Source organism: Leyella stercorea DSM 18206 (genome assembly GCF_000235885.1).
Taxonomy (GTDB): domain Bacteria; phylum Bacteroidota; class Bacteroidia; order Bacteroidales; family Bacteroidaceae; genus Prevotella; species Prevotella stercorea.
Map to the genome: position 1 here is coordinate 1 of NZ_JH379423.1, position 50,436 is coordinate 50,436.

A 50,436-nucleotide genomic window follows, 5' to 3' on the forward strand; every position below is an offset into this window, starting at 1 on the left:
TAGGGTGTCAACCTTATTTAAAAAAAGACAGTAGCACTAAAAAAAGACCTTGCCAACACTGATTGACAAGGTCTTTTATGATGTTTAATGATTTAAATCATACTCAAGAAGTATTCGTGTACGCGTGTATCATCGTTCAGTTCGGGGTGAAACGATGTAACAAGCTGCTTACCTTGGCGTGCAGCAACGATGTGTCCATCTACCTCTGCCAAAATTTCAGTATCCCCCTTAACCTTGCGGATATATGGTGCACGGATGAATGTCATAGGTATGTCCTCGCCTACTCCCTTCATTGGTGCTACGGTATAGAAGCTACCGAGCTGACGACCATAGGCGTTGCGGAGAACTTCCGTGTCCATAGTAGCGAGTCGGGTTGCAGGCTCGCCTTCAATCTGCTTTGAGAGTAGGATGAGTCCGGCACATGTTCCAAAGACGGGAAGTCCGTCGCTGATGGCGTTACGGATAGGTTCGAGCAAGTGTAGGTCGCTAAGCAACTTTGCTTGCACGGTGCTTTCACCTCCCGGGATTATCAGTCCATCCTTCGGCTGCTCCCAATCTGCCAGTTGTCTTATTTGGAAAGTTTCAACTCCAAGGCGCTGAAGCATTTGTTCGTGCTCCGCGAATGCGCCTTGAAGTGCCAATACTGCAATTCTCATTACTTGCCACGCTCAGCCATGAGCACTTCAATCTCGTGCTCGTTGATACCTACCATAGCTTCACCGAGGTCTTCAGAAAGCTCAGCAAGCTTCTTGGCATCGTTATAGTTAGTTACGGCCTGCACGATAGCAGCAGCACGCTTCTCAGGGTTACCGCTCTTGAAGATGCCAGAACCCACGAATACGCCCTCTGCTCCGAGCTGCATCATAAGAGCGGCATCAGCAGGAGTTGCAACGCCACCAGCAGCAAAGTTTACAACTGGCAATTTGCCGTTTTCGTGTACATACTTAACCAACTCATAAGGAACCTGCAACTGCTTAGCAGCCTCGAAGAGTTCGTCCTCAGCCATTGACTTGAGACGACGCATCTCGCTCTGCATCATACGCATATGGCGTACTGCCTGAACAACATCACCTGTGCCAGGCTCACCCTTTGTACGAATCATTGTGGCACCTTCTGCAATGCGACGAAGAGCTTCGCCAAGATTTTTTGCTCCGCACACAAAAGGAACGGTAAACTTTGTCTTGTCGATGTGGTAAACATCATCTGCTGGAGAGAGAACCTCACTCTCATCAATATAGTCGATAGCAATAGCCTGAAGTATCTGAGCCTCTGCGAAATGACCAATGCGACATTTTGCCATTACAGGAATAGAAACGGCTTCCTGAATGCCCTTAATCATTTTGGGGTCGCTCATACGTGAAACGCCACCTGCTGCACGAATATCAGCTGGAATACGCTCAAGCGCCATTACAGCACATGCACCTGCAGCCTCTGCGATGCGAGCCTGCTCTGGAGTAGTAACGTCCATAATAACACCGCCCTTAAGCATCTGAGCCAAGTTGCGGTTCAATGTTTGTCTGTTTTCTGTCATAATGTTATTAAGTAAAATGTATTTAGATTATTTTAAATCTTATTCTGAAAGAGTGCTTCATTTCGTCCCAATTTGTGCCGAGCATCACAAATTTACCTATCTGTGAAGTTGAACGCACGTGTTTGCCAATGCACGGACAAGCGTCATAGTCGCCAATTCGCACAATACGCAAATTCTCTGAGGCATCCTCTGGCAAACGATCAAGACTTATATCGTCGGGAATATGATTACGATCTACCACTTCATACTTTACGGGGAGGTCTTCCTCAATGAGTTCATTCATGCGCACTTCAATCTCTTTCTCTTCCTTGCGCGAAGGTTTGTGGTCGAGGATGAAACTGATTTTGCTTTTCTTGCGTTCAATGTGCGCATTGCGCGAGCGCTCGCATCCGAACATTCTCACCATTGTTTGGTTGAGTAGATGTTCTGCCGTGTGGGCAGGTGGGTACTCTTCCTTGTTGTGTGCGTTGAAAATCTCTTCTGTCTCCATACTCAATTGCATTTTAAGTATTACACATTTATACGCATCCACGTCCACGTTGACGGATGTAGTAGAGCCGAAGTGTACTGCCACGTTTGTACCAGAGAGCAAATCTGTAGCCACAACATCCTTGCGCGGAATATGAAGGAAAGTGAAAGCGTGGTCGGGTATATTTACCGTTAGCGATGCCTTCGCTCCGTCGAAGTTAGCAACAACAAATAACAATTCGTTGTTGGCTTTTCGCAAGAAAGCGTATTGACGTTCGGCAATATGTTCGTTGACGTACATCAAATCGAAGAAGTCGCCCTCACTTACAGTTTTCTCTGCATTAGCTATGTTGAGCACTTCAGAGTAAAGACGTGAGAGTTCACACTCTTCATCGGTTGACTCTTTAGAAACAAAAGCACGATACAGAGACGGAACAGTCCAATAATCGAATATAGTTGTTCTGCCGTCGCAACCGCTGAATCCTTCTTCGTCCATACCACGCTCGCCATACTCCTGACCTGCATATACCATGAACGGATTCTTGCGCATAAGCACATTTGCAACAAGAGCTGGGTAAGCACGGAATGCATCGCCAGCAAAGTAGTTGCTTGCAATGCGCTGCTCGTCGTGGTTCTCAAGGAAGTAAAGCATATGTTCGCTGATATCGTCCACCCACTGCCATGCTGTGGTGATTTTAGAAGTTGGACAACCATCGCAGATTATGCTACGCATCGTGTCGTACATGCCCACCTTATCATATAGATAGTCGAAGCCTGCAGCCACGTAGTGACGATAATCCATGGGGTTATATACTTCTGCGATAAACAATATGCCAGAGTTGATGGCTTTCACCTTAGCGATAGCCCAACTCCAAAACGCGGTTGGCACCATCTCTGCCATATCGCATCGAAATCCGTCTACTCCTCTTGCTGCCCAAAACAATAGAATGTCAAGCATCTTCTGCCATGTGTTTGGCACCGGCGAGAAATGCTCTGAACGTCCTCCTGCGTCACAATAGTCAACACCGTAATTGAGTTTTACGGTTTCATACCAATCGTTCTTGCCAGGATATGCATCGAAGTGATCATTACCTGTTGCTTTTGCAGGGTATTCGGTGTAAGGTTCGGATTCTCCTGCGTAGAGGTCTATGCTTGGGGAGAACTGCTGTCCTACATTATAATAGAAGTTGTTATCAGAGCTAAATCCCATCGACTGGTTGTCTGTTGCTCCAAGGTCAACGATTCCTTCTGGTTTTACAACCGAGTGATATTGACGAGCAACATGGTTAGGCACGAAGTCGATGATTACTTTCATGTTTGCCTTGTGAGTACGCTCTACGAGTGCGTCGAATTCCGCACTACGCTCATTCACATCTTCTGCAAGGTCGGGATCTACATCATAATAGTCGGTTATAGCGTATGGCGAACCCGCTCTACCCTTCACTACAGCAGGGTGTTGTCGAGGGATACCGAACGAAGAATAGTCTGTCATAGAAGCATGGCGAATGATTCCCGTGTACCATACATGGGTGATACCTTTCGCACGAATCTGCTGGAGTACTTCGTCGGAGAAGAAGTTCATCTTTCCACAACCGTTCTCGGCAATCGTACCATTCTGCTTGCACACATTGGTACGATTGCCGAACAATCGTGTAAAAATCTGGTATATTATGATTTTCTGCTGAGCCATGTCAATTAGATGATACCGTGGGCAGCCACAGTCTTATCGATACGACCAATCATTCCCTGAAGAGCCTTACCTGGACCACACTCTGTGAAGTCGTTTGCTCCTGCCTTAATCATATTCTGTACGCTTGCAGTCCAACGTACACTGCTTGTGAGTTGGGCAATGAGGTTTGTCTGAATCTCAGCAGGGTCGGTGTGTGGCTGTGCGTCCACATTCTGGTATACGGGACACTTCGGCTCAGAGAATGTTGTTGCCTTGATTGCCTTTTCAAGCTCTTCCTTTGCTGGTTGCATCAGCGGAGAGTGGAATGCTCCACCAACCTTCAGCGGCAGAGCGCGCTTAGCACCTGCAGCCTTCAGTTTCTCGCAGGCAGCGTTGATTGCATCAACATTACCGCTGATAACGAGCTGACCAGGGCAGTTGTAGTTGGCTGCAACAACGATGTTACCATCGGTGCTAACCTCTGCACAGATCTCCTCTATTTTCTCGTCTGGCAAACCGATAACAGCAGCCATTGTACCAGGGGCTGCCTCACAAGCCTTCTGCATTGCAATGGCACGTGCAGAAACCAACTTCACGCCATCCTCAAAGCTCAATGCGCCTGCTGCAACAAGTGCAGAAAGTTCACCAAGCGAATGACCAGCTACCATTGTCGGTGCGAATTCGTCACCAAGACAAAGAGCTGAAATAACGCTATGAAGGAATACTGCAGGTTGTGTAACCTTTGTTTGAGTAAGCTCTTCGTCTGTACCCTCAAACATAATATCAGTGATGCGGAAGCCCAGGATTTCATTAGCTTTCTCAAAAAGTTCCTTTGCTTTCTCGTTATTATCGTACAGGTCTTTGCCCATACCTACAAACTGTGATCCTTGTCCAGGAAATACAAATGCTTTCATTCAAATTCTTTTATTTAATATTAATATACTCTTAATAACACACAAAAACCTTCATTCCAAGCAAACTTGATAGTTAAGGTTTGCGCATATTTTATGCAAAGATACAAAAAATGTAACAATCGCTATCGATATTTGATTAATTGTTGCTAAAAAATACTAACTTTGCAGTTGTAAGGCTTTGATGACACCCCATCATCAAGTCAACACCACTTACAAATTAGCATTAAACACTCTACATTTAAATATATGAATATATATAAATTGCGGCACGCTATACTGACACTTCTAATATTTACATTGTCAATTGCACATCTGTCCGCTCAGATTAAATGGAATTCTGCGTATCAAGCATATATTGATCAATATAAAGACCTTGCCATTGAGCAAATGCTGAAATATAACATTCCAGCAAGTATTACTCTGTCGCAAGGTTTATTGGAAAGTGGAGCTGGAAAGAGCTGGCTCACCAAATCGTCAAACAATCATTTCGGAATCAAATGTCATGGTTGGACAGGTCGTCGTGTGTTTCACGATGATGATGCACGCGGAGAATGCTTTAGAGCTTACGATAATCCCCGACAGAGTTTTGAAGACCATAGCCGTTTTCTTGCTACACAATCACGCTACGCACGCCTGTTTTCTTATTCGCGAACCGATTACAAGAGTTGGGCACGTGGACTGAAGCAGTGTGGTTATGCAACAAATCCTCAGTATGCTTCAAAACTGATACAGATAATTGAGCTCTATCAGTTGGACAAGTTTGACAAAGCTACGAGGTTCGATCAGTTTATGGTTAAACATTCAACGGAGGATGGCTTAGCTCCCGATGGCACATTCCACGTTATAAAAGCATACAACCATAACTATTATATAATAGCACGTAAAGGCGATACGTTCAAATCGCTTTCAAAAGAACTATGTATTGGTAAACGAAGACTCGCAAAATACAACGAACGTTATTATAAAGACGAGTTAAATCCTGGCGACATTATTTATTTAAAGCGAAAAAGAAAGAAAGCCACAAAGGAATACAAAAATGTGCCACACGTCGTAAAGAACGGCGAAAGCATGTATTCCATAGCTCAAAAGTATGGCATTCGTTTGTCAAGTCTGTATAAGAAGAACGGACTTAGTCCCGACTTTGAGATAAGAGTTGGTGACAGACTTAGAGTTTATTAATGATAGTATCGGTCGTTACGCATACATACATACATCCATCAACCGATACCAACATCCGCAACGATTGATACGTATATGTGTAACAATCGTTGCGGATGTTTTTTACTCATTTTTCATATGTGTCGATTTCTTCTTCAAACAATTTGTCGAATATATCCATTAATGCATTCTTATCGTTTATAATCTCGCGTATCGCTTTAAGTTTATCTGTGTTTGGCGAGTTCGGTAACCACAGACGTATATATCCATGTGTGGAATACTTATGGTCGAGATGCTCAAAGAAGCGTTTCTTTTGTTCTTCTTTATTGTATTCTGGATAATGACTCAACCCATACTGTATCGTACGGCGGAATATGTGTATAGGCTCAAGATCTCTATCGGCTTCGGCTACAATCTTGCCATAAATGCTACGTGGTGCATGTGAGGCTGATGCACGATGGTCTTCCACAGCTTCCTTCATTATACGCAATTGTTCGGGTGAAAACCAACGCTGAAGACGGCGATCTGCCATAAGTATTTTGCCGCTTTGGATGTGGTGTACAGCACGCGGACCCTCAAGTCCAAGGTCGTGATAAGCGGCAATCGTATATGCCATATTGATGTCTGCACCACATTTTAAAGCAAGTTCAAGCGACTGTTTTATTACATGATTGACATGTGACAATCGGTGTGCTTTATCAAAAGAATTATAGCGGGGTAATATATTTTGCTCGACAAATTCCATCAGATCGAGACTTACGTTTCTTCCATTCATGTTTCGAAAACTTTTATTTTAATTGCAAAATTAATCTATTATAGTTAATTTTGCAAGAACATACACAACTAATATCAATAAATAAGATGAACGAATCGAATGTAATAACCAATTCTTTTAAAGCGTGGTTTCTTGCAGCACGCCCCAAAACACTCACGGGGGCTGCTGTACCCGTGATGATAGGCATTGCTGCCGCTATTGCTCAATATGGTGACACTGTACGAGTTGGTGCTGCTGTACTCTGTATGCTCTTTGCTCTCGTGATGCAGATTGATGCCAACTTCATAAATGATTATTTCGACTTTATGAAAGGTACAGACGACGAGAAGCGTCTCGGGCCTAAGCGTGCATGTGCGCAAGGCTGGATTACGGCTGCTGCAATGCGCCTCGGGCTTCTTTACACTACCCTTTTAGCTTGTGCTATCGGTCTTCCACTTATATATTATGGTGGTTGGGAGATGATACTCATAGGTGTAGCTTGCGTCGTATTTTGCTTCCTATACACCATCTCTTTTTCATATATCGGACTTGGTGACGTTCTTGTGCTCGTATTCTTCGGTCTATTACCGGTCTGCATGACGTATTGGCTTGTGTCTCCTCCAACGCCACTTATGTCAATACCTTGGCAGGTGATTACATTGTCCGCAGCTTGTGGTCTGGTTATAGATACACTACTTGTAGTGAACAACTACCGAGACATTGACAACGACAGACGTGCTGGCAAACGCACGCTCATTGTTCGTATTGGCGAGCATGGTGGCTTGACACTCTATGCTATTCTTGGATTTATAGGCACTGTTTTGGCATTAATTGGTATAGCCTTTCTTAACTGGCAGGATGGACAACACGCTCAGTTGCTTGTGTTGCTCTATTTGCCATTTCATATTGTGACATTCACGGAGATGTGCCGTATACGAAAAGGTGCAGAACTGAACAAAGTGCTTGGCATGACAGCTCGCAATATGTTGATATATGGCATTCTGGTCACCATTGGATTACTCGTATAAGCACACTCCATTATTCATGTGCATATACTTAATCAATGAGTAGGCAATAAATTCACGTAAATAGCATAAAAAAATTTATAAAAACTTGTAGGATATAACTAAAGTATATACTTTTGCAGCGAAAATTGCGATGGGATAAATACAAACGCCTATCATAACAATCAAATCAAGTAACAAATAATAAGACTTTAATAATATATGAAACAACAAAAAGCTCTGACACTCAAGACACTAACAAAGAGTAATGTATGGGAAGTTGAAGAAAATGACATCTTCAGAATGTGGGAAACAGCAGAAAAAGAGTCGGATTTCAAAGACAACCGCAATCATTATATGGACGTTATACGTAGTGCCTTTGAAATAGAAGAAATAAAAATAGACAAGCCGGAGGTAATAAAGAAATATGAAGCACGCGACTTTAAGGTCGGAAATATACACTTTGACGACAACGACAACAAAAAATGGGGCATTAAGAAGCGTGCAATCAACCGCATCACAGATCTTACATACGAGAATATACATCATATTTCTGCTGCAAAACTTATTGAAGTTCTTGATCGTAACTTCGGCGGTGGTTGGGATTCATTGTCGCAGAGCATACAGGATATAATAGAGTCTGGTTTCGATATTAGCACGACAACCTTACCTAAAGATCGTCTGCACAAACCTGGTGGTATGTACGATAAAAAAGTTAATGATGGCTATGAGGTTCTCGAAATAACCAAGGGGCTTTGGGTTGAAGCTATTTTTGCAAAGGCAAAACCAAAAGTAGAAAATCACCATAAGCATGATGACGATAACGACTCTATGAACAATGGATTTGGTGACAACTATGACGAAGATCTTGAAGATGAGAATCCAAGTGAAAACTCTTATGATGATGACGACGATGACGACTTCGATGAGGACAAATTAACAGAGGAGAGCTATCGTACTACATTTGAAACAGAAGAAGATCTCAACCTTGAAGCAGAGGACGTAGCGGATGATGACTATTAATAATCTGCTGCTTCAATAAGTATAAGAAACGATAAAAACATAGCTTATTTGCACTAATGCGTAAAATATTGCACATAACTTTTGGCATTGTGCAAATAAGTATGTACCTTTGCACAAACTTTTTATTATTGTGCAAATGATTGAAATACCAAGTTTTAACGAACTTATAGAAAAGAGTATTATCTCTAATTGGGATAAGGATGCTCTTACCGATTTTAAAGGCGCAACTTTACAGTATCATGATGTAGCTCGCAAGATTGAAAAGCTCCACATTATGTTTGAAAGTAGTGGTGTGCAGCGTGGTGACAAAATTGCGCTCTGCGGACGTAATAGTTCCAATTGGGCTGTAGCTTTCCTCGCAACACTTACCTACGGTGCTGTAGCTGTACCTATTCTTCATGAGTTCACAGCCGATCAGATTCACAACATTGTAAACCATAGTGAAGCAAAGTTGCTCTTCGTTGGTGACTATGTTGCTACAATCATCGACCAAACAAAGATGCCCGACCTTGAAGGCATTATCTACATCCCCGACTATTCGCTCGTAGTGTCTCGTACTGATAAGCTTACTTATGCTCGCGAACATCTTAACGCTATGTTCGGTGAGAAATATCCTAAGTTCTTCCGTAAGGAGCACGTACACTATTACAGAGAGCAAAGCCCAGAGGAGCTGGCGCTTATCAACTACACTTCTGGCACTACCGGTTTCTCTAAGGGTGTTATGATTCCGTACCGCGCAATGTGGAGCAACTACGACTTTGCTATGACTGCCGTAGCCAAGCACATTAAGAAGGGCGATAATGTAATCAGTATTCTCCCTATGGCGCACATGTATGGCATGGCGTTCGAATTCCTCTTCGAATTCCTCTTCGGCTGTCACGTGTTCTATCTTACACGCGTTCCTTCTCCGGCTATCATTGCTGCAGCATTCGCAGAAGTAAAACCGGCAATCATCATTGCTGTACCTTTGGTTATCGAGAAAATTATCCGCAAAAAGGTGCTGCCTAAGCTTCAGACCAATCGCATGCGTCTGTTGCTCAACATGCCGTTCGTAAACAAGAAGGTCTTCGAGAAGATTCGCGAGCAGGTTGTAAATGCATTCGGTGGCAAGTTCTATGAGATTATCGTTGGCGGTGCTGCTTTCAACCAGGAAGTAGAGCAGTTCTTGCAGCGTATTGAATTCCCGTATACTGTTGGTTACGGAGCTACCGAGTGTGCTCCTATTATATGTTATGCAGATTGTCACGACTTTGTTGCAGGTTCGTGCGGCAAGCCCGTTGTACACATGGAGGTTAAGATTGACAGCCCGGATCCGCAGAATGTACCTGGCGAGATTCTTGCTCGTGGTCTTAACGTAATGCTCGGATACTTCAAGAACGAAGAGGCTACAGCACAGACACTCGACGCAGAGGGTTGGTATCATACAGGCGACCTCGGACTTATGGATGCTGATGGCAATGTATTTATTAAGGGACGTTCAAAGAATATGCTCCTGGGCGCATCTGGTCAGAATATCTATCCGGAGGAGATTGAGGATAAGCTCAACTCGCTGAATATGGTTAACGAGTGCATTGTCGTTCAACGTGGCGAGAAACTTGTTGGCCTTGTTTATCCCGACTTCGACGAGGCTGCTACAATGCAGCTCAACGACTCCGACCTTGAGAACATCATGGAGGAGAACCGCCAGGAGCTCAATGCTTCACAGCCTCCTTATTGTCGACTTGCTGCAATTGAGATTGTAAAGGAAGAGTTTGAGAAGACCCCGAAGAAGAGTATTAAGCGCTATTTGTACAAGTAAACGCATACAACATTGAAGCATAGCAACATGCTTCTACATACAAAGAAAAAGGATAATTATGATACGCTGTTTAAATATTACAGCAATCATAATTATCCTTTTTGTTGTTCTATTATCGATTATTTCTTTTCAACTGGAACTGCATACCAATCACCGGTTTCTTTTACGAGCTTACGTCCGAAACTTATCGGATAACCTGGACGTGTTACAGACTGGAGCAACTTGCCGTCTTTCTCCTTCTTTACAGCCATGTCGTTGTACTTGACAATGATACGTGTAGCAAGATGCTTCCAGCTTGCAAGCATCTCGTCTGCCTTTGCGTTGCTGTAGTTGTTCAGGAGTTTCAAAGCTGCAGCCTTATCTGTCTGATACAAGTCGGCAGCCTGCTTCTCTATTGAAGCCTGATTTGCGAAATAGCTTGTTTCGAGCGAATCGCGAACAGCCTTAAGTTCCGGAAACAACTGCGAATAGCGCGGATAAACCATGTTGCTCACCATGTTGCAAAGCCAGAAAGCGTTGTCAGAACTGAATGTAACAGCATCAGCTCCCTTCGTGTTGTAGCATACAGGCTGAACAGTATTGCCGCAATATACCGGTGTATACGCTACCATGTTTGCATCGTCATTGCCGAACCATAATACGCCACCGATTTCGCGTGGCAACCATGAACGCAACTGCGATACAAATGTGAAAGCAGTCTGCTGCGTAGAGATAGGACGCTCATTGAAATACTGCTTGCCATCAACGGTGAAAGTCAAAGGAGTCGGGCGATAAGGCATCTCATAGATACCACCACCAATGCTTGTTGTGTCGAGTGCAAGAGCTGTACCTTCATAATGGTCGCGCATGCCGTTCTCTACATCAGCCACAGAAAGCTTACGGTTAGGGACAATCCACAAAGGCATGTCCTCTGCATCCTTATCCTTACCTAAAGCCCAAGGCAAATAGCGGTCGAAGTCGTCAGCATAGTGATTGAAGAAGCTCCAAACACGTGCGTCGCAGAAACGACGACCAGAGAAGTCTGGGAATGCGTATGTATTCTTCCACGAGAAGTCAGAATCCTTACCATTGAACCATCCCATCTTACGGGCGTAAGAGATTACGTTCTTTGAGTAAAGCACGTTCTTCTTGTCCTTCATATTGAACTTGCCGATACGGCTTTGGTTTGCATGTGCACAAATAGCATCATCAGGTATGCGCATTGCTACCCAAACAACGCCTTTTGAACCTGCACCAGTGCCCTGCATCTCCATAATCCAAGCTTCATTTGGGTCGCAGATAGAGAAAGTCTCACCTTCCGAGTTATAACCATACTTCTCTACAAGAGAAGTCATTACGCTGATTGCCTCACGTGCAGTCTTTGCGCGTTGCAAAGTTACGTAAATAAGCGATCCGTAATCAAGAATTCCGGTTGAATCGACCATCTCCTCACGACCGCCATACGTGGTCTCGCCGATTGAAAGCTGAAACTCGTTGATATTACCTATAACGTTATAAGTAACTGGCGCTTCCTCAATCTCTCCATGATACACGCCAGAATCCCAATCGTAAATCTGGCGCATTGAGCCCTTTGGGTGAGTGCCTGCCGGATAATGGCAAAGATGACCGAACATACCGTAATCGTCAGCATTATAAGACACCATGACCGAACCGTCAACACTCGCCTTCTTACCTACAATGAGATTAGAGCAAGCGAATGCTCCGCTTGAAGCAAGGAGCATTGCTGCTGAAAGAATTAATGATTTCATAGGCTAAGCTAATTTTATTCGCAAGCCTTGAAGCTCATATCAAGTCCCTTAACCGAGTGGGTAAGAGCGCCAACAGAGATGAAGTCGACACCACACTCTGCATAGTCGCGAATTGTGTCGAATGTGATACCACCACTCGACTCAGTCTCGAACTTACCACCTACAATATCTACAGCCTTCTTTGTATCTGCAACAGAGAAATTGTCGAGCATGATACGATTAATGCCACCGCAGTTCATTGCCTCAGCAAGCTCATCAAAGTTGCGCACCTCAATCTCAATCTTCAGGTCGAGACCCTTCTCCTTGAGATACTCATGGCAACGTGTGATAGCGTTTGTGATGCCACCACAGAAGTCAATATGATTATCCTTCAAGAGAATCATGTCGAACAAACCGATACGATGGTTCATGCCTCCACCAATCTTCACAGCCTGCTTTTCAAGCATACGCAAGCCAGGAGTTGTCTTGCGTGTGTCGAGCACGTGAGTTTTTGTGCCCTTCAGACGTTCAACATATTTGTTTGTCATTGTTGCAATACCACTCATACGCTGCATGATGTTCAGCATGAGACGCTCTGTTTGTAGCAGAGAACGAACCTTAGCAGTAACAACCATCGCAATGTCACCCTTCTTTACCGGTGTACCATCGTTGATGAGCACTTCCACCTGCATTGTCGGATCGAACTTTGCAAACACACGTTTTGCCAGTTCTACGCCAGCAAGAATACCATCCTCTTTGATAAGAAGATGCGACTTGCCCATTGCGTTCTCTGGAATACAACACAATGTAGTGTGGTCACCATCACCTATGTCTTCTGCAAATGCTAAATCGATAAGTCGATCTTCTAATTCGTTTACGCTTAACATAATCTTTAAAATTTTTAATTTGTTATTATATTAATATATTATTGTCTTTAAAAGCCTGCAAGCCAACAGCTGTTTTCTTGATAATGATTGTTCCGCCAAGCCAGATAGTAAACGCAATCTCTTTTTCGAGGTGGAACACTCTCTTCACAACGCCATCCTCTATCTCCACCACTCCATTTGCTATGGAATTGTCATCACTAACAATGTGATGGGCTGCATATAGATTACTCATTGCTTTAAGGATTATTGCTTTTGTTTAAGCATTAATGGTTTCTTTGATTGTAGAATGAGACTGCTATCATTAGTTGTTTTTAGCGAGTCTACTTTGTTGCCGTTCGATTGCTCTGCACGCTTTGTATGCATACGTATCAACTTGATGTTCGTAATAAGCAACATCTTCAACGTTGTCTTTGATGTCAAGTTTTGGTTCTGCGTATTATTGTGCAAGAAGAAACCCTTTATGTTCTTTATCTTTAAACGCCCCGTATTATTTATCTGCAAATGATAGTGGGTGCTTGACATAAGCGAATTGCTTACCACCTCTACCGAATCGTTGCTATATGTTACCGCAAGTAATGCAACACCGTCTCGCATTCCATCTTGATAGATAAACTTCGTGTCGAAATCGAGGAATATTCTATCGCCTTCATGGTAAGAAGTATCAGCTTTTATCTCGAATGTCTTACGATTAAAGGCTAAGTATGGTGATAGAATAACGATTGGTGACGACTGCCACACGTTTGTTGTGTCTGAGTTGTTTATAATCTCATCACCTATGCTCAGCTGTGAACCACCATATATAGCCGATTCGTTATTGAGTCGCTCCGCCACTTTATCGTATACATCTTCAAGCAACTTTGTGTGACGAGTATAGTACACTAAAGACGAATCAAAGTCAGCCTGACTAACCCTGTGTTTCTTCAGAATATATGTTTGATAAGCGCGCATAGCTATAGTGTCGCCAGTTGTATTAACGCTTTGAATACCCTCAGCAATGTGGTAATCGTATATGATATCAGCCATTTTGTTGGGCTGAAGATACTTGCGGGGTATTCCTGGTTTGCAGCTGATGATGCCCAATACGGACATTATAACAATGGCACAATATATAACTCTTTGCATTATGTATATATATATTATTTGTTAGAAAACAAAACTTCCAACTGTTTTCTATAGAATAGTAACAAAGTAACTACACCAACGCTGATACATGCATCAGCGAAGTTGAATACGGGGGAGAAGAATACATATTCAGAACCTCCGACATAAGGCATCCACTCTGGCCATGTGGTCTGAATGATTGGGAAGTAGAACATATCTACAACTTTACCATGAAGGAATGTAGAATATCCCTCACCAAACGGAACAAACTGCGAGACTGTAAATGGTGTTGAAGCATCGAATATCAAGCCATAAAACAGACAGTCGATTAAGTTGCCAGCAGCACCTGCAAGCACCATCGCAATTAATACGATGTATCCGATAGGTGCCTCATTTTTCTTGATTATCTTAGCAAGATAGTAACCAATAAAGCCTATAGCAAAGAGACGGAAGAGGCTGAGTACAAGTTTGTTTATGAATTTCATTCCATAAGCCATTCCGTTGTTTTCTATGAATTCGATATAGAACCAATCTGTCACTCGCTTAGCCTCGCCGAGTGTCATATTGGTCTTCACTTCAATTTTTATTATTTGGTCGATAAGCAGTATAGCTATAACAATAGCTATTGCTATCCATGCTTTAAATGTTTTGTTGTTCCGTATCATTGATTATTAAAAATATGGGAGTGTACCAAGTCCTTGCATACGTTATTATATATACAGTCTTGATACACTCACAATTAGTAGCGACTATTACTTTTTACGTGCATTCTTAGATGCGACACTAAGTGTAGCATGGGGTACAACGCGAAGACGTTCCTTTGGAATGAGTTCGCCTGTCATACGGTCAATACCATAAGTCTTATTCTCCACACGCACCAAAGCAGCTTCCAGTCCCATAATGAACTTTTGCTGACGATTAGCCATCTGTGCAATCTCTTCTTTTGATTGCGATGCACTACCCTCTTCGAGAGCTTTGTATGTAGGAGATGTATCTTCTATGCCATTGCCATCTGTATTACGCAGCTGCTCCATCATCGAATTAAAATCGCGACGAGCAAGGCGCAACTTTTCGTTAATTATCTCGCGGAACTCTTCAAGTTCCTCGTCCGAGTAACGTGTCTTTTCTGCCATGATTGATAGGGTTTAGTAAGATTGAATATTAGAGTTATTTAAGTAGAGGGCGTGTTGCGATGAACACGCCCTCTTGTGTTTGTTACGTATTAGTTCTTAACGATCTTCACATTGAGCTTGAAGTCGTCGATTTCAACCTCAACACCGTCGTTCTCTGCAACATTTATGTCGAGAGCAAGAACCTGCGACTTTATGTAATCAGCGTAACCTGCGATAGCGTTTTCTATGCGCTCGTTAGGCGAAACTGTTACATGAATACGGTCTGTAATCTCAAGACCCGACTCCTTACGGATGTTCTGAATGCGTGAGATGAGCTCACGAGCCATACCCTCGTTGCGGAGTTCGTCGGTAAGTTCAATCTCAAGAGCAACTGTCAGGTTACCCTCGTTGCTTACGAGCCAGCCCGGAATATCCTCAGAGATAATCTCTACGTCAGCCACCTCGACGGTAACGTCCTGACCCTCTACGTTCACAACGATGCTGCCGTTGTTCTCGAAGAGTGCAATTTGCTCCTGGTCGAAAGCAGAAACAGCTGCTGCGATGCCCTTCATGAGCTTGCCGAACTTCTTACCCATTGTGCGGAAGTTGCACTTCACCTTCTTCACGAGAACGCCGTTGCCCTCGACGAAGCGGAGTTCCTTCACGTTTACCTCGCTCAGGATCAAGTCCTTCACAGCCTCAATGTGGCGGCGCTGCTCCTCGCTTGCTGCCGGAACCATGATAGCCTGCAGCGGCTGACGCACAGCGATGTTCACCTTCTTGCGCAGAGCGTGAATCATTGAAGTGATGGTCTGTGCCATACCCATGCGGCTTTCAAGTTCGCTGTCGATAAGACTCTCGTCAGCTACCGGGAACTTAGCCAAGTGAACCGACTCTGTGCCCTCAAGCTCGTTTACGCCGAGGTCGCAGTAGAGCTGATCGGCAAAGAACGGAGCGAACGGAGCGAGCAACTTAGCCACGGTCTTAAGACAAGCATAGAGAGTCTGATAAGCAGCCAACTTGTCCTTAGACATGTCTGTACCCCAGAAACGTTTGCGGTTAAGACGAACGTACCAGTTGCTGAGGTCGTTGTTCACGAAGTCGATGATGAGACGACCGGCGCGTGTCGGGTCGTAGTCCTCCATCTCCTTTGTTACATTCTTCACGAGAGTGTTGAGCACAGAGAGCACCCAGCGGTCAATCTCCGGACGCTCTGCAACCGGAACAAGCTCTGCCTTAGCGTCGAACTCGTCAACGTTGGCATAGCCGCTGAAGAATGAGTAAGTATTATATAATGTACCGAAGAACTTGCGACGTACCTCGTCAACGCCCTTCGGGTCGTACTTGAGGTTGTCCCACGGCTCAGAGTTAGTCATCATGTAGAAGCGAACAGCGTCAGCACCGTACTCCTCTATCTGGTCGAACGGATTGACAGCGTTGCCCAAGTGTTTAGACATCTTGTTGCCCTTTGCGTCGAGCACAAGACCTGATGATATTACGTTCTTGAACGCAACCGAGTCGAACACCATTGTAGCGATAGCGTGCAATGTGAAGAACCAGCCACGTGTTTGGTCAACGCCCTCGTTGATGAAGTCAGCTGGGAAGAACTTTGGCGGTATAGCCACGCCTTCGTAGTTGCTGTTCACAAGAGCCTTGCGATCGTCCTCTGTGCCACGCGCCATCTCGCCCTCAAACGGATAGTGGAGCTGTGCATAAGGCATAGAACCAGAGTCGAACCAAACGTCGATGAGGTCGCTCTCGCGGTGCATCGGCTGACCCTCGTCGTTAACGAGTACGATATTGTCTACATACGGACGGTGGAGGTCTACGCGGTCGTAGTTCTCCTTAGAGTAGTCTCCCGGTACGAAGCCGTTGTCCTTAAGTGGGTTAGATGCCATAACGCCAGCAGCTACAGCTTTCTCGATTTCTACATAAAGCTCTGCGAGCGAACCGATACACTTCTCGCCGCGCTTGTCGTCGCGCCAGATAGGAAGCGGTGTACCCCAGAAGCGTGAACGCGAAAGGTTCCAGTCGTTGAGGTTCTCGAGCCAGTTGCCGAAGCGGCCCGAACCGGTTGATTCCGGCTGCCAGTTGATAGTCTTATTGAGTTCAACCATGCGCTCCTTGCAAGCTGTGTCCTTGATGAACCAGCTGTCGAGCGGATAATAGAGAATCGGCTTGTCTGTACGCCAGCAATGCGGATAGTTGTGCACGTGCTTCTCTGTGCGGAAAGCCTTGCCCTCCTGCTTCAGTTCCATGCAGAGCACCACGTTGAGGTCCTCAGCCTTGTCGGAAGCCGCCTTATCCCAAACGCCGTCGGCGTTGAACTTCGGGTCGTAAGCGTTCTTAACATAGTCGCCTGCGTGATGAGCATAGAGCACCTTGTCAACGCAAGCGTTCAAGAAGTTGTTGTCGAGATCCTCAATAGCGTAGAACTTACCCTGGAGGTCTACCATCGGGCGTGTCTCGCCCTTCTTATTAATAAGGTAGAGAGCCGGAATGTTAGCATCCTTAGCCACCTTGGCGTCGTCAGCACCGAATGTCGGAGCGATATGTACGATACCCGTACCGTCGTCTGTAGTAACATAGTCGCCGAGGATTACGCGGAAAGCCTCGCTCTCCATCTCAACAAACTTGTCGCGACCGTCTTCTGAAGCGAACACCTTGTCGGCATGAGCGGCAGCATAGTCGAGAACGAAAGCCGGAGCTTGGTCGTCAACCTTCTCGCACGGCTTAACCCACGGCATGAGCTGAGCGTAGTGCAAGCCCTCGAGCTCAGTGCCCTTCATGCGGTCGACGATGCGCCACGGGCAGAGTTTCTTCTCCTTGTCGAACGGCAGCAACTCGCCCTCTGTGCACTCCTGGTCAGCCTTGAGGTACGACTTGACGAGGTTCTCTGCCATAACAAGTGTTGCAGGCTCGCCGCTATAGAGGTTGTATGTCTCAACAGCCACGTAGTCGATCTTCGGACCAACGCAGAGAGCCACGTTTGAAGGCAATGTCCATGGAGTGGTTGTCCAAGCTACGAAGTAAGGCTTACCCCACTTTGTCCACTCTGCCTTCGGGTCCTTGATGAGGAACTGAGCGGTTACGGTCAAGTCCTTAACGTCGCGGTAGCAACCAGGCTGATTAAGCTCGTGAGAGCTAAGACCTGTGCCTGCACCCGGAGAGTACGGCTGGATAGTGTAACCCTTGAAGAGCAAGCCCTTGTTGTAGAGCTGCTTCAGAAGCCACCACAGAGTCTCTATGTATTTATTGTCGTATGTGATGTACGGATTGTCGAGGTCTACAAAGTATCCCATCTCTTCGGTGAGCTTGCGCCACTCGGCTGTGAACATCATGACGTTCTCGCGGCACTTGTGGTTGTACTCTTCTGTAGAGATATACTTCTCCGAATCCTTATTGTCAATATCCTTCTTTGTAATGCCAAGCTCCTTCTCTACGCCAAGCTCAACGGGAAGACCATGGGTATCCCAACCAGCCTTGCGCGGCACCTGAAAACCGTTCATTGTCTTATAGCGGTTGAAGGTATCCTTAATTGCACGAGCAAGCACATGGTGGATGCCCGGATGTCCGTTCGCCGAAGGAGGACCTTCGAAGAAGATAAATTGCGGACAGCCTTCGCGCTCATCGATAGACTTGTGGAAGACATCAAACTTCATCCACTTGTCTAAAATCTCTTTGTTTGTTTCAACGAGATTGAAACCTTTGTGTTCAACAAATTTGTTCGACATGTTTATATGTGTTTTTATATTTTCTATATTTAAGTTGCAAAGATACGCAAAATCGCGCATATTACGAGCAAAGTATATTGCATTTTAATTAAATGTTTGAAAAAAATGTTCCAACTGCAACTATTATCTTACAATATTATTGATGTTCATGGCTCTTAGCGTGATGTTTTAAGCAGGTCAACCTAAACTTTTCGGTAGCTCACACTAAACTTTTGAGTTCGTCAACTTGATGTTTTACAACCGTTCACCGTACGCAATCCAATCGGACGGCGTACGCAATCCAATCAGACACCGTACGCAATCCAATCAGGCGGCGAACGCTACGCGATGCCAGGTATTTAGCATTTGCATTGCAAAAAACATGGTTGTAATGCTACAATGCACAATATTTTCAGTAATTTTGCATAGAACAAACAAATCAGTATATATGTCATTAATATTACCGGACGGACTTCCTGCTATAGAGAGTCTGAAAGAAGAAAACATATTTATAGAAAACCGTGCTCAAACAGAGGACAGGAGCACACGCAAACTGAAGATAGCTCTTCTCAACATCATGCCGATAAAAGAGACTACAGAAACCGATTTTGCAAGGGTACTCTCCTACTCGCCGCTCAACATAGAGTTGACGCTAATGAAGTTGAGAACACACACGCCAAAACACGCTTCGCCTGAGCACATGGAGCGTTTCTACACCTATTTCGACGAACTAAAAGACGAGAAGTTCGACGGATTTATCGTGACTGGCGCGCCGATTGAGCACCTTGAGTTTGAGGACGTAAGCTACTGGAAGGAACTTTCGGAGATATTCGCTTGGGCTGATGCCAACGTAAAGAGCACGCTCTACATCTGCTGGGCGGCACAAGCCGGACTCTATTATCACTACGGAGTGCCTAAGCACCAGTTGCCGACAAAAAAGTTCGGCATCTTTCGTCAGAAAGTGATGACCCCTACACTGCCTCTGTTCCGCGGTTTCGACGACACGTTCAATATGCCGCACAGTCGCCATACCGAGGTGCGCGCGGAGGAGATACGCATACACTCGGAATTGGACATCGTAGCCGAGTCGGCGGAGAGTGGAACGAGCATCGTATATGCGCACAACGGCAGACAGATATTCATAACCGGACACATGGAGTATGAGCCGTACACGCTCGACAAGGAGTATCGTCGCGACAAGGACAAGCGCGATGATGTGGATGTGCCGCAGAACTATTATATTGACGACAATCCGGCGAACAAGCCTAACGTGACTTGGCGTGCGCACGCCAATCTGCTGTTCAACAACTGGATAAACTACTATTTGCTATGAGTAACGGATTAAGAAAGATAGAACTCTTGGCACCTGCCAAGAATCTCGAATGCGGCATCGCAGCCATCTACCATGGTGCTGATGCCGTATATATCGGTGCAGCCCAGTTCGGTGCTCGCCAGACTGCCGGTAACAGCACGGATGATATTGCCGAACTAACCCGATATGCGCATCAGTTCGGTGCGGCGGTGTACGTCACGGTGAATACTATCGTCTACGAGAAAGAACTTGCTGCCCTGGAGCATCTATTAAAACAGCTTGTAGAGATGGGCGTTGACGCTATACTGGTGCAGGATATGGCTGTACTCGAAATCTACAAGAAGCTGAAGGCTGAATACATGACACGCGGTTATCGCATGCCGGCTTTGCACGCTTCTACGCAGACCGACAACCGCTCAGCCGACAAGGTGAAGTGGCTGAAGGAGAACGGCTTCGAGCGTGTGGTATTGGCTCGTGAGTTGTCGTTAGAGGAGATTACGGATATACACAAGGCGCATCCTGATGTGGAGCTTGAGGCGTTCGTGCATGGTGCGTTGTGCGTGAGCTATTCGGGTGCGTGCTATGCTTCGCAGTATTTCTTCAACCGCAGTGCCAACAGAGGCGAGTGCGCGCAGTTCTGCCGTATGGCGTTCGACCTGAAGGATAGTGACGGCGAGACTCTCATCGAGGATAGCTATCTGCTTTCGCTTAAGGATATGTGCCAGCTCGACCGTCTGGGCGATCTGCTCGAAGCGGGTGTCTGCTCGCTGAAGATTGAAGGCAGACTGAAGGATGCCAACTACGTGAAGAATGTGGTGGCTACATATAGCGAGGCACTAAACGCTTACATCGCAAAGCATACAGGCAAGTATTGCCGTTCGTCGTATGGTCGGTGTACCTACACATTCACTCCTGCTTTGGAGAAGACATTCAACCGCGGATTTACGCACTACTTCTTCAACGGACGACAGAAGGATATCTCGTCGTTCAACACACCGAAGGCTATGGGCGAATACGTGGGGTATGTCAAGGAAATTCGCCGTGGGTCGTTCAATGTGGCAGGTACTGCAATGTTCGCCAACGGCGACGGTCTGTGCTTCTTCAACAGACAGAAAAAGTTGGAAGGTTTCCGCGTAAACCGCGTGGAAAACAACCGCCTCTTTCCTCTCACTATGCCTAAGAATCTGGAGCCGGGCATGGCGCTCTATCGCAATAACGACATCGAGTTTGAGCGTGCCATGCAGGGCAAGACAGCTACACGCAAGTTGCAGGTAAGATTCGTCGTGGATGTTGTAAACGGCAAACTTACATTTACAGCCACGGACGAATGCGGACGCAGCGCAAATGTAGTGCTCAAAGAAACTCCAGAAAAGGCTCAGAAGTCGCAGCATGACAATATTGTGAAACAGCTCGAGAAACTCGGCAATACTGTTTGGACTGCTAATGAAATCAGCATCAACAACTCGGCTGATGAATTCTTCATTCCGTCAAGCCGTCTCGCTGCGGTACGCAGAGAATTACTCGAAGCATTGGAGGACACTCCAGTCTCTAACCATACTGATAAGCAAGCGGTTGGTGAGACTGCGACTAATAGCATAAACGCAAACAATACAGTTTATGCAGACACAATAAATATCGCAAATGTAGCAAACACAACAGCGCAAAACTATTATGCAGCACATGGCGTAAAGAACGCACCAACGGCTTTCGAGTTGAACTCTGACTACAAGGCAGGTAGCACTACGGCCCCCTCTGCCGTACCTCCGCTTATGACGTGTCGCTACTGCCTGCGTTACGCCTTGGGCTATTGCGTGAAGAATGGTGGCAAACGTCCCACATGGCATGAGCCACTACATCTTGAAGCAAAGAACGGCATACGTGTGCGCCTTGCATTCAATTGTGCAAAATGTCAGATGGAGGTTTACGCAGAATAGTAACAATCTTAATTGAAAAGGAATTAGTTAATGCACAGATTTGTAAAATTCATATCATTACTGATAACAACGATGGCGTTGGTAGGGTGTTACCATTCTAATCCGAATGGTAAAGTTCTGCCTTCGACTGCTTCATCCTCTACGCAGACACATGAAGTGGCAGGATATAATCTCGACAGTGTAAGCGAGATGCAGAACTTCAACTACGAATTTTACAAGACTCACCACTATGCACAGAACTATAACTTCGTTGTGAGGAAAGACTCCATACATCTGCTCAAGCAACAACCAGAGGAGATGCTGAGCAATATGGAAATCGACTCATTCGCAATAAAGAAGAATTCGCACATCGTGGTGGCTGACATAAAGATACTGAAAGATGACCCAATAGACTCGGTTTGGATCGAAATAGCAAGCGATCAATACGAATTTGGCTGGATACACGAGAGCGAATTACTAAAGTCGGTGGTACCCGACGATCCCATATCACAGTTCATACTGACGTTCTCCGACGTACACCTGCTCATATTCCTCATCATTATCAGTTTGATAGCAGGAGGCTATGTTGTGTATCGCCTGCAACGTCGAAAAGTAAAGGTAGTACATTTCGACGATATCGACTCGTTCTATCCAACCCTGTTGGCAATAACCGTAGCTGCAGCAGCTACATTCTATTCGAGTATCCAGCTCTTTGCACCCGACACATGGCATTACTTCTACTTCCATCCCACGCTGAACCCATTTGCCTTGTCGCCAATACTCGCTGTGTTCTTGATATCGGTATGGTCAATGATGATAATCCTCATCGCCACCATTGATGATGTCTATCATAAGCTTTCGCCAACAGCAGCCACACTATACCTCTGCCGATTGGCAGCAGTCTGCGCTGCCAACTATATAATATTCAGCATTACCACATTATATTATATAGGATATGTAATATTGGTTGCATATATATATTATGCATTAAGAGTATACGCACGCAACAACTACTTTAAATACGTATGTGGTAATTGTGGAGCAAAGCTACATAAAAAGGGAGAATGTCCAAAATGTGGAGCTATGAATTCATAGCTCCACATTTTAGAATAAGAATGTACCACCAAAGGCAAGTATTACGTATCGTAAGAGTTTTCCTACGGCTATTGTCGTAAAAGCGATAGGTATGTTTGCCTTCATTAGTCCAAGCATAATAGTTATGGCACTTCCAAGAATCGGAAGAAATGCAAATATACCCATGAATGCGCCTCTACCACCCATGAAGCGTTCCGCCTTCTTCAGGCTCTCTGCACTAACGTGCAAATATTTTTCAATCCATTCGAGTTTACCTAATCGTCCTACCCCATAGTTGAAGTAAGATCCTAACGCATTGCCGATTGTTGCATATATCACGAGCGGAAGCGGCTCAAGACCTGCTGCTTGCAATGCGAGCATAACAGCCTCACTACTGAATGGGAAAAAACTACCCGCTAAGAACGATGCAACTAACATTCCCCAATATCCCCAGTCAACAAGAAAACTTAAAAGAGTGTCCATACGTTGCCTATTGTTATGCCAAGGGTTATTAATATGATTATGTAGAATGAAACATTTGTAACCTTTGTGTTCGTGAGCGCAATATAATGTGCTATCATTGGAGCAGTATTGACAATCAACAATGTCAAGAGAGGCTCTATCTGATTGGGTTGAAGCGCAATAAACACCATCAAACAAAGATTCATAACCGAGAATATCTCGAACAGCATACGCGTGCGGATTTTGTCCTTATAGTTGTTCAAGCGGAAATGTATCATACCTGTAATGGAAAGCAACGCAACAAAACACAGGGTAAAAATCTCTGCACGGCTCACTACTTGCCAGTCGGCTAATGGTCCAAATTCAAGTAAGGCTTTAAAATGTGGTACTATCAGTAATGCATTACCTGAAAACACTCCGTAGGCACCGACGAACCAATAGGGCAATATTAGTCCTAAGAGTGAAGCCACAATCATGCGCACATTACCTGCCATAATGTTAGTGAATAACAAAACCCATATAATCGGCACAAAATATAAGGTTTGAACAAATATAACACTCATTGTTCCCAATATCGCAAAGGCATAGAAAATTCTGCCAACAGCCCTCCCCTCCTGATAAATACTGAAGAAGAAAATGTAAAAAGCGATGGCAAGAACAGAAATAATGCTATTCGCAATATCTTCAAAAAGAAAGAACGCCATGGTCATAAGTACAAGATACGAGCATGAAACCATGCGGCTGAATATACGAATCAGGGCGTTCACATTATTCAACTGGAACATTAGGTAACCTGCAAAACCAAGCAAGGCCACCTGCAACCACCTGCCACCGCCAAACATACCTGACAGTGCACAAATGGTTAGTACATAAACAGTGGTTGCAGGGAGCGCAATGCGACTCTCTGCAACCTTATTTTGAAATCTTTTAACGTTCAAATCTAATGAGAATTATAAATCCTGACCGATGTCTCTACGGAAATACTTGTCCGTAAACTCTATCTTCTGTGCTTGAGTGAATGAGTTCTGCAAAGCCTCTGACTTGTCCTTGCCATAAGAACTTACGGCAATAACACGTCCACCGTTTGTCACAACCTTGCCGTTTTGCATCTTTGTGCCTGCGTGGAACACTACAGAGTCTTCAATCTTATCAAGGCCAGTTATCTCGTAGCCCTTTGCATAAGTCTGCGGATAGCCGCCACTTACAAGCATTACACATACTGCAGCACGCTCATCAAACTCAATGTCGCGCTTATCAAGGTTACCCTCTGCAACACCTTCAAACAAGTCGACGATATCGCTCTTCAGACGCAACATTACGGTTTCGGTTTCTGGATCGCCCATTCGGCAGTTGTACTCAATAACCATAGGTTCACCCTCGACATTGATAAGTCCGAAGAAGATGAAGCCCTTGTATTCGATGTTTTCTTCAGCAAGACCCTCTACTGTGGGACGGATAATGCGGTCTTCAACCTTCTGCATCCATTCCTTTGTAGCGAACGGAACTGGCGAAACGCTACCCATACCGCCGGTATTAAGACCCGTATCATGCTCACCGATGCGTTTGTAGTCCTTTGCCTCGGGCAGAATCTTATAGTTCTTACCATCAGTCAAAGCAAACACAGAGCACTCTATGCCGCTAAGGAACTCCTCGATAACTACGCGGGCTGAAGCGTTGCCGAACATACCACCAAGCATCTCCTTAAACTCCTTCTTTGCCTCTTCAAGTGTGGGGAGGATTAGAACGCCCTTGCCTGCGCACAGACCATCAGCCTTAAGCACATAAGGAGCCTTCAATGTCTCAAGGAACTTCAGACCTTTTTCTACTGTTGTGCCGTCGAATGTCTCGTATTTTGCTGTCGGAATGTTGTGGCGCTTCATGAACTGCTTTGCAAAGTCCTTGCTACCTTCCAGAACAGCACCTGACTTTGACGGACCGATAACCGGAACGTTCTTTGTGCGCTCGTCGTTCTTGAAGTCATCATATACGCCCTTCACCAATGGATCTTCCGGTCCGACAATTACCATGTCTACACCATTCTCCACAACGAAGTTCTTCAAAGCCTCAAAGTCATCGGCTTTAATATCTACATTCTCACCGACATTCTGTGTGCCTGCGTTACCTGGAGCGATAAAGAGCTTCTCCACCTTTGCGCTTTGAGCGATTTTCCAGGCCAATGCGTGCTCACGGCCACCGCTTCCTAACAATAGAACTTTCATTATATAATAATGTTTAATGATTAATGATTCGTGTTTTGTTGAAATTGCAGGAGGGTGTAACGGCAAATAGTTTAAGATGTTTACCGGCCGTTACGCCCTCCTGTTTATATAGATATTATTTCAAGTAATCCTCGAAATACTGTGTGATGCGCTCGTGCAGATGTACACTCTGATGACCGCGCATATTATGAGGCTCGCCTGGATACAAGAAGAAATCAGGCTGTGTGCCTGCGCCGATACATGCCTTGAGGAAAGTAAGGCAATGCTGCGGCACACAAGTCGGGTCGTTATAACCCTGGATAATCTGGAGCTTACCCTTCAAATTCTTGGCAGTGTTAAGGAGCGATGTCTTTGCATAGCCCTCCGGATTCTGCTGCGGTGTATCCATGTAACGCTCTCCATACATCACCTCGTACCACTTCCAGTCGATGACAGGTCCGCCAGCTACGCCAACCTTAAATATATCAGGATAGTTGGTCATGAGCGATATTGTCATAAAACCACCATAGCTCCAACCGTGTACGCCGATGCGGTCGGCATCTACGTAAGGAAGCGACTTGAGGTATTCTACGCCCTTCATTTGATCCTTCATTTCCTCCTGTCCGAGCTGACGGAATGTGACTTGCTCAAACTCCTTGCCACGATTTTCCGATCCGCGGTTATCAAGAATGAAAAGAACATATCCTTTCTGTGCCATGTATGTTTCCCAACTGCGACTGCTATAGTGCCAGCGAGCATCAACGTTATGTGCGTGTGGACCGCCGTACACATAGACAACAGTAGGATACTTCTTGTTCGGGTCGAAGTCTACCGGCTTAACCATACGCCAATAGAGGTCGGTTGTGCCGTCAGCAGCCTTCACAGTACCGCAGGTGTATTCAGGAACCTTATATCCCTTCCAAGGATCTTCTGCCTTGAAGTAAGAGAAACTTTTGCCGTTTGCAACATTCACAATAGCAATATTGCGCGGAATATTTGGCTCCGAATAGTTGTCGTAGATATACTGTCCGCTCTTGCTCAAAGATGCAGAGTGCCAGCCCTTGCCACCTTCGTCCATACGAGTGCGCTTACCAGTCTTCAGGTCTACAAAGAAGAGATTGCGCTGAATCGGACTTATCTCGTTTGATGCGATGACAACGCCCTTGCGCTTTGTGTTGAAGCCCATGAACTCGAGAACCTCCCACTTACCTTTAGTTAGCTGCTTCACCTCAAGCGAAACGGTATCGCCTGCCATACGACTGCCCGATTTGCCGATAGTGCAAAGATAGAGATGGTTGTAGCCATCAATACGACTCTGCATAAGGAATGTGCTATTGTCCCATGGTAAAAAAACGATCGGGTGCTGTGGCTCAACATATTTCGCATCGGTCTCGCGATAGAGTTCGCCTGTCTTCTCGCCAGTTGTAGCATCATAGCTTGTGAGTCGGCAATCGTTCTGGTCGCGATTAAGCTCAAACATATACACGGTCTTGTCGTCTGGCGACCACGCTATGTTTGTGAAGTAACGATCCGTTGGGTCACCTGCCTTTAGATAAACAGTCTTGCCTGTGTTTATATCAAACACACCAACAGTAACCTTGTGGCTTGTCTCGCCAGCCATCGGGTACTTCTCAGGAGCAAGAGTTGCTATGCGCGACTTGCCATTCTCCGGCTGGAAGCTAACTTCTGGTATATTTACAAGTGGATAGTCTGTCACCATGCTCTGGTCCATGCGATAGAAAGCAAGTTTCTCACCGCTGTTGCTGAAGAATGTGCCCTTACGGATTCCGAACTCATCACGATGAACGCTCTGACCATAGACAATCTCACGTGAACCGTCAGTAGACAACTGCCACTTCTGGTCGCCACGTGATACATAGAGGTTGTTATCCTTAAGATAAGCGATAGCATCGCTCTTTGCGTTCATCTCAAGCATATACTCGCCGTCAACGAACTCGTTACATTTCTTCAATGAGCCACTCTTGAAGTCGATGGTATATATGCGCTCGCCGGTGTTAACCACAACGAGCGACTTGTCGGCATAAGGGAAAGATGCGCCACGCAAAGAGCGCACTTTGATATCCTTTGTCGGACCAGCCCATTGGTTAACCTGACTTACCGTGAAGAGCAGTGTCTCCTTGCCGTTCTGCTTGTTCACAAGATAGCAAGCGTCAGATTCAACACGCACAAGCAGATCGCCCCACCACACGCAGTTACGGTTCTGGGGCACGAAGTTGCGATAGTTCTTACCACCAAAGTTGAGATCTTCGAGTGTGAAAGATTTCAACTCCTGAGCATTCATGTTAAGCGAGGTGAACAACCCCAGCAAAACTGTAAAAAACTTAATCTTCATTGTCAAAATCTCTGTTAGAACGTTTTCTGTCACTCTTGCCATAGCGTGAGCCTTTGCCGAAAGACTTGCCGCCCTTGTCGCCGAAGCCTTTACCCTTAAAGCTCTTGCCCTTGAAGTCTTTATCGTCACGATCAAAGCGGTCTCGGCTCTTTCTGTCGTTTCCGCCACGACGGTCGTCGTTCTGCTTGCGACGCTCTATAGAGTGGAACTTGAACGAGCGGATATCTGATTCTGCATTCTCCTCGTCTTCGTCAAGACGCTTCTTGAACTCGCGGTTCTTCTTGAAGCGATGCTTCTCTGCCATCTGACGCTTCTCATCCTCAGTCTTCACAATGCCACCCTCCTGACGGAAGTCCTTCATGGTGCCGTCGAAGATTGCGTACTTGCGGAATTCACACTCCAAAGATCCGTTGTAAACCGGAATCTTGATAGACGGCTTCAAGCCGATTGCCTCAAAGCACTCCTCGCGATAGCTGAGGACCCAAGCCTCGTTACCCATGAAAGCATGCTTCAGACGCTCACCAATCATCTTGTATGTATTGAGCAAGTTCGGAGTAGAGATACGCTCACCATAAGGCGGGTTAACAACAAGCAGACTCTTCTCCTTTGGCTGAGTGAAGTCCTTGAAGTCGGCGTTCTCTACCGTAATATCATTAGAAAGACCTGCTGCACGCACGTTCAGACGCGCTGTGTTTACAGCCTTCATGTCGATATCGTAACCATAGATGTGGTGTGTGAACTCACGCTCCTGTGAATCATCGTTGTAGATTGTATCGAACAACTCAGCATCGAAGTCAGGCCACTTCTCGAAAGCGAACTCCTTGCGGAAGATACCAGGGCTCATATTGTGAGCAATAAGCGCGGCCTCTACGAGCAAAGTACCCGAACCACACATAGGATCAATGAAGTCGGTCTCACCACGCCAACCTGTCATAAGAATCATACCTGCAGCAAGCACTTCGTTAAGCGGAGCTTCAACCGACTCCTGACGATAGCCGCGACGATGAAGCGACTCGCCACTTGAGTCAAGTGACAATGTCGCATCAGCCTCTGCTATATGGATGTTCAAGCGAATGTCTGGGTTGCTTACAGAAATATTAGGGCGTGTACCAGTATTCTCACGGAATTGGTCGACGATAGCGTCCTTGACCTTATATGTAACGAAACGTGAGTTGCGGAATTCTTCAGAATACACTACAGAATCGACTGAGAAAGTCTTTCCCTTTTCGATGTACTTACTCCAATCGATTTTCTTTACCTCTTCATAAACCTCATCAGCCGAGCGAGCCTTGAATCTTGCGATAGGCTTTAATATACGAATAGCTGTGTGAAGTTGGAAGTTTGCACGATACATCATTTCTTTGTCACCTGTAAATGACACCATACGACGACCTATCTGTACATTGTTTGCACCCAATTGGGTAAGTTCTTTTGCCAATACCGGCTCTAAGCCCATGAAGGTTTTGGCAATAAGTTCGAATTCATTCATATTTTTAATAAAAGCAATTGTTTCTTACGAAAGTTTAATCGGTACAAAATTACGAATAATTATCAAGAAACTACAATGATATAAATACAAACTTCAAAAATAAAACACATAAAAAGAAAAAGCGACCCATAATTGAGTCGCTTTTATAATAAATCAAATATTTGAGCCGATACCCGGACTCGAACCGGGGACCCACGCATTACGAATGCGTTGCTCTACCAACTGAGCCATATCGGCTTCTACTATTTGCTCAAATGCGATGCAAAGGTATCGTTTTTTTTCCTATACTGCAAATTTATACAGCCTTTTTTGGTAAAAAACTTTCTTGCAAGCGTCTTGTTAGAACCTGTAGCCAAGCGTAAGTATCAGTTGATGATGCTTGTTGCTCACCTTCTGACCATCGCAGAAGTTATCGTATCCAGGGTAATATTTGCTTTGATCACCATTAACAGCATCTAAGTCAGAGTAGCTCATAAATGGGAAGAACTCACCAGTTGTACGACTATATTGATATGCCAAGTCTATAGAGAACTTCTTATACGTATAACCTGCACCTGCTGTCACTCGATTTGTCGCATTCCAATTAGTATAATCGGTTGACGAACTATAATAAGTGCTATACGAGTTCAATGTTCCATCCTTGTAGCCATTCTTGTTGTACATCGGCGAGACATAGTTGTAACCAAGGCGCACTGCAAGATTTGGCATAGGCTTGTACTCAGCACCCACCTTCACCGTAGATACGCCCTTAAGCACATTCTTTATGTTGCCCTTCATTGCCTGGTCGCGTGAGGATTCTTCGTAGTAATTACCCCAATAGTCGTAAACGCCACCTTCATTTACGCGAATATCCGAATAGCTATAGTCAGCATATTCATAGGTGGCACCCAAAGCCAAGTGTTGACCTACCGTGTATCCAAGACTTCCGCCAAAAAGCCAAGGGGTATAGAACTTATAATCGTATCGTCCGCTTGTGGACTTGTTACCGTTACCACAGCCGTCAGCGAGTTTGCTTACAAGCGTTGTTCTGTTCTCTGTTTTCAGGTCGTACCAAGTCGGAGTGTGTACATACAAACCTACTCGGAATGGGGAGTCTTCTATTGGACGGAAGATAACACCTGCCTTTATGTCAAAGCCAGTACCAGATATGGTACGTTCGTCAGCAATCGTTACACTGCCGATCGGATTCTGTGCATTATTAACAAGTCGTTCTGTGTACTCTGAGGCATGACTGTAGTTTACATCATAGAGTCCAAACGTCAAACCCCAGTAAAAACGATTACGAGAGTTTCCGCTGATATTGAAGTTGTACTCTCCGATATATCCGCTTGTGCCGCGAAAGAAGTCGTATCCGTCAGCATTGTAGTATGCGGCTCGAAGATTGCCCGACGCATCTAATACTCCGCTGGCATCTCCAAGATAGTTTCCACCGTTATAGCCATTAGCGTTCATACCAACGAGTTGGGAGTTTTTATCGTTTAGCAATGCATTGCTATAAAGATAATCCACTTGGTTATATGGTAAGTCGGGATTATTGTTTGTTCCCCATTGGCTTGTGAGCTCTCCGTTACGTTTCTCCAAACGATACAAATCGTTGTAATTCTTCATGCTCGACAGTTTGTTCTGCGAAGCACCATTCAAACGTCCCGTAGCCGTAAGTATTTGGTTGAAATTACGGCTCTTTGTGTAACTTACACCAAAGTTGACATACGAATTTCTTCCAGAACGCATTGTATGCACAAAGCCAGCATGGTCGAAACTTGCTTTAGTCTTTCGTTTTCCAATATCCGCTGCGTCCGATTGGCTGTTGAAGCCAAACGAACCACTTATCATACTACGACGAAAGAGTCCTATACCTGCAGGATTGGATGACATTGTAGAAATGTCGGCTCCCAATGCTTCCATAGCACCGCCCATACCTACATAGCGCGCTGTGCCATTCAAGTCTTTCGATGCAAGTTGCGCATTATCATATGTTTCTTGACCCATTGCTGCAACACCAAGCATTGTAAACGAAAAGGCCATTATAATCTTTTTCATTGCTAATCAGTTTAAATTAATATTTTGAAGTGCTAACCCTACAGCAACATATTATCGTCTGCTGCCAAAGCCGCCACCACGACTGCCACCGCTGAAGCCTCCGCCGTTATGACTACCTCCGCCAAAACCATTTCCAAAACTTCCACGATTGCTTCCAAATCCATTATTTCTGCCGTACGATGGTTGACCGTTTTGACGACGATTGTATTGCCAGTTCTGTTGGCGGTTATTATCGTAGCGAGAATTATTACGTACTGTTGTACGCTGACCAAAACTGTTGCGATGAGTGCGTGTTGTGGTGCGATTGTCGTATCTTACTCTGCTACCAAACCCTGATGCGGTGAAATTACGTGTAGGATTGGGTCTACCTCGATATGAATAATATACATAAGGAACGCCCCATCCCCAATGAGGATAGTGCCATCCCCAACAATCATAATACCACGGAGTATACCATGGATTGTACCATGAATAATAGAAATTCCATCGTGAAGACCAATAAGGACGATATGGCGAATACCAACTATACGCTCCATACCAATATGGATCATTCCAATAGCTATAGAGCGACGGACAATAGTAGTCGTCGAAGCGTTCCATACGACGAGAATACACGAATTCATCGTTCATATCATCGAAATATTGAGCAGAATCCGACATTACCATGGCTGTTGAGTCAAGTGCTGCCAAATCATAGGTTCCGTCACCTTTCTCAAATACTATCACATCTTTACTCTGTTTCTTCGGAACAAAGTACATGTCATCATCCTGCGCCATCATCGGGAGTGAGATTACTCCAATTATTGCTGCCAATAACAATCTTTGTATCATAATAGTTTTGTTTTAAGTTCTACTATCACCAGCCCTCTACATACAAGGCTGCTACTTTTTCAACTACAAAATTAATGCGAAATATTATATAAGTATAGGGATTTTGCCTAAAAAGAATTAGGATTTTCCCTATTTTATGCTTTTTTTGCAATGTATACCACCATCAGACAAACAGTTTTGTTGGTTGTAACCGGATTGTAATATGTGTTTAAACATGGTGTAATACATAGCAAGTAATTTTGCAGCGTGAAAAAACCAAAGAATTAAACATAAATGGAAACAATTTATTTAGCGATTGTGGTCTTTCTGCTATGTCTGGCAGTATTTGACCTTTTTGTTGGAGTAAGTAACGATGCCGTCAACTTCCTTAACAGTGCCATTGGAGCGAAAGTGGCAAAGTTCCGCACGGTGCTCATCGTTGCTTCAGCAGGTGTGGCAATTGGCGCCGTAATGTCCTCGGGTATGATGGACGTGGCACGTCATGGTATTATGCAGCCAGCCAATTTCTCATTCTACGACGTGATGACCATCTTCCTTGCCGTCATGGTAACAGATGTTATTGTGCTCGACATGTTCAACACGCTCGGTATGCCGACCTCTACTACCGTTTCGCTCGTGTTCGAGTTGCTTGGCGGTACGTTCGTTCTTGCAGCTATCAAGATTGCAGCCGACCCGACGCTCGGCTTTGCCGACCTGCTTAACACGGACAAGGCGTTGAGCGTGATTGTCGCCATCTTTGTGAGTGTGGCTATCGCCTTCTTCTTCGGTATGATTGTGCAATGGCTCTCACGTATAGTGTTCACTTTTAATTATAAGAAACACTCGCGCTACTCTATCGCACTCTTCGGCGGTATCGCCTTCACAGCTCTCTCCTACTTCATCTTCCTTAAAGGCTTGGGCAAGAGCCGCTTCATTGCAGAGGACGTTCGCACATGGATTGACAGCAACATCTCGTTACTGTTGCTCTACACGTTCATAGGTTCAACTATCATGATGCAGGTCCTGCACATGCTGCGCGTCAACGTGTTCAAGTTCATCGTGCTAATGGGCACTTTCGCTCTTGCCATGGCTTTCGCCGGCAACGACCTTGTGAACTTCATCGGTGTGCCTCTCGCCGGTATGGATTCGTTCCGCGACTACATGGCTAATAGCAATGGCATTGGCGCGAGAGACTTTATGATGACTTCGCTTATGGAGTCGGCACAGACACCTTCGATCTATCTACTTGCTGCAGGCGTAGTCATGATTGCGGCTATGGCTACTTCAAAGAAAGCACGCAACGTGATTAAGACCAGCGTCGACCTCAGTCGTCAGGACGAAGGCGACGAGATGTTCGGCTCGAGCCGTGCTGCACGCAGTATTGTACGCGTCACTCAGGACGGCAATGGTTGGGTAATGCAGTACATGCCGAAGTCTATCTCACGCTGGATTGACAGCCGCTTCAACAAGCAGGAGGCAGAGCTTAACGACGGAGCTGCGTTCGACGTGGTTCGTGCAGCCATCAACCTCGTGCTCGCATCAATGCTTATCACGATTGGCACCAACTATAAGTTGCCACTCTCTACAACATACGTTACGTTCATGGTGGCAATGGGTTCTTCGCTTGCCGACCGCGCTTGGAGTCGAGAAAGTGCCGTATTCCGCGTGACAGGTGTTATCAGCGTAATCGGTGGTTGGTTCATCACTGCAGCCGTAGCTTTCGGTGCTTGTGCCCTTGTCTGCCTGATAATGTTCTATGGCGGCATACTTGCTAAGATTTTATTCATGGTTTTAGTAGTTGCGTTGCTCATCAAGAGTAACCGCAAATATGCAAACAAGGAGAAAGAGGGCGAGAAGGAAGACGTATTCCGTCTGATGATGCGCACCCGCGATCCGGAAATTGTGCTCGACCTACTTATGAAGCACGTATCACGCACACAGAGCTTTATGACACGCTTTGCTATCGACGAATTTAACAACATAATCGACGGTTTGGAGAACGAGCGCACACGCACTCTGCGCAAAGTGAGCAACGAACTGAGCAAAGAGAAGGACATGCTAAAGAAGTTCCGCCGTCAGGAGTTGCTCGCCCTTAAGCGTGTTCCGACAGAGATTGCAATAGAACGCAACACATGGTTCCATCTGGGCATCAACTCTTCGGAGCAGTACATCTACTGTCTGCGTCGTATTCTCGAACCGATAAAGGAGCATGTGGACAATAATTTCAACCCTATTCCACAGGTCTACATCAACGAGTTCCGTCCGCTGCGTGCTACAATCAACGACCTGATGCAACAGACCGAGACACAGATTTCAACATGCCGTTTCGAACATTACCGCGACACTCTTGCACTTGCAGACAAATGTAAGGACGAACTCTCTATTGTCCGTAAACGCCACATCGACCGCATCACGGAGATGAAGGACAACAACCTACTGCAGGTATCGCTCGTATATCTCAATCTCCTGCAGGAGAGCCAGCAGCTGCTCAGTAACATGCGCCACCAGCTGAGAGCAGCCAAGAAATTCATGGAAAACTAAAACTAAACTTCCATAGTAACTGATTAATTGAAAAGACCCTGCCAATTCTTTTAGGCAGGGTCTTTTGCTTTAAACAAGTTCAAACACGCCTGTCGGCTGTTTGCGTCTAAGTACATCGAGTTTCACCTTAATGCCTGCGTCAGAAAGAGCCTGCTCAATCGACTTGCGAGCCAATTCAGGGTGATTGTTCTCTTCGCTTAGATGGCAGAGCCATATGTGCTTTAGGCGTTCTGTATAATTTTCTACGAGTGCTGCACCACATTGTGCATTACTCAAATGCCCGGTTCCGCATTGTATACGTTCTTGCAAATGGCGTGGATAGGGACCGTTTTGTAGCATTTGCAGATCGTAATTAGCTTCTATAACGAGATAGTCTGTATTGCGGATGATAGCTTTCATTTCCTCTGTAATATGACCAACGTCGGTGAGTAAGGTAAACACAACACCTTCATACTCTATTGAGTAACCAACATTGTCTGAACTATCGTGTGGCACTCCAAATGGTGTAATATGGAACCCACTTGCCTCGAAAGCCTCTCCCTTCACCACATAATGACGATTTGCTTGCGCAAGTTTCAGTTTCATACAATAGTTATTGTCCATCCCGGAATGGACAAGGCGTGTTGCATACACAGGAAGGTTTAGCTTCTTACTGAGGCTTCCCACTGATTTGATGTGATCAGCATGATCGTGTGTCACGAGTATTGAACTGAATCCTCCAGGCATGTGCAAGCCATAGTCGCCAAAGTGTTTTTTAAGGCTTCGTGTTCCTACACCTACATCGATTAAAAGTCCATCGTGCTCAGTATATATATAGTAGCAGTTGCCACAACTTCCGCTGCCAAATGATATAAATTTAAACATTGCTATATTATAAGGTAATGAGAAATATGTAGGGGTTTTGCATTACAAAGTTATTAAAAAATATTGGTTTTGCACAAAACTTTAACGACATTTTGCCTAAACTATAAACAAACGTACAATATACCGATAGTAATGAAGATGCAATGTTTTGTTCGTAAAAATGCTCGAATCATTATAAAAATCAGTAACTTTGCATATTTAAAATGGTATATTTACAAATAACAAATATATGATGAATACGAGAAGCAATGGTCGTACACATAATTGGTTTGGCGTTGTAGGACTTTTAACAGCACTGTTGCTGATGGGTTCATGTTCATACAGCGAGGAGAGAGCCATAGAGCAGAGTGCAGTCAGTTTTGCTCAAAAATACTTTAACTTGCACTATTGCCAAGCATTATCAGAATGTACACCCGAATCAGAAAAATGGGTGCGTCTTAAGGCATCGAACATAACGCAAGAAGATTTAGACATACTCAACACCCAAGCCGATTCTGCGACATGTACGGTAGAATTGGTAGAATTTGACGGTGATAGTGCAACCACCATTGTGGAAGTGTGCAATTTCCTCAACTGTGACTCAATCGGCAAACCTGGCGTAATTTGTCCCAATGCCAAATTCAAGCTAACACTAAAAAAGATTGGCAAACAATGGAAGGTAGATATACAAAGTCCAATTAAAACAAGTATTTAAACAACAGATATATTTAAACAACAGATATAGATGATTTCAATAGAACAACTGTCAGTAGAGTTTGGTGTTAAGCCACTGTTCCGCAACGTAAGTTTCGTAGTGAACGACCGCGACCGCATAGCACTTGTGGGCAAGAACGGAGCAGGAAAATCAACTATGCTGAAGATTATATGCGGGCTGCGGAAGCCTACCGAAGGCAATGTGGCGATACCTACTGACACCACAATCGGCTATCTGCCGCAGGTGATGGTGTTGCAGGATAACACAACCGTAAAGGAGGAAGCACGCAAGGCGTTCGCCGACACGGCTAAACTTAAGGCACAGATAGAGGAACTCAACCGACAGATGGCTGAGCGTACCGACTACGAAAGTCCCGAGTATGCCGAGTTGGTGGAGAAGTTCACGCAGAAGCACGACCACTACATGATGATTGGTGGCGACAACTATGAAGCAGAGATAGAGCGAACGCTCACAGGTCTGGGCTTCACACGCAACGACTTCGAGCGCCCAACGAAGGAGTTCAGCGGCGGTTGGCGTATGCGTATTGAATTAGCGAAAATTCTGTTGCGCCGCCCCGACGTACTGCTGCTCGACGAGCCTACCAACCACCTCGACATAGAGAGTATCGGTTGGCTCGAACGCTTCCTACAACAGAGCGCAAAGGCTGTAGTATTAGTTAGCCACGACCGAGCGTTCATCAACAACGTCACAAACCGCACCATAGAGATATCGTGCGGTCAGGTGAACGACTACAAGGTGAAGTACGATGAGTACGTGAAACTGCGCGCCGAACGCCATGAACAGCAATTGCGTGCTTACGAGAATCAGCAAAAGGAAATAGCTGATATCAAGGACTTTATAGAACGCTTCAGATACAAGCCGACAAAGGCTGTGCAGGTGCAGAGCCGCATCAAGCAGTTGGAGAAGATTGTGCCTATCGAAGTAGACGAAGTGGACAATGCAACGATGCACCTAAAGTTTCCGCCATGTCTACGTTCGGGCGACTACCCCATCATATGTGAAGACGTACGCAAGGACTATGGCGAGCATACGGTGTTCAAAAACGTAAATCTCACGATAAAGCGTGGCGAAAAGGTGGCGTTCGTAGGCAAGAACGGCGAGGGAAAGTCGACGCTCGTGAAATGCATAATGGGCGAGATTCCGTTCACGGGAAACCTAAAGGTGGGCCACAACGTGCAGATTGGCTACTTCGCACAGAACCAGGCGCAACTGCTCGACGGCGAGATAAGCGTGTTTGACACAATCGACCGCGTGGCTAAGGGCGACATACGTCTGAAGATAAAGAATATTCTCGGAGCGTTCATGTTCGGAGGCGAGGCAATCGACAAAAAGGTGAAGGTATTGTCGGGCGGCGAGCGTAGCCGTCTGGCTATGATAAAGTTGCTGCTCGAGCCGGTGAACCTGCTCATTCTCGACGAGCCTACCAACCACTTGGACATGGCATCGAAGGAGGTGCTGAAGGAGGCTATCAACGCCTTCGACGGCACGGCTATCATCGTCAGCCACGACCGAGAGTTTCTCGACGGACTGGTTTCGAAGGTATACGAGTTCGGCGGAGGCGCCGTTCGCGAGCATCTCGGTGGCATATACGACTACCTGCGCTCGCGCGACATCAGCAGTCTGAACGAGCTTGCCGCCATGAGCCAGCAGTCGGCTGCGTCTGCACAAACGGTAGCAGCCCAACAGAACGACGACACAGCTGCCAGCTCGGGCAAGATAAGCTACGCCGAGCACAAGGAGCAACAAAAGAAGATACGCCGTGTAGAGAAGCTAATAAAAGAGTCGGAAACAAAAATTGAGGCAATGGAGAAGCGAATTGCCGAGATTGACACATTGCTTTGTCTGCCAGAGAATGCTGCCGACATGACTCTCATTAACGAATACACCGAAATAAAATCGAGAATGGATGAAGAAGAAGAGCGTTGGACTGAACTCTCTGAGGAACTTGAAGCACTGAAATAATAGCGTCCATACACAATTAATACATATAAACGCCACATAGTTACAAAGAAAATTCGTAACTTTGCGCTTGCTATCATCAATGGCAGTAAAAATAACAGAACAAAGATGTTAATAGATTATCAAAAAGCAAATATATATCAGGCAGACGGAACTGTGCTCAACGATGTTGACTTTCAAGTTGATGCCGACCAGTTTGTTTATGTAATTGGCAAAGTTGGTTCGGGCAAATCATCGCTCTTGAAAACAATATATTGCGAAGTAGATTTCGACAAAGACGATGCCGAAAAGGCAGAGGTCTTAGGCCGTGATTTGCTCAGCATAAAGCGTCGAGATATCCCTGCGCTACGTCGTGAGATGGGTATCATCTTTCAAGATTTTCAACTGCTACACGATCGCAATGTGTACAGAAATCTTGAGTTCGTGCTGCATTCCACAGGTTGGAAGTCGTCCAAAGAAATTGCTGCGCGCATAGAGCAGGTGCTTGAAGCTGTAGGTATGCAGGACAAGAAGTTGCGTCTGCCACATGAATTATCTGGTGGTGAGCAACAGCGCATCGCCATTGCACGTGCTTTGCTCAATAGTCCTAAGATTATCATAGCAGACGAACCTACAGGTAACCTCGATCCTGAGACAGCGGAAAAGATTGTCGGTTTGCTCTACGAAATAAGCCATACGGGTACCGCAGTCGTATTCTCGACCCACAACCACGGACTCATTGAGAAATTCCCTGGTAGGGTGTTCAAGTGTGAAGATGGCAAGTTATGTAATGTCACAGATAAATATAACAAGTAAACGTATAAAACAATAATGAAAGTAATGAAATTTGGAGGTACCTCTGTAGGTACTCCGGAACGCATGAAATCCGTTGCGACAATGGTCTCTGAGTCAGGAGAACAAGTGTTTGTTGTGTTGTCTGCAATGTCAGGAACAACAAACTCACTCATAGAGATTTCCAATTACCTCTACAAGAAGAACTCCGACGGAGCTAACGATGTAATCAATAATCTTGAGCAGAAATACATGCAGCACGTAGAGGAACTCTACTCTACCGACGAATACAAACAGCGCACTCGCGAATTTCTTGCATCAGAGTTCAACTATCTCCGTTCGTTCACAAAAGACCTCTTCACAAGCTTTGAGGAAAAGAATATCGTAGCGCAGGGAGAAATTATTAGCACCAACATGGTTACAAACTTCCTTTTAGAGAAGGGCGTAAAGGTGGTTCTGCTTTCAGCTTTCGACTTTATGCGTACTGACAAGAACGCCGAACCCGACACTCACTACATCAAAGAGAAGTTGGCTGCGGTAATGAAAGAAAATGAGGGCTATCAGGTATATATCACTCAAGGATTTATATGTCGCAACGCTTATGGCGAGGTAGACAATCTGTTGCGTGGTGGTAGCGACTTCACAGCATCGCTTATTGGCGCAGCCTTGCCTGCTGAAGAGATTCAGATTTGGACAGACATTGATGGTATGCACAATAACGACCCACGTGTAGTGGACAAGACAGAAGCTATTCGCCAGCTCAACTTTGAAGAGGCTGCAGAGCTTGCATACTTCGGTGCAAAGATTTTGCACCCAACATGCGTGCAGCCAGCTAAGTTCGCAGGCATCCCCGTACGCCTTAAGAACACTCTCGACCCTAAAGCTGAGGGCACTATCATCGATAACGTGTTGCTCAGAGGCAAGATTAAAGCTGTTGCTGCTAAAGACAACATCACGGCTATCAAGATTAAATCGTCGCGAATGCTCTTCGCAACAGGCTTCCTTCGCAAGGTGTTTGAGATATTCGAGTGCTACCAAACTCCTATTGATATGATTACAACGAGTGAGGTTGGTGTATCGATGAGTATCGACAACACGTCTCACCTCAACGAGATTGTAGACGAACTGAAGAAGTATGGCACCGTAACCGTCGACTCGGACATGTGTATCGTATGCGTTGTGGGCGACCTCGACTGGAACAACCTCGGCTTCGAAAGCATTGTCTTGGACGCGATGAAGAATATCCCCGTGCGTATGATTTCGTATGGTGGAAGCAATTATAACATATCATTCCTTATCAGAGAAGCTGACAAGGAACGCGCATTGCAAAGCCTCTCCGACGTGCTCTTCAACAATAAGTAAAGAAGAACAACGTTATATATTAAGATTATAGGAGTTAACTGAGGACAATGGCATAGCCACGCGAAGTTAACTCCTAACATTATTTTATAGTAATAACCATTAAATGCACAAAGAATGTTTTCGGTTGACAAGTTAAATAGCATAGCAACACCCTACTACTATTACGACACGCAGTTGCTGCGAAAGACGTTAGAAGTTATAAAACAAGAATGTGAGAAGCATGAAAACTTCCACGTTCACTATGCCGTGAAAGCAAATGCCAATCTGAAGATATTGCGTATCATCAGCCAGTATGGTTTTGGTGCCGACTGCGTGAGTGGCGGCGAAATAAAGGCGGCTATCGAGGCAGGTTTTCCTGCTGACAAGGTGGTGTATGCAGGCGTGGGCAAGAGCGATTGGGAGATTAATCTCGGACTGGAGAAGGGCATTGCCTGTTTCAATGTCGAATCGATTGCCGAACTGGAGGTTATCGAAGAGTTGGCAGTGGCAGCCAACAAGACTGCTAATGTTGCTTTCCGAATCAATCCCAATATCGGTGCCCATACACATGCAAACATTACGACCGGACTCGCAGAGAATAAGTTTGGTATAGCAATGCAAGACATGGAGAATGTAATAGAACGTGCAACAACGATGAATAATATCAATGTTGTTGGTCTGCACTTTCATATTGGTTCTCAGATACTTGACATGGGCGACTTCAAGGCATTATGTAATCGCATTAACGAGCTGCAAGTGCAACTTGATAAGCACCATATATATGTTCAAAGCATTAATGTAGGCGGCGGACTCGGCGTGAACTACGACTCACCCGACCATCAGCCTATACCCGACTTCAAAGAGTATTTTCACACGTATGCTAAGCATCTCCGTCTGCGTGAAGGTCAACAGCTACATTTCGAACTTGGACGCTCTGTAGTCGCTCAATGTGGTTCGCTCATCTCTCGTGTGCTCTACGTAAAGCAAGGCTCACATAAACAGTTCACCATTCTTGATGCTGGCATGACCGACCTCATACGTCCGGCTCTTTATCAAGCGCTGCACAAGATTCAGAACCTCACGAGCAACGAGCCAACAGAAGTTTACGATGTAGTAGGACCTATCTGCGAGTCGAGCGATGTCTTCGCTAAGGCCATAGACCTCAATAAGTGTCATCGTGGTGACCTCATTGCTATACGCTCAGCCGGTGCATACGGTGAGATAATGGCAAGCGCATACAACTGTCGTCAATTGCCTAAAGGTTACATTACAGAAGATTTGTAAATAATCAGAAATGTTTATCGATAATATAACAATCATAATAAGTATCATTGTTCTACTACTGACCATTGCATCGGTAGTAGCCAATCCTTTTTTCCGTTCTATTAAGACCAAGAGCACCAAAGATACCACAATTGAATTGCCCCCACTTACTGTTGTTGTGCTCTCACAAAACAATGTGGAGGCACTTGACAAACACCTGCCACTTATCTTTTCGCAAGATTATGCACCAGGCTTTGAAGTCGTAGTTGTTGGCGAAAAGGGCGACCTCGATTTAGAGGCAGTACTTGCTAAATACGCTGACAACAAGAACCTTTATGCTACGTACATCCCCAAGCGTTCGCTTTTTATGAGCAAACCTAAGTTGTCAGCCTCATTGGGCATAAAGGCAGCCCACAACGATTGGGTCATTATGCTTAATGCTTCGTGTGCACCTGCTTCTGACAAATGGCTGCAAACCATTGCAGAAAGCATAGATAGCAATACGAACCTTGTTCTCGGCTACTCCAACTATAAGGATGACGTGAAGCCCTATCGTCGCTTCATACGTCTTCGTGAAGCTTGCTATTATCTGCGAGCAGCTGCACATGGTATCGCTTACCGTTCTACTGGTGCAAACATCGCATTCAGACGTTCCGAGTTTATCAGTGGCGATGGCTATCGCGGCAACTTGCAGCACGTGTATGGCGAATACGATTTCATAATAAACAAGTTTGCAAGACCCTACTCAACAGCTATCACATTGCTACCAGACTCATCCGTACACAACGATTGTCCAACTAAAAAGACCTGGACTGAATATTGTATAGCCAACAGTCATGTAGGTCGTCACCTTGAGCGTAAGGCCCTAATGCATCTATCCTACATAACCGATGCACTGTTTATGTATATCAACTATGTCGTCATAATCACAACAGGCGTATTTGCAGTCCTAACTGGCAGATGGATTGCTTTAGCTGTTGCAGCGTTGTGTCTCATAGCAACAATAGCATTGCGTATATTTTTCGTAAAAAGAAAATGTAATATCTTCAGTGAGCGCCTATCCGCATGGTCTATCCCATTCTATGAATTGTCGCTTTTGTGGTTCGATATACTCACCAAACTGCGCTATATAAGAGCAGACAAACACGATTTTTCTACGCATAAAATATGAGAATCAAATTTATAAGTCTCTTAAAAGGCACTGCATCTCCTTTGAACAAGGAATTGCCGGACACTATCGCCGATAATATTAGTAGCATTGGTGATGTGGAAGTTGTGGACAATGCTCCCGACCTTGTGCATGTGTTTGGTAAGTGGTCTGGCACTACTGCCACAACTATGAAGGGCTACACGCACAAAGGTATTCCCGTTGTTTTCACATCAGCGAATGGATTGGTAGATGTTCTCCCTCCACATTCCCTCATGCTTGCCCCAACAGTATTTCATTGCTGCGGACCAGCAGAAGCAGGACTTATAAAGAAATTGTTACCCAAAGCATCTGTTAAGGTCATTGCCAACGAGCAATTCACTTTAACAACCGACCGCACAACCATGCTCCGACAGTTCAACGACCTATATGCTAAGGTGTACAACGAACATGAAGCAAAGGTAATGTCTGAAATCAACAACAAGGTTAGAACGTTGAACATTTCTGACCATGCCATTAACGAAATATGCTCTCAATTGCTATATCTGCAATACGCTTTCCGACGCGAGACGATACGCCAGAGATTGCTTGATAACCTTTCCGACACACTGATTAATAGCAACTACGATGAAGAATCAATGCGTCAAGCACTTGACACCTTGAAAATTTCGTCCTTTGCCACATCCGTAATGGCACTACTCGAATCCAAATCGCATCTCACAGAGGGCTTTATGCCCATAGCCGCATCTGACGACAAAACAACGAAACAGATGCAAAAGCACATTATATAACTCTCAACATCACTACATTGAACATGAGAAAAGATCATAAAGTCACAGCCAATGATATGAAATACCTGCAACTGCTTGCCCAGTCATTCCCGAACATCCCTGAAGCAAGCACCGAGATTATCAATCTGCAGGCCATTCTCAATCTTCCTAAAGGTACCGAGCACTTCGTTGCCGATATTCATGGCGAATACGAAGCATTCCTTCACATTCTGAAGAATGCTTCGGGCAATATACAACGCAAGGTGAACGAGCTTTTTGGCAATCTGATGCGCGAATCGGATGCACGCGAGCTCTGCACATTGATATACTACCCCGACCAGAAACTCGAACTGATAAAGGCAGCCGAGGAAAACATCGACGACTGGTATCACATCACCATACACAACCTGGTAGCAGTATGTCGCTTGGTATCAAGCAAGTACACACGTTCGAAGGTTCGCAAGGCACTACCACGCTCCTTCTCATACATCATACAGGAATTGCTGCATGAGCGCACAGACGATGCCAACAAAGCTGACTATGTCAACGTCATCATCGACACAATCATATCTACTGGTCGTGCCGACGATTTCATCATTGCCATCTGCAACGTGATACAACGCCTGTCTATCGACCAGTTGCACATCCTCGGCGACATCTTCGACCGCGGTCCTGGCGCACACATCATTCTCGATACCCTCTCGCGCTACCACTCTTGGGACATACAATGGGGTAATCACGATGTGCTTTGGATGGGCGCAATGGCAGGCAATCGCGCATGTCAGTGCAACGTCATCCGACTCTCGCTGCGCTACGCCAATATGACAACCCTCGAAGAGGGCTATGGCATCAACCTCATGCCGCTTGCCACATTCGCCATGGACACCTATGGCGACGACCCTTGTGAGGAATTTATCCCTAAGATTTCGTCTGCCGACTCTGCACGTGTCGACGAAAAGTCGATACGTCTTGCTGCCCTAATGCACAAAGCCATAACCATTCTGCAGTTTAAGGAGGAGGCTGCCATCATCAAATGCCACGCCAAGTGGAAGATGTCCGACCGACTTATGCTTAACTACATCGACTACGACAAGGGCACAATCACTCTCAACGGCAAGGAATATCCGCTCAAGAGCAACTCCTTCCCCACCATCGATCCCAAACACCCCAATCGTCTCACACCCGAGGAGAAGCAGCTCATGGACAAGATCAACCACTCGTTCCAGGTGAGTGAGAAACTGCACAAGCACATACGCCTGCTCCTTCAACATGGTTGCATGTACGCTGTGTTCAACAACAACCTCCTCTTTCACGCCTCCATACCTCTCGACGAAGACGGAAAACTGAAGGAGGTAGAAATCATCCCTGGCACAACCTGCTCGGGCAAAGACCTGCTATATAACATCGGTATGCTCATCCGCTCAGCTTTCCAAACCGACTCTACACCTGAGGAACGCAACTACGCCATCGACTACTTCCTCTATCTATGGTGTGGTCCCGACAGCCCACTCTTCGACAAGTCGAAGATGGCAACCTTCGAACGTTACTTCATTGACGACAAGGAGACGCACACCGAAGAGAAGGGCAACTACTTCAAGCTACGCGACAACGAGCAGATAGTAGACAATATCCTTGATGCCTTCGACGTAGTAGGCGACAATCGCCACATCATCAACGGCCACGTACCCGTACACGTATGCAACGGCGAGAATCCCGTAAAAGCTAACGGCAAACTCATGGTCATTGATGGTGGTTTCTCGCAGCCATACCATAAGGAAACCGGCATTGCCGGCTACACCCTCGTCTACCACAGTCGTGGGTTCGTTCTCGTACAGCACGAGCCGTTCACATCCACAATTGATGCCATACAGAAGTGCTCCGATATCAAGTCGTCCACACAGATAGTCGAAATGTCCTCGCACCGTATGCGCGTAGCCGACACCGACATAGGTCGCGAACTGAAAAATCAGATTAGCGACCTTCAACGCCTCCTATATGCCTACCGACACGGCTACATCAAAGAAGCCATACCCAACAAATAATTGTGTAATAACTTCACTCGCGAAGCGAGCTATCTTCCAATAAAATGAACAACCCAACCATTTGCGCCATCGCTACCGCCCCAGGTGGTGCGATTGGCATAATTCGCATCTCAGGAAGCGAAGCCCTCACTATAGCCGACCGGATATTCCGTCCCGTCGGCTCTAATGTCCCATTAGCCGACCGCAAACCCTACACACTCGCCTTCGGCAATATCGTCAACGCTGAAAACGAAATCGTTGACGAAGTTCTCGTCTCCATCTTTCATGCTCCCCACTCCTACACTGGTGAGAACTCAGTAGAAATCTCCTGCCACGGCTCCGCCTACATACTGCAGCAGGTGATGTTCCTGCTCACCCAAAACGGATGCATTCCTGCCGGTCCAGGCGAGTTCACTCAGCGTGCATTCCTCAACGGCAAGATGGATCTCTCGCAAGCAGAAGCCGTAGCCGACCTCATCAGCGCTACCAACAAAGCTACACACGACATGGCACTCAGCCAGCTGAAGGGGCATTTCAGCAACGAACTCTCCGACTTAAGAGCACATCTCCTTAAACTCACATCGCTCTTAGAACTCGAACTCGATTTCTCCGACCACGAAGAACTCGAGTTTGCCGACCGCTCCGAACTCTACACCCTTGCCTGCGACATCCACCAACGTCTCGCCTCGCTCGCTCGTTCATTCGAAGTAGGCAACGCCTTGAAGAACGGTATCCCCGTAGCCATTGTCGGAAAAACCAACGTCGGAAAGAGCACCCTACTCAACCACCTGCTGCACGAAGAGAAAGCCATCGTGAGCGATGTGCATGGCACCACCCGCGACTTCATCGAGGACACCACCATCATCAATGGCATCCAGTTCCGCTTTGTCGACACAGCCGGCATCCGCTCAACCGATGACGTTGTCGAGATCATCGGCATCGAGCGCACCTACCAGAAGTTGCAGGAGGCGAAGATTGTGCTTTGGCTTATCGACCAACAACCCACCGAAGCCGAGATAGAGGACATCAAGGAGCGTGTGGCAGACAAGAAACTCATCATTGTACGCAACAAAATCGACCTCCCCAACTCATCATTGAACAACTCCTCATCGACGAAGCCGACAATTCTTGCTCAGGCAAGCGTCTCTATGAGCCGAGCGCAAAATACAAAACTCCAAATTCAAAACTCACAGTTAGTGGACATAAGTGCCAAATACGGTACCAACATCCCCGTTCTCGAACAACTCATCGTTGAAGCCGCCGACATACCTCAGCTCTCCGAAAGCGACATCGTCATCACTTCCGCACGCCACTACTCTGCTCTGCTCCTCGCAGACGAAAGTCTACAGCGTGTCATCGACTCAATGAACCTCGGATTAAGTGGCGACCTACTTGCCGAAGATCTCCGCATCGTCATCGACCACCTTGCAGAAATCACGGGCGAAGAGCGCATCACCCCCCAAGAAACACTTCAAAACATCTTCACCCACTTTTGCATCGGAAAGTAGCTTTTCTGCAGGGTAAAGGTCATTCGCATCATCAACATCCACGACCGGATTGACTCCAGCAACATCCTGTTTCCGGAAACCAAGCCATCTGACGTATTGGTAATGATTGGTTCCCTGCCCGACGAAGTCCTTGCTCTCAGGAAAGCTGCAGAGCATGTAATCAAGCTGCAGGAGAAGATGATTGTGTCTCTGCATCCTGTTTCTGCCAGCAAGACGCAGAAGCTCGACAGAGAAAAGACTGTAGTGAACCTCTATGTTGCCGGACATCCGATAGATGAAATCTGGAGAGCCAGCGGATTCAGAAGCAGAAGTTCCGTATTCCGCATTCTCAACAAGAACGGAATCAAGCAGAATAGAGGCAACCACTCCGGACCTATCAAGAAAAGAGACACAAAGTAAACAAGACATTGAAGATTAAATCATGAAGAAGATATTATTCCTACACGGATTCTTCGCCACGGGCAGTTGTCCGATGGCGAGAGCCTTGAAAGAGGCGTTTGAGGGGACGGCGGTGGTGCTGACTCCCGACCTCCCTTTGCACCCCAAGGAGGCACTGAAGGAGATTCACTCCATCATCGACCAGGAACAGCCCGACTTGCTTCTGGGCAACAGCTGCGGCTCTTTCCTTGCCCAGATGCTGGCTCCAGTGGTGGGCATTCCTGCCCTGCTCGGCAATCCGTATTTCATGATGACGGAGTTTCTGAAGGAGCGCATCGGCGAGCATGAATACAAGGCACCAAGAAGGGACGGTAATCAGCGGCTGGTAATTGACGAGGCGCTGATTGAGGAGTTCGCGGAGCTGGAAGCCGTGCAGTTTGACCATTGCAATCCATATTATAAGGATCGTGTGTGGGGACTTTTTGGTGAGCAGGACACCCTGGCTCACTTCTCCCCTCTCTTCCTGCAGCATTACAATCAAGCCTTCCATTTCCCTGGCGGTCATACGCCTACTGAGCAGGAGGTGAAGACCTGGCACGCTCCCCTTGCCCAGAAAATGCTGATGGAGTTTTCTGCAAAGGAAGAAAGATATTGTGGCGCACAAGCGGTGTGGTAGATAAAGCCGAACTGCTGGCTACGCTTGATTCATTCTTGACATAATCAAAAATATAAAAGAATAATCTTATGCGCATAATAGGAAACTTACTTTGGTGGCTGGGTATGAACACATTACATAGTTGCCTCGCCTACTATCTTCTTGCTATCAATGCAGTTACATTCATAGTTTACGGCATTGACAAATACAAGGCCAAGAAAGCCAAATGGCGCATTCCGGAAGTAACGCTTTTATTGCTGGCTGTACTTGGAGGAAGCATCGGGGCATGGATGGGAATGAAAGTCTGGCACCATAAGACGATGCACAAGAAATTCAAATACGGCATTCCTGCTATTCTGCTGATACAGATTGCGCTGATGGCGTATTTCACATGAATCTTTGGAAACAAATAGTTTGAAGAAAATTATGGCAATGACAATTGATACAACAAACCTCTGTTCGCATCTTCAAAAAAAGTTGTTTGAACCTGAGGGAGTATATTATCCTATCTGGCAAGCCATGCAGAACGATGAGGAGTTGACTGCCGTGGTTCGCTCACGACAGCTTCATATTTATCGTAATGGTAAAAAGATTCTCGTTCTCGCTGGCAAGGCTCAGCCGAAGATTATCAGAGAGGACAAACTGAATGAATTGATAATAAAATAAAGAACGAAGCTCATGAACTTTCCAGAAATATATTCAGCAACAGGCATGATGGAGCTAATTCAGAAAATCGGCTTCCTCCCTCTCCTTGATAGTAGCATTGAAGGCTTCTCTGCCGAAGACATCGTGGCGGAAGACTGCGGTTACGTAAGACTTCCTGAAGGCGGTTGGGACTGGCCGCTATGGAAATGGAAAGGCGAAATTGTGCAGGAAATGCCATGTATGTACGGAAAGTTCTTTAACAAGAAAGCAGGATTCATCAGCCAGGAATGGTGGCCGGACTTCTGTAACTATAGAAGAAGCAAGTTCCCTCGCCCAGATGATGACTCGATAGAAGGAGCCATTCTCTGCACGCTTCAATCTACCGGCTGTCTCACCACAAGAGAACTTCGGGCAGCCTGCGGTTTCACGGAAAACCGACGCACGAAGCAAGAGCAGAGTGAAGTTTGCTTCAACTCTGCCTTGCAAGAAGGAGGAAAACCGAAGGTCAAGGGAATGAGAAGCAAGTTTGACGGTTATCTCACCCGACTGGAAATGGCAACTTACATCGTAACCGAGGATTTCATCTACCCTCGTGACAAGCATAACCATGAATATGGCTGGGGATGGTCGCTGCTCAATACTCCCGAAGATCTCTATGGCAGGGAGGCTTGCCAATGCAACCGCACTCCCCTGGAATCTTACCAAAGGATTTTCGAGCATCTGAAAGAAATCCTGCCTGATGCTTCGGATAAACAGATTATTAAATTAATTGGATAAAAATGAGAAAGGAATCAAGAGCAATGGATAGTGGGTGGGCATTGGAAGTAATGCACAAGGCTCCGTATATAACTGTCAGTTTCATTGACGAAGACGGCAAACCTTATGGTTTACCCCTGTCACTCGCATCAGATGATGATGTGAATTGGTATTTTCATGGTGCCTTGGAAGGCAAGAAGTTGGAAGCAATCAAGGCTCATCCTGAGGTTTACCTTTCGGCCGTAACCCGTTGTGCGCCTACGGTTGGTCCGAAGGACGGCAGTTTCACCCTGCAATTCAAATCTGCCATTGCATTCGGCAAGGCAGAAATCGTGACAGATGAAGCAGAGAAGATTCATGGTCTCCGACGAATCTGTGAGCGTTTTCTTCCTCACCACATGGATGCTTTCGACCAGAGCATCGCCCGTTCCCTATCACGCACGGCTGTAGTTCACATCACACTTACTGAGCCACCAACCGGCAAACGCAAGCAGTATGATAAAGAGGGCGTGGAAATGAAATATGGCAGAATGGAATAAACGAACATTAAAACATATTGGTTATGAAGAAGATAAAGTTAAGCAATGGCGTG

Annotated in this window: 43 protein-coding genes and 1 tRNA gene; 23 read left to right on the top strand and 21 right to left on the bottom strand. The window is 45.8% G+C overall.

Features of this window, described 5'->3' with window-relative positions; all coding sequences use genetic code 11:
• Positions 1-92 precede the first annotated feature (92 nt).
• The 4 genes from pdxT to fabD are packed head-to-tail and all read right to left on the bottom strand — an operon-like array spanning position 93 to position 4,582.
• Positions 93-656, bottom strand: coding sequence for a pyridoxal 5'-phosphate synthase glutaminase subunit PdxT (gene pdxT, locus HMPREF0673_RS06105; RefSeq protein ID WP_007899529.1), 564 nt, complete (start codon positions 654-656; stop codon positions 93-95).
• Complete coding sequence (pdxS, locus tag HMPREF0673_RS06110) at positions 656-1,531, bottom strand: pyridoxal 5'-phosphate synthase lyase subunit PdxS (protein WP_007899530.1); 876 nt, start codon at positions 1,529-1,531, stop codon at positions 656-658. Before pdxS ends, pdxT begins: the two co-directional genes overlap by 1 nt.
• Before the next feature lie 22 nt (positions 1,532-1,553).
• Positions 1,554-3,689, bottom strand: coding sequence for an alpha-amylase family glycosyl hydrolase (locus tag HMPREF0673_RS06115; protein ID WP_007899532.1), 2,136 nt, complete (start codon positions 3,687-3,689; stop codon positions 1,554-1,556).
• Between the two features lie 5 nt (positions 3,690-3,694).
• The gene (gene fabD / locus HMPREF0673_RS06120) at positions 3,695-4,582 is read right to left on the bottom strand and encodes an ACP S-malonyltransferase (protein WP_007899533.1); all 888 of its coding nucleotides are present in this window, start codon (positions 4,580-4,582) and stop codon (positions 3,695-3,697) included.
• 246 nt (positions 4,583-4,828) lie between these two features.
• On the opposite strand from fabD, the gene HMPREF0673_RS06125 reads away from it, so the two are divergent.
• Positions 4,829-5,761 (top strand): glucosaminidase domain-containing protein, encoded by a 933-nt coding sequence (locus HMPREF0673_RS06125; protein WP_007899536.1) that lies wholly within the window; start codon positions 4,829-4,831, stop codon positions 5,759-5,761.
• Between the two features lie 106 nt (positions 5,762-5,867).
• On the opposite strand, the gene HMPREF0673_RS06130 is transcribed toward HMPREF0673_RS06125, so the two are convergent.
• Positions 5,868-6,515: an HD domain-containing protein gene (locus tag HMPREF0673_RS06130; RefSeq protein ID WP_007899539.1), complete on the bottom strand. Its 648-nt coding sequence runs from the start codon at positions 6,513-6,515 to the stop codon at positions 5,868-5,870.
• 86 nt (positions 6,516-6,601) lie between these two features.
• Here HMPREF0673_RS06130 and menA point away from each other — a divergent pair, with 86 nt between their 5' ends.
• The 3 genes from menA (at position 6,602) to HMPREF0673_RS06145 (ending at position 10,319) form a co-directional block, all read left to right on the top strand.
• Entirely contained in the window at positions 6,602-7,522 is a 921-nt protein-coding gene (menA, locus tag HMPREF0673_RS06135; RefSeq protein ID WP_007899541.1) for a 1,4-dihydroxy-2-naphthoate octaprenyltransferase, read from the top strand.
• Between the two features lie 198 nt (positions 7,523-7,720).
• The gene (locus tag HMPREF0673_RS06140) at positions 7,721-8,521 is read left to right on the top strand and encodes a hypothetical protein (protein ID WP_007899544.1); all 801 of its coding nucleotides are present in this window, start codon (positions 7,721-7,723) and stop codon (positions 8,519-8,521) included.
• Positions 8,522-8,657: 136 nt separating this feature from the next.
• On the top strand, positions 8,658-10,319 hold the full coding sequence (locus tag HMPREF0673_RS06145) for an AMP-binding protein (RefSeq protein WP_007899547.1): 1,662 nt from the start codon (positions 8,658-8,660) through the stop codon (positions 10,317-10,319).
• Positions 10,320-10,438: 119 nt separating this feature from the next.
• On the opposite strand, the gene HMPREF0673_RS06150 is transcribed toward HMPREF0673_RS06145, so the two are convergent.
• The 7 genes from HMPREF0673_RS06150 to ileS form a co-directional block, all read right to left on the bottom strand.
• Complete coding sequence (locus HMPREF0673_RS06150; protein ID WP_007899551.1) at positions 10,439-12,067, bottom strand: dipeptidase; 1,629 nt, start codon at positions 12,065-12,067, stop codon at positions 10,439-10,441.
• Positions 12,068-12,081: 14 nt separating this feature from the next.
• The gene (nadC, locus tag HMPREF0673_RS06155; protein WP_007899553.1) at positions 12,082-12,933 is read right to left on the bottom strand and encodes a carboxylating nicotinate-nucleotide diphosphorylase; all 852 of its coding nucleotides are present in this window, start codon (positions 12,931-12,933) and stop codon (positions 12,082-12,084) included.
• Positions 12,934-12,958: 25 nt separating this feature from the next.
• The gene (locus HMPREF0673_RS06160; protein WP_007899554.1) at positions 12,959-13,165 is read right to left on the bottom strand and encodes a hypothetical protein; all 207 of its coding nucleotides are present in this window, start codon (positions 13,163-13,165) and stop codon (positions 12,959-12,961) included.
• A gap of 11 nt (positions 13,166-13,176) precedes the next feature.
• Positions 13,177-14,055 (bottom strand): DUF4296 domain-containing protein, encoded by an 879-nt coding sequence (locus tag HMPREF0673_RS06165; RefSeq protein WP_007899557.1) that lies wholly within the window; start codon positions 14,053-14,055, stop codon positions 13,177-13,179.
• Positions 14,056-14,069: 14 nt separating this feature from the next.
• Complete coding sequence (locus HMPREF0673_RS06170; protein WP_007899558.1) at positions 14,070-14,699, bottom strand: lipoprotein signal peptidase; 630 nt, start codon at positions 14,697-14,699, stop codon at positions 14,070-14,072.
• Between the two features lie 87 nt (positions 14,700-14,786).
• Positions 14,787-15,167: a TraR/DksA family transcriptional regulator gene (locus tag HMPREF0673_RS06175; RefSeq protein WP_007899560.1), complete on the bottom strand. Its 381-nt coding sequence runs from the start codon at positions 15,165-15,167 to the stop codon at positions 14,787-14,789.
• Positions 15,168-15,256: 89 nt separating this feature from the next.
• Entirely contained in the window at positions 15,257-18,880 is a 3,624-nt protein-coding gene (ileS, locus tag HMPREF0673_RS06180) for an isoleucine--tRNA ligase (protein WP_040596561.1), read from the bottom strand.
• A 427-nt stretch (positions 18,881-19,307) separates the two neighbouring features.
• Here ileS and HMPREF0673_RS06185 point away from each other — a divergent pair, with 427 nt between their 5' ends.
• The 3 genes from HMPREF0673_RS06185 to HMPREF0673_RS06195 are packed head-to-tail and all read left to right on the top strand — an operon-like array spanning position 19,308 to position 23,179.
• Positions 19,308-20,192: a homoserine O-succinyltransferase gene (locus HMPREF0673_RS06185; protein ID WP_007899562.1), complete on the top strand. Its 885-nt coding sequence runs from the start codon at positions 19,308-19,310 to the stop codon at positions 20,190-20,192.
• Positions 20,189-22,105 (top strand): peptidase U32 family protein, encoded by a 1,917-nt coding sequence (locus tag HMPREF0673_RS06190; RefSeq protein ID WP_007899566.1) that lies wholly within the window; start codon positions 20,189-20,191, stop codon positions 22,103-22,105. Before HMPREF0673_RS06185 ends, HMPREF0673_RS06190 begins: the two co-directional genes overlap by 4 nt.
• A 30-nt stretch (positions 22,106-22,135) precedes the next feature.
• Positions 22,136-23,179 carry a zinc ribbon domain-containing protein gene (locus HMPREF0673_RS06195; RefSeq protein WP_040596563.1) on the top strand — a complete coding sequence of 348 codons (1,044 nt, stop codon included), beginning with the start codon at positions 22,136-22,138 and terminating at the stop codon, positions 23,177-23,179.
• A 9-nt stretch (positions 23,180-23,188) separates the two neighbouring features.
• Here HMPREF0673_RS06195 and HMPREF0673_RS06200 read toward each other — a convergent pair whose 3' ends face one another.
• The 8 genes from HMPREF0673_RS06200 to HMPREF0673_RS14210 form a co-directional block, all read right to left on the bottom strand.
• Positions 23,189-23,641: a YqaA family protein gene (locus tag HMPREF0673_RS06200; RefSeq protein ID WP_007899571.1), complete on the bottom strand. Its 453-nt coding sequence runs from the start codon at positions 23,639-23,641 to the stop codon at positions 23,189-23,191.
• Positions 23,626-24,558: a hypothetical protein gene (locus tag HMPREF0673_RS06205; protein ID WP_040596564.1), complete on the bottom strand. Its 933-nt coding sequence runs from the start codon at positions 24,556-24,558 to the stop codon at positions 23,626-23,628. The genes HMPREF0673_RS06200 and HMPREF0673_RS06205 overlap by 16 nt, the downstream gene beginning before the upstream one ends.
• 12 nt (positions 24,559-24,570) lie before the next feature.
• The gene (gene purD, locus HMPREF0673_RS06210; protein WP_007899579.1) at positions 24,571-25,839 is read right to left on the bottom strand and encodes a phosphoribosylamine--glycine ligase; all 1,269 of its coding nucleotides are present in this window, start codon (positions 25,837-25,839) and stop codon (positions 24,571-24,573) included.
• 115 nt (positions 25,840-25,954) lie between these two features.
• Complete coding sequence (locus tag HMPREF0673_RS06215; protein WP_007899581.1) at positions 25,955-28,171, bottom strand: S9 family peptidase; 2,217 nt, start codon at positions 28,169-28,171, stop codon at positions 25,955-25,957.
• Entirely contained in the window at positions 28,161-29,660 is a 1,500-nt protein-coding gene (locus tag HMPREF0673_RS06220; protein WP_007899583.1) for a THUMP domain-containing class I SAM-dependent RNA methyltransferase, read from the bottom strand. The genes HMPREF0673_RS06215 and HMPREF0673_RS06220 overlap by 11 nt, the downstream gene beginning before the upstream one ends.
• 164 nt (positions 29,661-29,824) lie before the next feature.
• A tRNA-Thr gene (locus HMPREF0673_RS06225) sits at positions 29,825-29,897 on the bottom strand.
• A 102-nt stretch (positions 29,898-29,999) separates the two neighbouring features.
• Positions 30,000-31,700: a PorV/PorQ family protein gene (locus HMPREF0673_RS06230; protein ID WP_007899585.1), complete on the bottom strand. Its 1,701-nt coding sequence runs from the start codon at positions 31,698-31,700 to the stop codon at positions 30,000-30,002.
• Positions 31,701-31,751: 51 nt separating this feature from the next.
• Positions 31,752-32,330: a hypothetical protein gene (locus HMPREF0673_RS14210; RefSeq protein WP_157591647.1), complete on the bottom strand. Its 579-nt coding sequence runs from the start codon at positions 32,328-32,330 to the stop codon at positions 31,752-31,754.
• Positions 32,331-32,804: 474 nt separating this feature from the next.
• On the opposite strand from HMPREF0673_RS14210, the gene HMPREF0673_RS06245 reads away from it, so the two are divergent.
• A complete protein-coding gene (locus HMPREF0673_RS06245) occupies positions 32,805-35,051 on the top strand; it encodes an inorganic phosphate transporter (RefSeq protein WP_007899589.1) in 2,247 nt (748 codons plus the stop codon).
• A gap of 69 nt (positions 35,052-35,120) precedes the next feature.
• Here HMPREF0673_RS06245 and HMPREF0673_RS06250 read toward each other — a convergent pair whose 3' ends face one another.
• On the bottom strand, positions 35,121-35,915 hold the full coding sequence (locus HMPREF0673_RS06250) for an MBL fold metallo-hydrolase (RefSeq protein ID WP_007899591.1): 795 nt from the start codon (positions 35,913-35,915) through the stop codon (positions 35,121-35,123).
• A gap of 229 nt (positions 35,916-36,144) precedes the next feature.
• Between HMPREF0673_RS06250 and HMPREF0673_RS06255 the strand changes: the two genes are divergently transcribed.
• From HMPREF0673_RS06255 to HMPREF0673_RS06325, 15 genes are all read left to right on the top strand, one after another.
• The gene (locus tag HMPREF0673_RS06255) at positions 36,145-36,609 is read left to right on the top strand and encodes a hypothetical protein (protein ID WP_007899593.1); all 465 of its coding nucleotides are present in this window, start codon (positions 36,145-36,147) and stop codon (positions 36,607-36,609) included.
• A gap of 30 nt (positions 36,610-36,639) precedes the next feature.
• The gene (locus HMPREF0673_RS06260; RefSeq protein ID WP_007899595.1) at positions 36,640-38,592 is read left to right on the top strand and encodes an ABC-F family ATP-binding cassette domain-containing protein; all 1,953 of its coding nucleotides are present in this window, start codon (positions 36,640-36,642) and stop codon (positions 38,590-38,592) included.
• 105 nt (positions 38,593-38,697) lie between these two features.
• Positions 38,698-39,384 carry a cell division ATP-binding protein FtsE gene (locus HMPREF0673_RS06265; protein WP_007899599.1) on the top strand — a complete coding sequence of 229 codons (687 nt, stop codon included), beginning with the start codon at positions 38,698-38,700 and terminating at the stop codon, positions 39,382-39,384.
• Positions 39,385-39,399: 15 nt separating this feature from the next.
• Positions 39,400-40,722, top strand: a complete 1,323-nt coding sequence (locus HMPREF0673_RS06270; RefSeq protein ID WP_007899600.1) for an aspartate kinase — start codon at positions 39,400-39,402, stop codon at positions 40,720-40,722.
• A gap of 114 nt (positions 40,723-40,836) precedes the next feature.
• The gene (gene lysA, locus HMPREF0673_RS06275; protein ID WP_007899601.1) at positions 40,837-41,985 is read left to right on the top strand and encodes a diaminopimelate decarboxylase; all 1,149 of its coding nucleotides are present in this window, start codon (positions 40,837-40,839) and stop codon (positions 41,983-41,985) included.
• A 10-nt stretch (positions 41,986-41,995) separates the two neighbouring features.
• Positions 41,996-43,135, top strand: coding sequence for a glycosyltransferase family protein (locus HMPREF0673_RS06280; protein WP_007899602.1), 1,140 nt, complete (start codon positions 41,996-41,998; stop codon positions 43,133-43,135).
• 41 nt (positions 43,136-43,176) lie between these two features.
• Positions 43,177-43,902 carry a hypothetical protein gene (locus HMPREF0673_RS06285; protein WP_172633644.1) on the top strand — a complete coding sequence of 242 codons (726 nt, stop codon included), beginning with the start codon at positions 43,177-43,179 and terminating at the stop codon, positions 43,900-43,902.
• A gap of 23 nt (positions 43,903-43,925) precedes the next feature.
• Entirely contained in the window at positions 43,926-45,923 is a 1,998-nt protein-coding gene (locus HMPREF0673_RS06290) for a fructose-bisphosphatase class III (RefSeq protein WP_007899611.1), read from the top strand.
• A gap of 44 nt (positions 45,924-45,967) precedes the next feature.
• On the top strand, positions 45,968-47,410 hold the full coding sequence (gene mnmE, locus HMPREF0673_RS06295) for a tRNA uridine-5-carboxymethylaminomethyl(34) synthesis GTPase MnmE (protein WP_007899613.1): 1,443 nt from the start codon (positions 45,968-45,970) through the stop codon (positions 47,408-47,410).
• A gap of 102 nt (positions 47,411-47,512) precedes the next feature.
• The gene (locus HMPREF0673_RS06300; protein ID WP_007899615.1) at positions 47,513-47,809 is read left to right on the top strand and encodes a hypothetical protein; all 297 of its coding nucleotides are present in this window, start codon (positions 47,513-47,515) and stop codon (positions 47,807-47,809) included.
• A gap of 22 nt (positions 47,810-47,831) precedes the next feature.
• Positions 47,832-48,464 carry a YqiA/YcfP family alpha/beta fold hydrolase gene (locus tag HMPREF0673_RS06305; protein WP_007899617.1) on the top strand — a complete coding sequence of 211 codons (633 nt, stop codon included), beginning with the start codon at positions 47,832-47,834 and terminating at the stop codon, positions 48,462-48,464.
• A gap of 104 nt (positions 48,465-48,568) precedes the next feature.
• A complete protein-coding gene (locus HMPREF0673_RS06310; protein ID WP_040596573.1) occupies positions 48,569-48,838 on the top strand; it encodes a DUF1294 domain-containing protein in 270 nt (89 codons plus the stop codon).
• Positions 48,839-48,875: 37 nt separating this feature from the next.
• Positions 48,876-49,109, top strand: a complete 234-nt coding sequence (locus tag HMPREF0673_RS06315; RefSeq protein WP_040596574.1) for a hypothetical protein — start codon at positions 48,876-48,878, stop codon at positions 49,107-49,109.
• A 12-nt stretch (positions 49,110-49,121) separates the two neighbouring features.
• Positions 49,122-49,865, top strand: coding sequence for an AlkZ-related protein (locus tag HMPREF0673_RS06320; RefSeq protein ID WP_007899620.1), 744 nt, complete (start codon positions 49,122-49,124; stop codon positions 49,863-49,865).
• Between the two features lie 2 nt (positions 49,866-49,867).
• A complete protein-coding gene (locus HMPREF0673_RS06325) occupies positions 49,868-50,383 on the top strand; it encodes a pyridoxamine 5'-phosphate oxidase family protein (protein WP_007899621.1) in 516 nt (171 codons plus the stop codon).
• Positions 50,384-50,436: the final 53 nt, after the last annotated feature.

What these genes read in the sequence shown, in the direction of transcription:
- pdxT (WP_007899529.1), bottom strand. Translation starts at nt 656, where the DNA reads ATGAGAATTGCAGTATTGGCACTTCAAGGCGCATTCGCGGAGCACGAA.
- pdxS (WP_007899530.1), bottom strand. Translation starts at nt 1,531, where the DNA reads ATGACAGAAAACAGACAAACATTGAACCGCAACTTGGCTCAGATGCTT.
- HMPREF0673_RS06115 (WP_007899532.1), bottom strand. Translation starts at nt 3,689, where the DNA reads ATGGCTCAGCAGAAAATCATAATATACCAGATTTTTACACGATTGTTC.
- fabD (WP_007899533.1), bottom strand. Translation starts at nt 4,582, where the DNA reads ATGAAAGCATTTGTATTTCCTGGACAAGGATCACAGTTTGTAGGTATG.
- HMPREF0673_RS06125 (WP_007899536.1), top strand. Translation starts at nt 4,829, where the DNA reads ATGAATATATATAAATTGCGGCACGCTATACTGACACTTCTAATATTT.
- HMPREF0673_RS06130 (WP_007899539.1), bottom strand. Translation starts at nt 6,515, where the DNA reads ATGAATGGAAGAAACGTAAGTCTCGATCTGATGGAATTTGTCGAGCAA.
- menA (WP_007899541.1), top strand. Translation starts at nt 6,602, where the DNA reads ATGAACGAATCGAATGTAATAACCAATTCTTTTAAAGCGTGGTTTCTT.
- HMPREF0673_RS06140 (WP_007899544.1), top strand. Translation starts at nt 7,721, where the DNA reads ATGAAACAACAAAAAGCTCTGACACTCAAGACACTAACAAAGAGTAAT.
- HMPREF0673_RS06145 (WP_007899547.1), top strand. Translation starts at nt 8,658, where the DNA reads ATGATTGAAATACCAAGTTTTAACGAACTTATAGAAAAGAGTATTATC.
- HMPREF0673_RS06150 (WP_007899551.1), bottom strand. Translation starts at nt 12,067, where the DNA reads ATGAAATCATTAATTCTTTCAGCAGCAATGCTCCTTGCTTCAAGCGGA.
- nadC (WP_007899553.1), bottom strand. Translation starts at nt 12,933, where the DNA reads ATGTTAAGCGTAAACGAATTAGAAGATCGACTTATCGATTTAGCATTT.
- HMPREF0673_RS06160 (WP_007899554.1), bottom strand. Translation starts at nt 13,165, where the DNA reads ATGAGTAATCTATATGCAGCCCATCACATTGTTAGTGATGACAATTCC.
- HMPREF0673_RS06165 (WP_007899557.1), bottom strand. Translation starts at nt 14,055, where the DNA reads ATGCAAAGAGTTATATATTGTGCCATTGTTATAATGTCCGTATTGGGC.
- HMPREF0673_RS06170 (WP_007899558.1), bottom strand. Translation starts at nt 14,699, where the DNA reads ATGATACGGAACAACAAAACATTTAAAGCATGGATAGCAATAGCTATT.
- HMPREF0673_RS06175 (WP_007899560.1), bottom strand. Translation starts at nt 15,167, where the DNA reads ATGGCAGAAAAGACACGTTACTCGGACGAGGAACTTGAAGAGTTCCGC.
- ileS (WP_040596561.1), bottom strand. Translation starts at nt 18,880, where the DNA reads ATGTCGAACAAATTTGTTGAACACAAAGGTTTCAATCTCGTTGAAACA.
- HMPREF0673_RS06185 (WP_007899562.1), top strand. Translation starts at nt 19,308, where the DNA reads ATGTCATTAATATTACCGGACGGACTTCCTGCTATAGAGAGTCTGAAA.
- HMPREF0673_RS06190 (WP_007899566.1), top strand. Translation starts at nt 20,189, where the DNA reads ATGAGTAACGGATTAAGAAAGATAGAACTCTTGGCACCTGCCAAGAAT.
- HMPREF0673_RS06195 (WP_040596563.1), top strand. Translation starts at nt 22,136, where the DNA reads ATGCACAGATTTGTAAAATTCATATCATTACTGATAACAACGATGGCG.
- HMPREF0673_RS06200 (WP_007899571.1), bottom strand. Translation starts at nt 23,641, where the DNA reads ATGGACACTCTTTTAAGTTTTCTTGTTGACTGGGGATATTGGGGAATG.
- purD (WP_007899579.1), bottom strand. Translation starts at nt 25,839, where the DNA reads ATGAAAGTTCTATTGTTAGGAAGCGGTGGCCGTGAGCACGCATTGGCC.
- HMPREF0673_RS06215 (WP_007899581.1), bottom strand. Translation starts at nt 28,171, where the DNA reads ATGAAGATTAAGTTTTTTACAGTTTTGCTGGGGTTGTTCACCTCGCTT.
- HMPREF0673_RS06220 (WP_007899583.1), bottom strand. Translation starts at nt 29,660, where the DNA reads ATGAATGAATTCGAACTTATTGCCAAAACCTTCATGGGCTTAGAGCCG.
- HMPREF0673_RS06230 (WP_007899585.1), bottom strand. Translation starts at nt 31,700, where the DNA reads ATGAAAAAGATTATAATGGCCTTTTCGTTTACAATGCTTGGTGTTGCA.
- HMPREF0673_RS14210 (WP_157591647.1), bottom strand. Translation starts at nt 32,330, where the DNA reads ATGAACGATGAATTCGTGTATTCTCGTCGTATGGAACGCTTCGACGAC.
- HMPREF0673_RS06245 (WP_007899589.1), top strand. Translation starts at nt 32,805, where the DNA reads ATGGAAACAATTTATTTAGCGATTGTGGTCTTTCTGCTATGTCTGGCA.
- HMPREF0673_RS06250 (WP_007899591.1), bottom strand. Translation starts at nt 35,915, where the DNA reads ATGTTTAAATTTATATCATTTGGCAGCGGAAGTTGTGGCAACTGCTAC.
- HMPREF0673_RS06255 (WP_007899593.1), top strand. Translation starts at nt 36,145, where the DNA reads ATGATGAATACGAGAAGCAATGGTCGTACACATAATTGGTTTGGCGTT.
- HMPREF0673_RS06260 (WP_007899595.1), top strand. Translation starts at nt 36,640, where the DNA reads ATGATTTCAATAGAACAACTGTCAGTAGAGTTTGGTGTTAAGCCACTG.
- HMPREF0673_RS06265 (WP_007899599.1), top strand. Translation starts at nt 38,698, where the DNA reads ATGTTAATAGATTATCAAAAAGCAAATATATATCAGGCAGACGGAACT.
- HMPREF0673_RS06270 (WP_007899600.1), top strand. Translation starts at nt 39,400, where the DNA reads ATGAAAGTAATGAAATTTGGAGGTACCTCTGTAGGTACTCCGGAACGC.
- lysA (WP_007899601.1), top strand. Translation starts at nt 40,837, where the DNA reads ATGTTTTCGGTTGACAAGTTAAATAGCATAGCAACACCCTACTACTAT.
- HMPREF0673_RS06280 (WP_007899602.1), top strand. Translation starts at nt 41,996, where the DNA reads ATGTTTATCGATAATATAACAATCATAATAAGTATCATTGTTCTACTA.
- HMPREF0673_RS06290 (WP_007899611.1), top strand. Translation starts at nt 43,926, where the DNA reads ATGAGAAAAGATCATAAAGTCACAGCCAATGATATGAAATACCTGCAA.
- mnmE (WP_007899613.1), top strand. Translation starts at nt 45,968, where the DNA reads ATGAACAACCCAACCATTTGCGCCATCGCTACCGCCCCAGGTGGTGCG.
- HMPREF0673_RS06300 (WP_007899615.1), top strand. Translation starts at nt 47,513, where the DNA reads ATGATTGGTTCCCTGCCCGACGAAGTCCTTGCTCTCAGGAAAGCTGCA.
- HMPREF0673_RS06305 (WP_007899617.1), top strand. Translation starts at nt 47,832, where the DNA reads ATGAAGAAGATATTATTCCTACACGGATTCTTCGCCACGGGCAGTTGT.
- HMPREF0673_RS06310 (WP_040596573.1), top strand. Translation starts at nt 48,569, where the DNA reads ATGAACACATTACATAGTTGCCTCGCCTACTATCTTCTTGCTATCAAT.
- HMPREF0673_RS06315 (WP_040596574.1), top strand. Translation starts at nt 48,876, where the DNA reads ATGACAATTGATACAACAAACCTCTGTTCGCATCTTCAAAAAAAGTTG.
- HMPREF0673_RS06320 (WP_007899620.1), top strand. Translation starts at nt 49,122, where the DNA reads ATGAACTTTCCAGAAATATATTCAGCAACAGGCATGATGGAGCTAATT.
- HMPREF0673_RS06325 (WP_007899621.1), top strand. Translation starts at nt 49,868, where the DNA reads ATGAGAAAGGAATCAAGAGCAATGGATAGTGGGTGGGCATTGGAAGTA.